51 protein-coding genes, 4 tRNA genes and 3 pseudogenes are annotated in these 55,313 nt (G+C 60.2%); 31 read left to right on the top strand and 27 right to left on the bottom strand.

The window, feature by feature from the left end; translation table 11 throughout:
* Window positions 1–205 precede the first annotated feature (205 nt).
* A complete protein-coding gene (locus ACF8EA_RS03760) occupies window positions 206–997 on the bottom strand; it encodes a dienelactone hydrolase family protein (protein ID WP_021783309.1) in 792 nt (263 codons plus the stop codon).
* A gap of 129 nt (window positions 998–1,126) precedes the next feature.
* Here ACF8EA_RS03760 and ACF8EA_RS03755 point away from each other — a divergent pair, with 129 nt between their 5' ends.
* The 4 genes from ACF8EA_RS03755 (at window position 1,127) to ACF8EA_RS03740 (ending at window position 5,620) form a co-directional block, all read left to right on the top strand.
* On the top strand, window positions 1,127–1,732 hold the full coding sequence (locus ACF8EA_RS03755; protein ID WP_010952338.1) for an outer membrane beta-barrel protein: 606 nt from the start codon (window positions 1,127–1,129) through the stop codon (window positions 1,730–1,732).
* Between the two features lie 195 nt (window positions 1,733–1,927).
* Window positions 1,928–2,605, top strand: a complete 678-nt coding sequence (locus ACF8EA_RS03750; RefSeq protein ID WP_021783310.1) for a response regulator — start codon at window positions 1,928–1,930, stop codon at window positions 2,603–2,605.
* Window positions 2,602–3,948 carry an ATP-binding protein gene (locus ACF8EA_RS03745; protein WP_021783311.1) on the top strand — a complete coding sequence of 449 codons (1,347 nt, stop codon included), beginning with the start codon at window positions 2,602–2,604 and terminating at the stop codon, window positions 3,946–3,948. The genes ACF8EA_RS03750 and ACF8EA_RS03745 overlap by 4 nt, the downstream gene beginning before the upstream one ends.
* Before the next feature lie 349 nt (window positions 3,949–4,297).
* Complete coding sequence (locus tag ACF8EA_RS03740; RefSeq protein WP_021783312.1) at window positions 4,298–5,620, top strand: dicarboxylate/amino acid:cation symporter; 1,323 nt, start codon at window positions 4,298–4,300, stop codon at window positions 5,618–5,620.
* Between the two features lie 105 nt (window positions 5,621–5,725).
* Here the strand turns inward: ACF8EA_RS03740 and tsaA are convergent, their stop codons facing one another.
* The 4 genes from tsaA to ACF8EA_RS03720 form a co-directional block, all read right to left on the bottom strand.
* Window positions 5,726–6,418, bottom strand: coding sequence for a tRNA (N6-threonylcarbamoyladenosine(37)-N6)-methyltransferase TrmO (tsaA, locus tag ACF8EA_RS03735; protein WP_392521134.1), 693 nt, complete (start codon window positions 6,416–6,418; stop codon window positions 5,726–5,728).
* Window positions 6,419–6,424: 6 nt separating this feature from the next.
* Entirely contained in the window at window positions 6,425–6,886 is a 462-nt protein-coding gene (locus tag ACF8EA_RS03730; RefSeq protein ID WP_003254807.1) for a DUF1456 family protein, read from the bottom strand.
* Between the two features lie 49 nt (window positions 6,887–6,935).
* A complete protein-coding gene (locus tag ACF8EA_RS03725; RefSeq protein WP_392521133.1) occupies window positions 6,936–7,646 on the bottom strand; it encodes an rRNA pseudouridine synthase in 711 nt (236 codons plus the stop codon).
* A gap of 119 nt (window positions 7,647–7,765) precedes the next feature.
* The gene (locus ACF8EA_RS03720; protein WP_392521132.1) at window positions 7,766–8,221 is read right to left on the bottom strand and encodes a GNAT family N-acetyltransferase; all 456 of its coding nucleotides are present in this window, start codon (window positions 8,219–8,221) and stop codon (window positions 7,766–7,768) included.
* Between the two features lie 294 nt (window positions 8,222–8,515).
* Here ACF8EA_RS03720 and ACF8EA_RS03715 point away from each other — a divergent pair, with 294 nt between their 5' ends.
* From ACF8EA_RS03715 to ACF8EA_RS03700, 4 genes are all read left to right on the top strand, one after another.
* On the top strand, window positions 8,516–9,001 hold the full coding sequence (locus ACF8EA_RS03715) for a hypothetical protein (protein WP_392521131.1): 486 nt from the start codon (window positions 8,516–8,518) through the stop codon (window positions 8,999–9,001).
* A gap of 190 nt (window positions 9,002–9,191) precedes the next feature.
* Window positions 9,192–10,037 (top strand): DUF6502 family protein, encoded by an 846-nt coding sequence (locus tag ACF8EA_RS03710; RefSeq protein ID WP_021783318.1) that lies wholly within the window; start codon window positions 9,192–9,194, stop codon window positions 10,035–10,037.
* Window positions 10,034–11,743, top strand: a complete 1,710-nt coding sequence (locus ACF8EA_RS03705; protein WP_392521130.1) for a DUF5666 domain-containing protein — start codon at window positions 10,034–10,036, stop codon at window positions 11,741–11,743. The genes ACF8EA_RS03710 and ACF8EA_RS03705 overlap by 4 nt, the downstream gene beginning before the upstream one ends.
* 54 nt (window positions 11,744–11,797) lie before the next feature.
* Window positions 11,798–12,547 carry a hypothetical protein gene (locus ACF8EA_RS03700; protein ID WP_319298769.1) on the top strand — a complete coding sequence of 250 codons (750 nt, stop codon included), beginning with the start codon at window positions 11,798–11,800 and terminating at the stop codon, window positions 12,545–12,547.
* 71 nt (window positions 12,548–12,618) lie between these two features.
* Here the strand turns inward: ACF8EA_RS03700 and rimO are convergent, their stop codons facing one another.
* The 3 genes from rimO to ACF8EA_RS03685 all read right to left on the bottom strand — a co-directional run bounded on the left by rimO (window position 12,619) and on the right by ACF8EA_RS03685 (window position 14,876).
* The gene (rimO, locus tag ACF8EA_RS03695; protein WP_021783321.1) at window positions 12,619–13,950 is read right to left on the bottom strand and encodes a 30S ribosomal protein S12 methylthiotransferase RimO; all 1,332 of its coding nucleotides are present in this window, start codon (window positions 13,948–13,950) and stop codon (window positions 12,619–12,621) included.
* Window positions 13,951–14,274: 324 nt separating this feature from the next.
* Window positions 14,275–14,562 carry a DNA-binding transcriptional regulator gene (locus ACF8EA_RS03690; protein WP_103462107.1) on the bottom strand — a complete coding sequence of 96 codons (288 nt, stop codon included), beginning with the start codon at window positions 14,560–14,562 and terminating at the stop codon, window positions 14,275–14,277.
* Window positions 14,562–14,876 carry a hypothetical protein gene (locus tag ACF8EA_RS03685; protein WP_049587984.1) on the bottom strand — a complete coding sequence of 105 codons (315 nt, stop codon included), beginning with the start codon at window positions 14,874–14,876 and terminating at the stop codon, window positions 14,562–14,564. The genes ACF8EA_RS03690 and ACF8EA_RS03685 overlap by 1 nt, the downstream gene beginning before the upstream one ends.
* A 449-nt stretch (window positions 14,877–15,325) precedes the next feature.
* Here ACF8EA_RS03685 and ACF8EA_RS03680 point away from each other — a divergent pair, with 449 nt between their 5' ends.
* A complete protein-coding gene (locus tag ACF8EA_RS03680) occupies window positions 15,326–17,236 on the top strand; it encodes a potassium transporter Kup (RefSeq protein ID WP_392521129.1) in 1,911 nt (636 codons plus the stop codon).
* 48 nt (window positions 17,237–17,284) lie between these two features.
* Here ACF8EA_RS03680 and ACF8EA_RS03675 read toward each other — a convergent pair whose 3' ends face one another.
* The 5 genes from ACF8EA_RS03675 to ACF8EA_RS03655 all read right to left on the bottom strand — a co-directional run bounded on the left by ACF8EA_RS03675 (window position 17,285) and on the right by ACF8EA_RS03655 (window position 21,977).
* Complete coding sequence (locus tag ACF8EA_RS03675; protein WP_392521128.1) at window positions 17,285–18,577, bottom strand: virulence factor family protein; 1,293 nt, start codon at window positions 18,575–18,577, stop codon at window positions 17,285–17,287.
* Complete coding sequence (gene mprF / locus ACF8EA_RS03670; RefSeq protein ID WP_028698162.1) at window positions 18,577–21,219, bottom strand: bifunctional lysylphosphatidylglycerol flippase/synthetase MprF; 2,643 nt, start codon at window positions 21,217–21,219, stop codon at window positions 18,577–18,579. Before mprF ends, ACF8EA_RS03675 begins: the two co-directional genes overlap by 1 nt.
* 260 nt (window positions 21,220–21,479) lie before the next feature.
* Window positions 21,480–21,556 (bottom strand) — tRNA-Met (locus ACF8EA_RS03665).
* Window positions 21,557–21,690: 134 nt separating this feature from the next.
* Window positions 21,691–21,767, bottom strand: a tRNA-Met gene (locus ACF8EA_RS03660).
* A 133-nt stretch (window positions 21,768–21,900) separates the two neighbouring features.
* Window positions 21,901–21,977: transfer RNA gene (locus ACF8EA_RS03655), tRNA-Met, on the bottom strand.
* 221 nt (window positions 21,978–22,198) lie between these two features.
* Here ACF8EA_RS03655 and dinB point away from each other — a divergent pair.
* Window positions 22,199–23,260, top strand: a complete 1,062-nt coding sequence (dinB, locus tag ACF8EA_RS03650) for a DNA polymerase IV (RefSeq protein ID WP_392521140.1) — start codon at window positions 22,199–22,201, stop codon at window positions 23,258–23,260.
* 26 nt (window positions 23,261–23,286) lie between these two features.
* On the opposite strand, the gene ACF8EA_RS03645 is transcribed toward dinB, so the two are convergent.
* The 3 genes from ACF8EA_RS03645 to ACF8EA_RS03635 all read right to left on the bottom strand — a co-directional run bounded on the left by ACF8EA_RS03645 (window position 23,287) and on the right by ACF8EA_RS03635 (window position 27,441).
* Complete coding sequence (locus ACF8EA_RS03645; RefSeq protein ID WP_021783326.1) at window positions 23,287–24,240, bottom strand: hypothetical protein; 954 nt, start codon at window positions 24,238–24,240, stop codon at window positions 23,287–23,289.
* Window positions 24,241–24,260: 20 nt separating this feature from the next.
* On the bottom strand, window positions 24,261–25,976 hold the full coding sequence (locus ACF8EA_RS03640; RefSeq protein WP_021783327.1) for a proline--tRNA ligase: 1,716 nt from the start codon (window positions 25,974–25,976) through the stop codon (window positions 24,261–24,263).
* 160 nt (window positions 25,977–26,136) lie between these two features.
* The gene (locus ACF8EA_RS03635; protein ID WP_392521127.1) at window positions 26,137–27,441 is read right to left on the bottom strand and encodes an OprD family porin; all 1,305 of its coding nucleotides are present in this window, start codon (window positions 27,439–27,441) and stop codon (window positions 26,137–26,139) included.
* Window positions 27,442–28,131: 690 nt separating this feature from the next.
* On the opposite strand from ACF8EA_RS03635, the gene ACF8EA_RS03630 reads away from it, so the two are divergent.
* Window positions 28,132–28,551 carry an HIT family protein gene (locus ACF8EA_RS03630; RefSeq protein WP_392521126.1) on the top strand — a complete coding sequence of 140 codons (420 nt, stop codon included), beginning with the start codon at window positions 28,132–28,134 and terminating at the stop codon, window positions 28,549–28,551.
* A gap of 1 nt (window position 28,552) precedes the next feature.
* Complete coding sequence (locus tag ACF8EA_RS03625; protein WP_012051473.1) at window positions 28,553–28,759, top strand: SlyX family protein; 207 nt, start codon at window positions 28,553–28,555, stop codon at window positions 28,757–28,759.
* Window positions 28,760–28,869: 110 nt separating this feature from the next.
* On the opposite strand, the gene ACF8EA_RS03620 is transcribed toward ACF8EA_RS03625, so the two are convergent.
* The gene (locus ACF8EA_RS03620) at window positions 28,870–29,463 is read right to left on the bottom strand and encodes a cold shock domain-containing protein (RefSeq protein ID WP_021783330.1); all 594 of its coding nucleotides are present in this window, start codon (window positions 29,461–29,463) and stop codon (window positions 28,870–28,872) included.
* A 280-nt stretch (window positions 29,464–29,743) separates the two neighbouring features.
* On the opposite strand from ACF8EA_RS03620, the gene ACF8EA_RS03615 reads away from it, so the two are divergent.
* The 18 genes from ACF8EA_RS03615 (at window position 29,744) to ACF8EA_RS03530 (ending at window position 43,441) form a co-directional block, all read left to right on the top strand.
* Window positions 29,744–30,217: a Dps family protein gene (locus ACF8EA_RS03615; protein WP_010952363.1), complete on the top strand. Its 474-nt coding sequence runs from the start codon at window positions 29,744–29,746 to the stop codon at window positions 30,215–30,217.
* Between the two features lie 211 nt (window positions 30,218–30,428).
* A complete protein-coding gene (locus tag ACF8EA_RS03610) occupies window positions 30,429–30,758 on the top strand; it encodes a ribbon-helix-helix domain-containing protein (protein ID WP_021783331.1) in 330 nt (109 codons plus the stop codon).
* 92 nt (window positions 30,759–30,850) lie between these two features.
* Complete coding sequence (locus ACF8EA_RS03605; RefSeq protein ID WP_003254776.1) at window positions 30,851–31,072, top strand: FmdB family zinc ribbon protein; 222 nt, start codon at window positions 30,851–30,853, stop codon at window positions 31,070–31,072.
* Window positions 31,073–31,165: 93 nt separating this feature from the next.
* Entirely contained in the window at window positions 31,166–32,941 is a 1,776-nt protein-coding gene (gene aspS, locus ACF8EA_RS03600) for an aspartate--tRNA ligase (RefSeq protein WP_028698159.1), read from the top strand.
* A gap of 114 nt (window positions 32,942–33,055) precedes the next feature.
* Window positions 33,056–33,802 carry a YebC/PmpR family DNA-binding transcriptional regulator gene (locus tag ACF8EA_RS03595; protein ID WP_003254770.1) on the top strand — a complete coding sequence of 249 codons (747 nt, stop codon included), beginning with the start codon at window positions 33,056–33,058 and terminating at the stop codon, window positions 33,800–33,802.
* 185 nt (window positions 33,803–33,987) lie between these two features.
* The gene (gene ruvC, locus ACF8EA_RS03590; protein WP_010952366.1) at window positions 33,988–34,512 is read left to right on the top strand and encodes a crossover junction endodeoxyribonuclease RuvC; all 525 of its coding nucleotides are present in this window, start codon (window positions 33,988–33,990) and stop codon (window positions 34,510–34,512) included.
* 109 nt (window positions 34,513–34,621) lie between these two features.
* Complete coding sequence (gene ruvA / locus ACF8EA_RS03585) at window positions 34,622–35,239, top strand: Holliday junction branch migration protein RuvA (RefSeq protein ID WP_392521125.1); 618 nt, start codon at window positions 34,622–34,624, stop codon at window positions 35,237–35,239.
* Window positions 35,236–36,282 (top strand): Holliday junction branch migration DNA helicase RuvB, encoded by a 1,047-nt coding sequence (gene ruvB, locus ACF8EA_RS03580; protein ID WP_003254766.1) that lies wholly within the window; start codon window positions 35,236–35,238, stop codon window positions 36,280–36,282. Before ruvA ends, ruvB begins: the two co-directional genes overlap by 4 nt.
* 125 nt (window positions 36,283–36,407) lie before the next feature.
* Window positions 36,408–36,860, top strand: coding sequence for a tol-pal system-associated acyl-CoA thioesterase (gene ybgC, locus ACF8EA_RS03575; protein WP_016711994.1), 453 nt, complete (start codon window positions 36,408–36,410; stop codon window positions 36,858–36,860).
* A 2-nt stretch (window positions 36,861–36,862) separates the two neighbouring features.
* Window positions 36,863–37,558 carry a protein TolQ gene (gene tolQ, locus ACF8EA_RS03570; protein WP_010952367.1) on the top strand — a complete coding sequence of 232 codons (696 nt, stop codon included), beginning with the start codon at window positions 36,863–36,865 and terminating at the stop codon, window positions 37,556–37,558.
* Between the two features lie 14 nt (window positions 37,559–37,572).
* On the top strand, window positions 37,573–38,025 hold the full coding sequence (gene tolR / locus ACF8EA_RS03565) for a protein TolR (RefSeq protein ID WP_003254760.1): 453 nt from the start codon (window positions 37,573–37,575) through the stop codon (window positions 38,023–38,025).
* A complete protein-coding gene (gene tolA / locus ACF8EA_RS03560) occupies window positions 38,025–39,131 on the top strand; it encodes a cell envelope integrity protein TolA (RefSeq protein WP_021783334.1) in 1,107 nt (368 codons plus the stop codon). The genes tolR and tolA overlap by 1 nt, the downstream gene beginning before the upstream one ends.
* Window positions 39,132–39,157: 26 nt before the next feature.
* On the top strand, window positions 39,158–40,429 hold the full coding sequence (tolB, locus tag ACF8EA_RS03555) for a Tol-Pal system beta propeller repeat protein TolB (protein ID WP_021783335.1): 1,272 nt from the start codon (window positions 39,158–39,160) through the stop codon (window positions 40,427–40,429).
* Between the two features lie 54 nt (window positions 40,430–40,483).
* Window positions 40,484–40,984 (top strand): peptidoglycan-associated lipoprotein Pal, encoded by a 501-nt coding sequence (gene pal, locus ACF8EA_RS03550; RefSeq protein WP_003254755.1) that lies wholly within the window; start codon window positions 40,484–40,486, stop codon window positions 40,982–40,984.
* A 6-nt stretch (window positions 40,985–40,990) separates the two neighbouring features.
* Window positions 40,991–41,797: a tol-pal system protein YbgF gene (gene ybgF / locus ACF8EA_RS03545; protein ID WP_028698156.1), complete on the top strand. Its 807-nt coding sequence runs from the start codon at window positions 40,991–40,993 to the stop codon at window positions 41,795–41,797.
* 168 nt (window positions 41,798–41,965) lie between these two features.
* Complete coding sequence (gene queE / locus ACF8EA_RS03540; protein WP_003254753.1) at window positions 41,966–42,613, top strand: 7-carboxy-7-deazaguanine synthase QueE; 648 nt, start codon at window positions 41,966–41,968, stop codon at window positions 42,611–42,613.
* A gap of 17 nt (window positions 42,614–42,630) precedes the next feature.
* Window positions 42,631–43,305, top strand: a complete 675-nt coding sequence (gene queC / locus ACF8EA_RS03535) for a 7-cyano-7-deazaguanine synthase QueC (protein ID WP_010952369.1) — start codon at window positions 42,631–42,633, stop codon at window positions 43,303–43,305.
* Between the two features lie 60 nt (window positions 43,306–43,365).
* Window positions 43,366–43,441, top strand: a tRNA-Lys gene (locus ACF8EA_RS03530).
* 778 nt (window positions 43,442–44,219) lie between these two features.
* On the opposite strand, the gene ACF8EA_RS03525 is transcribed toward ACF8EA_RS03530, so the two are convergent.
* From ACF8EA_RS03525 to ACF8EA_RS03480, 10 genes and pseudogenes are all read right to left on the bottom strand, one after another.
* Complete coding sequence (locus ACF8EA_RS03525) at window positions 44,220–44,585, bottom strand: hypothetical protein (protein WP_274102151.1); 366 nt, start codon at window positions 44,583–44,585, stop codon at window positions 44,220–44,222.
* Complete coding sequence (locus ACF8EA_RS03520; protein ID WP_392521124.1) at window positions 44,582–45,559, bottom strand: hypothetical protein; 978 nt, start codon at window positions 45,557–45,559, stop codon at window positions 44,582–44,584. Before ACF8EA_RS03520 ends, ACF8EA_RS03525 begins: the two co-directional genes overlap by 4 nt.
* A gap of 9 nt (window positions 45,560–45,568) precedes the next feature.
* Window positions 45,569–46,057, bottom strand: coding sequence for a type VI secretion system tube protein Hcp (locus ACF8EA_RS03515; RefSeq protein ID WP_054913897.1), 489 nt, complete (start codon window positions 46,055–46,057; stop codon window positions 45,569–45,571).
* A 255-nt stretch (window positions 46,058–46,312) separates the two neighbouring features.
* The gene (locus ACF8EA_RS03510) at window positions 46,313–46,777 is read right to left on the bottom strand and encodes a DUF3158 family protein (RefSeq protein WP_392521139.1); all 465 of its coding nucleotides are present in this window, start codon (window positions 46,775–46,777) and stop codon (window positions 46,313–46,315) included.
* 216 nt (window positions 46,778–46,993) lie between these two features.
* On the bottom strand, window positions 46,994–47,359 hold the full coding sequence (locus ACF8EA_RS03505; RefSeq protein ID WP_392521123.1) for a hypothetical protein: 366 nt from the start codon (window positions 47,357–47,359) through the stop codon (window positions 46,994–46,996).
* 707 nt (window positions 47,360–48,066) lie between these two features.
* Window positions 48,067–48,538: pseudogene (locus ACF8EA_RS03500) on the bottom strand (hypothetical protein); the annotation flags it as partial.
* A 173-nt stretch (window positions 48,539–48,711) separates the two neighbouring features.
* The gene (locus ACF8EA_RS03495; RefSeq protein WP_392521122.1) at window positions 48,712–49,671 is read right to left on the bottom strand and encodes a cation diffusion facilitator family transporter; all 960 of its coding nucleotides are present in this window, start codon (window positions 49,669–49,671) and stop codon (window positions 48,712–48,714) included.
* Window positions 49,672–49,816: 145 nt separating this feature from the next.
* Window positions 49,817–50,359, bottom strand: a pseudogene (gene mcpU / locus ACF8EA_RS03490) (methyl-accepting chemotaxis protein McpU); the annotation flags it as partial.
* Window positions 50,360–50,674: 315 nt separating this feature from the next.
* Window positions 50,675–51,664, bottom strand: a pseudogene (gene mcpU / locus ACF8EA_RS03485) (methyl-accepting chemotaxis protein McpU); the annotation flags it as partial.
* Between the two features lie 284 nt (window positions 51,665–51,948).
* A complete protein-coding gene (locus tag ACF8EA_RS03480; RefSeq protein WP_101196312.1) occupies window positions 51,949–53,301 on the bottom strand; it encodes an APC family permease in 1,353 nt (450 codons plus the stop codon).
* Between the two features lie 446 nt (window positions 53,302–53,747).
* On the opposite strand from ACF8EA_RS03480, the gene ACF8EA_RS03475 reads away from it, so the two are divergent.
* A complete protein-coding gene (locus tag ACF8EA_RS03475; protein WP_101196313.1) occupies window positions 53,748–55,256 on the top strand; it encodes a YdgA family protein in 1,509 nt (502 codons plus the stop codon).
* Window positions 55,257–55,313 lie beyond the last annotated feature (57 nt).

Raw genomic sequence — 55,313 nt, 5'->3', positions numbered from 1 at the left:
CGTGGCAGGATGACTTACCGCAGCCATGAAAACATGGCGCAGATCACAGCGTGATCCGTGTGGGAGCGGGTTTACCCGCGAAGAATCACCGCGGTGGATGGCACGGGCTTCGCCCGTGTTCGCGGGCAAGCCCGCTCCCACTCAGATCGCGCCAGCTTTTAGAAATTGAGCAAGACAGTTGCTGCCACAACGATTGCACAATCTTTTATTTGAACACCTTCTTGAAGAACGCCTGCATATCCGCCCAGGAACGCTCGTCCGCTGCCTTGTTATAGCCAATGTCCGGCCCCCCATGCTCACCATGGCTCAGCCGATCGGCATCGGGGTTGGTGAAGCCGTGCTTGGCCCCTTCAATGTTGACGAACTGGTAGTTGACCTTGGCCGCATCCATTTCCGCCTTGAACGCGTCCACCTGCTGTTGGGTGACCATGCTGTCCGCAGCGCCATGTTCAACCAGGATGTCCGCGCGCACTACGCCAGGCTTGGCCGGCGTTTTGGTGGACAACGCGCCATGGAAACTCACCACGCCGTCCAGTTTCTCTCCACGACGTGCGGCATCGAGCACCACCTTACCGCCAAAACAGTAGCCGACAGCGCCCAGTTGATGCTTGTTCACATTCGGCTGCTTTTTCAACAGGTCCAGGCCCGCGTCGAAGCGCGCTGCGGCTGCGGCCGGGTCCTTCATCGCTTCGGCCATGAATGCCTGGGCATCCTGCGGGTGCTCGGTGTGCTTGCCATCGCCATACATGTCGATGGCCAGCGCTTTGTAGCCCAGGGCGGCAAGATCTCTCGCGCGGCGCTTGGCATAGTCGTTCAGGCCCCACCATTCATGCACCACAACGATGCCTGGGCGTTTGCCGTCCAGCGCATCATCGTAGGCGTAGTAGCCGACGAGGCGGTTGCCATCGTCGTCCTGATAAGGAATTTCACGGGTCACTACCGCCGCTTGGGCGAGGGCGGCGCTGCACATCAGGGTCAGGGCCAGCAGGGCTCGCATGTTCACTACTCCTTGTTTTGCTGTCGGTTCGTTCAGCCGGGGTTCAGCCAGGGTTCAGTCGCGGTTCAGGGTGCCCTGATTACTCTAGCTTCCAGACCGAAACAGCGCACCCAACTGGAGTACCCAGCCATGAAAACCTTCAATACCCTGCTTGCCGCCATGGCCGTTTGTGCCGCTGGCATCACCACCGCCCAGGCCGCGGACGACAACTTCGCCAGCCTCACCTACGGCCAGACCAGCGACAAAGTCCGCAAGTCCGGCCTGCTGCAACGTAACACCGACCACCTCAATGCCGACGGTATTATCGGCAAGGACGATACCTGGGGTGTGCGTCTGGGCAAGATCAACGACCAGGGCCGCTACTACATGACTTATGACAACGTCTCGGGTGACCACAGTGGCCTGAAGTTGCGCCAGGAAAACCTGCTGGGCAGCTACGATTTGTTCCTGCCGGTGGGCGATACCACCAAGCTGTTCGGTGGGGGCAGCCTGGGTGTGACCAAGCTCACCCAGGACTCGCCCGGCGCCAGCCGGGATACTGACTACGGTTATGCCTACGGTCTGCAGGCCGGTGTGATCCAGGACATCACCGACAAGGCCTCGGTCGAACTGGGCTACCGTTACCTGCGCACCAATGCCGCGACCGAGGTGGGCGCACATGGCGGGCCGAAGGACGGCACCCTGCGTCTGACCAGCAGCGCCCAGACCTACCTGGCTGCTTCATACAAGTTCTGACGGACGAGCCGCGTTATCCTGTACTGGCCTCTTCGCGGGCACGCCCGCTCCCACAGGCGCTGCACAAACCTCAGAAACCGTGCAGTGCCTTTGGCTTCACAGGTGCTGCACAAGTTTCAGAAACGGTGCGATTGCTGTGGGAGCGGGCGTGCCCGCGAAAGGGCCGGTACAGGCAATACACATAAGGAGCTGCACATGAAACTGCTGGTGGTCGAGGACGAAGCCCTGCTTCGCCATCACCTCTACACCCGCCTGGGCGAAAGCGGCCATGTGGTCGAGGCGGTCGCTGACGCCGAAGAAGCGCTGTACCAGGCCGAGCAGTACCACTTCGACCTTGCCATTATCGACCTGGGCCTGCCCGGTATCAGCGGCCTGGAGCTGATCACGCGCCTGCGCAGCCAGGACAAGACCTTCCCCATTCTCATCCTCACGGCCCGTGGCAACTGGCAAGACAAGGTCGAGGGCCTGGCCGCCGGTGCCGACGACTACCTGGTCAAGCCGTTCCAGTTCGAGGAGCTTGAAGCAAGGCTCAATGCCCTGTTACGCCGCTCCAGTGGTTTCATCCAGTCGACCATCACCGCTGGCCCCTTGGTACTTGACCTCAACCGCAAGCAGGCCACCCTCGACGAACAAGCTTTGGCCCTGACTGCCTACGAATACCGCATCCTCGAATACCTCATGCGCCATCACCAGCAGGTGGTGGCCAAGGATCGCCTGATGGAACAGTTGTACCCAGGTGACGAAGAGCGCGACCCCAATGTCATCGAAGTGCTGGTTGGCCGCCTGCGCCGCAAGCTTGAAGGCGAGCACGGCTTCAAGCCCATCGACACGGTGCGCGGCCTGGGCTACCTGTTCACTGAGCGCTGCCGATGATCCGCTCGCTGCGGGTGCGCCTGATGCTGGCCGCCGCAGTGTTGGCGCTGCTGTTCATGCTGGCGCTGCTGCCGGCTTTGCAGAAGGCCTTCAGCCTGGCTTTGCAGGAATCGATCGAGCAGCGGCTGGCCTCTGATGTAACCACACTGATTTCCGCTGCGCGTATCGAGCATGGCCGGTTGCAGATGCCGACACTGCTGCCGGACGAGCGCTACAACCTGCCCTACACAGGCCTGCTCGGCTATATCTTTGACCGCGACGGCAAACTGGTCTGGCAGTCGCGTGCCACCGCCGACCGGCACATCAACTACCAGCCGCGCTATGACGGGCGCGGCAACGAGTTCGACCGCATTCACCAGTCCGATGGCGAAGAGTTCTTCGTGTACGACGTCGAGATAAAGCTGCTGGGCGGGCAGAGCGCCGCCTACAGCATTGTCGCGCTGCAGCCCGTGAGCGAGTACAAGGCCACCCTCAATGGCCTGCGCGAAAAGCTCTACCTGGGGTTCGGCGCTGCATTGCTGGCGCTTATGGTGTTGTTGTGGGCAGGCCTGACCTGGGGGCTGCGCTCGTTGCGACGCCTCAGCCACGAACTGGATGAAGTGGAATCCGGTGCACGTGACGGCCTGAGCGGCGAGCACCCACGCGAGTTGCTGCGCCTGACCCGCTCGCTCAACCGTCTGTTGCGCAGTGAGCGTGAGCAGCGCACGCGCTACCGTGATTCGCTGGACGACCTGGCGCACAGCCTGAAGACGCCGCTGGCGGTGCTACAGGGCGTGGGTGAAAGCTTGCAGCAGCGCAGCGGCGAGCGTGAGCAGGCGCGGGTGCTGCAAAGCCAGATCGAACGCATGAGCCAGCAGATCGACTATCAGCTGCAACGCGCCAGCCTGCGCAAGAGTGGCCTGGTACGCCACAGCGTATTGCTGCGGCCGTTGCTCGACAGCCTGTGCAGCACCTTGGCAAAGGTTTACCGGGAAAAACGTGTGGACGTGGTGCTAGAGTTGCCGGCCGCGGCGCAGGTACCGATGGAGCAGGGCGCGTTGCTGGAAATGCTCGGTAACCTGCTGGAGAACGCCTACCGGCTGAGCCTGGGGCAAGTGCGGGTGAGCCTGGTGAAGGCGCCGGGGCATCTGACCTTGTGCATCGAGGACGACGGGCCGGGCGTGCCCGCCGACCAGCGTGAACGCATTCTGGAGCGTGGGGAGCGGCTGGACAGCCAGCACCCGGGGCAGGGCATCGGCTTGGCAGTGGTCAAGGATATCGTCGACAGCTATGACGCCGAGCTGAGCCTTGGCGATTCTCCGCTGGGAGGCGCCGCGTTCAGGATCACCTTCAACCTGGATTGACTCGTAGCCAGTGCCGCCCATTCGCAGGTAAATCCGCGAATGGGCGGCACTGGCAATTCATAATGGGCGGATTTCCGCCATTCCTCCCTGTACAAATTCCGCCACCGGGCGGAAATCCGCCAATCCGCCCTGGGAATATCGCCCTGTCGTTGGGCATTTATCCCTAGTAAATACGGGCCTTGCACCCTTCATGGGCATTTTGGCACCACCCTTGCTATTGATCCTCGCAGAGGCCTGCCCAGGCAGCTCGAACACAACGACAAATCCCTCCAAGTGCAGGAGGGTTAGCGATTCAGGTGCCCCCATCACCCTGGGAAGGGTGAACCGGCACACTTGAGGAAAATTAGCCATGACGACACGTCAGCCGCTGTACAAATCCCTGTATGTTCAGGTGTTGGTCGCCATCACCATCGGCATCCTGCTCGGCCACTACTACCCGGAAACGGGCGTTGCCCTCAAACCCTTGGGTGACGGCTTCGTCAAACTGATCAAGATGGTCATCGCCCCGATCATCTTCTGTACCGTGGTCAGCGGCATTGCCGGCATGCAGAGCATGAAGTCGGTCGGCAAAACCGGCGGCTACGCGTTGCTGTACTTTGAAATCGTCTCCACCATCGCGCTGATCATTGGCCTCGTCGTCGTCAACGTGGTCAAGCCAGGCGCTGGCATGCACATCGACGTCAGCACCCTGAATGCCAGCAGCGTGGCTGCCTACGCCGCCGCCGGCTCGCAGCAGACCACCGTCGGCTTCCTGCTCAACGTCATCCCCAATACGGTCGTCGGCGCGTTCGCCAACGGCGACATCCTGCAAGTGCTGATGTTCTCGGTGCTGTTCGGTTTCGCCCTGCACCGCCTGGGCAGCTACGGCAAGCCGGTACTGGACCTGATCGACCGCTTCGCCCATGTCATGTTCAACATCATCAACATGATCATGAAGCTGGCCCCGGTCGGTGCGTTTGGCGCCATGGCCTTCACCATCGGCCAGTACGGTGTCGGCTCGCTGGTGCAGCTGGGCTACCTGATGGCCTGCTTCTACATCACCTGCCTGCTGTTCGTGCTGGTGGTACTGGGCGGTATCTGCCGTGCCCACGGCTTCAGCGTGCTCAAGCTGATCCGCTACATCCGTGAAGAACTGCTGATCGTGCTGGGTACTTCGTCCTCGGAGTCGGCCCTGCCGCGCATGCTGGCCAAGATGGAGCGCCTGGGCGCCAAGAAATCGGTAGTCGGCCTGGTTATCCCTACCGGCTACTCGTTCAACCTGGACGGTACCTCGATCTACCTGACCATGGCTGCGGTGTTCATCGCTCAGGCCACTGACACCACCATGGACATCACTCACCAGATCACCCTGCTGCTGGTACTGCTGGTGGCTTCCAAGGGTGCTGCCGGCGTTACCGGTTCGGGCTTCATCGTGCTGGCCGCGACCCTGTCGGCTGTTGGCCACCTGCCGGTTGCCGGCCTGGCGCTGATCCTCGGCATCGACCGCTTCATGTCCGAAGCCCGCGCCCTGACCAACCTGGTGGGCAACGCCGTTGCCACCGTGGTGGTGGCCAAGTGGGTCAAGGAAATGGACGACGACAAGCTGGCTTCGGAATTGGCCTCCGGTGGTGCGCCGTTGATCGATACCCGCCCGACCGACGACCTGGGCGTGGCTGAAGGCCCGGCTCGTTGATAGCTAGTTGAAATGAGAAAGGCGACCCAAGGTCGCCTTTTTCGTGTCTGCGCGGTCCCTTGTGGGAGCGGGCTTGCCCGCGAACACGGGCGAAGCCCGTGGCCCTCAGCCCAGTACCACTTCCAGCACCCGGATGACGTCCGGCTGCGGGTAATGCCACCTTACTTGCACATCCCAGAACTTCACCCCGTACACTCGCTCAGCCGGTGGTATCTGGTAGGCCGGCCGTGGGTCCTGCGCCAGGCATTGCTCGATCAGTTCCACCAGCGGCTCGCTCAGGCGCAGCGCATGCTCGCGGGCCTGGAGCAGGGCGTTGTCGGTCCAGTGCACGGCAATTGCCACCGGCGCAGCATTGGCCATCTGGTTGCTGGCGCCAGCGATGCTGTCGGCATAAGGCACATACGGCTTGATATCCAGCACCGGCGTGCCGTCGAGCAGGTCGATCCCGGACAGCAGCAGGCGCCCGGGCTCCACGCCTTCCAGGCGTACCACCGACTGGCCGATGCCGTTGGGCCGGTGGGTGGCGCGGGTGGCAAACACCCCCATGCTCTTGTTGCCGCCCAGACGCGGTGGCCGTACTTTCAGACGCGGCTTTTCTTCCAGGGCCTGGTGGAACAGAAACAGCAGCCAGACATGGCTGACCTGCTCCAGGCCTTCGACCGCGTCACCTTGATCGAACGGCGGCAACAGTTCGAGTACGCCACGGGCGGCAGGTGCCAGCTGTGGCTGGCGCGGAATGGCAAACTTTTCCTTGAAACAGGAATGGACAATGCCGACCGGGACAACCGTATGCTGCATGGCCACTCAGCCGCGCACGCGCAGGGTCAGGCCCTTGAGGAAGTTGCGCATCAACTGGTCGCCACACGGGCGGTAGTTGTCGTGGCCAGCCTTGCGGAACAGCGCGCTGAGCTCAGGTTTGCTGACCGGGAAGTTGACCGACTTGAGAATCGCGTGCAGGTCGTCTTCCTTGAGCTCAAAGGCCACACGCAGCTTCTTGAGGATCAGGTTGTTGGTTACCGGCAGCTCAATCGGCTGCTGCGGGCGGCTATCGTCCTTGCCTCGGCGGTAGATCACCAGGCCGTCAAGGAAGTGCGCCATTACCCGTTCCGGGCAGCGCACGAAGCCTTCCTCTTCTTCTTTTTTCAGGTAGGTGGCCAGCACCAGAGGATGCACTTCGAGGCCAGAGAGCCCAATGATCTCGGCCATCTTGGCGTCGTTCACCTTGAGCATGTAGCGCAGGCTGCGCAGGACGTCGTTGTGGTTCATTGCAGCAGAATCCTGTTCAGGTGCCGCGCGTTCCGGCGCGGCGTATTGCTTAAAAACGTTCGGAGGTAGCCAGGTAGCGCCATTGGCCCAAGGGCAACTTGCCCATCGACACACCACCCAGGCGAATGCGTCGCATGCCTAAAAGCTCCAGGCGCAGGTAGGCGCATAGCTCGGAAATCTGCCCTGGTTGTGGGTTTTTCAATACCATGCGCAGGTGTGTCTCGTTCTGCCAGCTGGCCTTGGCCTTAGGCAATTCGCGGTCATTGCGCATGGCCCCGCGCGCCAGGCGTTCCAGCGCCTGGGGGGTGGTTTCGCCGCGCACTTCAATGATGAACTCTTGCTCCAGGCGACGCAGGTCGGCCTCGATCTTGCGGGATACCCGCCAGTCCTGGGTAAACACCTGCAGGCCGCTGGCGCCACGCTCCAGCGGTGCCACACAGGCCTGCCGGGCAAAATGCCCGTGCAGGGCGCGCACGCCTTCGCGGTGGGCTTCGCTGAGGCTGTCCATGTTCATGCTGGCGCGGGCGTCTTCACTGTCCATGCCGGCTGGCTGGTTCAGCAGCAGGGTCACCGGCTCCAGGGTTTCGGCACGGGCGCCCGGCAGCAGCTCGACGCGCTGCTGCTCAACCTTGAACTGCGGCTGCTCGACCACCACGCCATCGACCGTTACCCAGCCTCCTTCAATGTACTGCTCGGCCTCGCGGCGGGAGCAGCCGAGCTGCTCGATGAGGCGTTTGGACAGGCGGACGGGTTCGGACATGGGGCAATTCGCAAGGCAGGGAAAGGCCTCCATTGTACCTGCCTGCAAGCGGTAAATGATGGGAATCTGTGTCAGATGCGCCATTTTGGACACATAGCGCGGCACATTCAGGCGCCGCCTCAAGGCACTGTGCGCATTAGCCTCATGTGCAGCAGAGGATAGGGCTGGCCCAGGCCGTCGGTTTCCGAACGGCCAATGACCTCGAAACCCTCATGCAGGTAGAAGCCCAGCGCTTTCGGGTTCTGTTCGTTGACGTCAAGGTACTCGGCATTCAGTTCGCTGATGGCATAGCGCAGCAGACGCTTGCCTACCCCTTGGCCACAGTAGCCAGGTGCGACGAACAACATATCCACCCGCCCGTTGGCGACACCGGCGAAACCACAGATGCGCTGGCGGTCCTTGCAGCAGATCAGCATCACTGCGTCGAGATACCTGCGCAGCACATGTTCGCGCAGTAGCAGGATATAGCCCTCTGGCAGAAAGTCGTGGGTGGCACGTACCGAATCCTCCCACACTTGTACCAGCTCGCTGTAGTCGCTCAAGCGCGGGGTTTGCAGCGTCAGTAGCGCAGGCATGCCGACGTTCCTCTGGGGCGATAGGGAAAACATAGCAGGCCAACCACCGGTCGGCTTGTTCGCTTGGCGCTTGAGACCTGGGGAGTGACGGTCTATTAATTAAGCGTGGGAAAAAATCCCACATAAATATAAGTTCAATCTGAAACTGGATTCCTGACTGATTTGGCGTTCTCGTGGCGAAGACCTGGAGACGGACTATGCAAATCCACCTGCTGTTCAAGAAGGCGTTACTCGCGGCTGCTGTAGCTGGCGTGTTATCGATGTCCATTGCCTTGATCCCTGACTCGATTTCTCATGGCACCAGTGCTTACGCTAAAGATGGCGGCGGCGGCGGCGGCGGCGGTGGCGGCGGTCATGGGGGAGGCGGTGGTGGCCATGGTGGCGGTGGAAGTGGCGGCGGCGGTGGTCACGGTGGCGGCGGAAGTGGTGGAGGCGGTGGTCACGGTGGTGGTGGAAGTGGTGGCGGCGGTGGTCACGGTGGCGGCGGAAGTGGAAGTGGTGGCCACGGCAGCGGCGGTGACGGTGGTGGCCATGCCGGCAACAGTGGCAGTGGCCACGACGGCAATTCAAACGCTGGGCGCAGCAGCAACCATGCTGAAGCAGGTGACGATCATGGTAATCATGTCGGCGGTGAGCCTGGGGATGATCACGGTAATCATGTTGGTGGTGAACCTGGTGATGATCACGGCAACCATGTGGGTGGCGAACCGGGTGATGACCACGGTGTTCATGCCGGTGGCGAGGCCGGGGATGACAACAGCAGAAGCTGATTGGTACTGATCCGAAGTGGTCCATACAAAACCCAGCGGACGGGTTTTGTATGAGCAGGTTCTGGCCTGCCTGCCTTTGTCACGTCATTTCCAATAAGCGCTGACAGCTTTTTCCTCGTCCATGCCGGGACATGATTGCGGTTTGCGTGGGATTTATTCCCTCGCTTTATACTGGGTGCCTCTGTCAAGGAATGCCCTCAATGCAATCGCCTGTTTTACCCCCGTCGATGCTGAGTGCGCTGCGGCGTGTCATGCGCCCGCTGGTGCGCCTGATGCTGCGCAAAGGGGTCACCTACACGATGTTCACCGACCTGCTCAAGGAGGTGTTCGTCGATGTAGCCCATCGCGAGTTTCGCCTGAACGACACTGCGCCAACCGACAGCCGTATCAGCCTGCTTACAGGCGTACATCGTAAAGATGTCCGGCGGCTGCGTAATGAGGGCGACACTGCACGTGCGACCCTGCCGGATAACATCACGCTAGGTGCACAGCTGGTCAATGTGTGGACCAACACCCCACCATTCTGCTCGGCGCCCGGCCAGGCGAGGGCACTTGCACGGCTAGCCAGTGTGGGTGGCGATTGCTCATTCGATGCCCTGGTCGCCAGGGTCAGCACCGATATCCGCGGTCGGGTGGTGCTGGACGAATGGCTGCGCCTGGGCGTCGTGCGGCTCGATGAGCAGGATTGCGTGCACCTGGAAGCCCATGCATTCGTGCCACAGAAGGGTTTTGATGAAAAGGCTGCGTACTTCGGCCACAACCTGCATGACCATGCCTGTGCTGCGGTGCATAACCTCAGCGGCGAAGGCCAGCCGTTTTTTGAGCGTAGCGTGCACTACGATGCCTTGAGCCCGGCCAGCGTCGAGCATCTGCGTGACGTGGTAGCCAAGGATGGCATGCAGACACTACTTGCCTTCAGCCGACTTGCAGCTGAGTTGGAGAGTGTTGATGAGCCCGGTATCGAACAACGTCAGCGCATCACTGTCGGGCTTTATTTCTACACTGAAGCTACCGATTCCGATCCGTCGAAGACACCCGGGCCATGACACTTTTTGTGCGCTACCTCAGTGCTTTCACGTTTGCCCTGGTTTTCGGGTGGAACCTGATGGTCCCGGGCGAGGTGGCTGCAGCGCCGGTATGTGTCAGCCGTGACGAAGTGGGTATGGCCGGTGCTGCGAGTCTGCAGTTTCCCGGCGGCATGGGCGGCACCGGTGTGCGCAATGAAAATGGCGGCGTCGGTGGCACCGGTGCCCCAGTCCAGCAACGCCCTGGGGGTACAGGCGGCACAGGTGCAGTGGCGGATGGTGTGGACGGTACCAGTACGCCGATCCTGCGCCCGGGTGGTACTGGGGGTACAGGCATCGTCGGTACCATCACCGGCTTCGCCTCGATCTGCGTCAATGGCATGGAAGTGCACTATGGCAAGGACGTACCGGTGAGTGAAAACGGCGCACCTGCCAGCAGTGGTCAGCTGGCGATCGGGCAGGTGGTGGCGGTGGAGGCATTCGCCACCCAGCGCGGCCTGCAAGCAGGGCGCATTTCGATCCTCAACGTCTTCGAAGGGCCATTGACGGCGCTGCCCAATGCCTCGGCCCCCCTGCGGGTCATGGGGCAACCTGTGCGGTTGGCCGCTGGCGCGCGGGTGGCTGAAGGGCTGCGCCCTGGTGAGCCCGTGAGGGTCAGCGGCCTGCGCGATGCCCGGGGAGAAGTAGTGGCCACCCGCATCGAACGGGCACCGGGGTTGAGGGAGGCCAGCGCCATCGGCGCGGTTGATCGCACTGGCAGCCTTCAGGGGCTGAAGTTGGGTACCCGTGTGGCGCCTGCTCGTGAATTGTTGGTGCGCGGCCAGTGGACCGGGCGCCAGCTTGAAGTGGCGCAAACCCGTCCCGACCCGAGCCTGCCTTTTGCTGGCCGTGTCCAGCAGGCGGTGGTTGAAGGGCTGGTGCAGCGCACACAAGCTCGGCAGTTGGTGGTCGCAGGTATCAATGTGACGTTGGGGCAGGGCACCGTAATTGTCGGCAGGCAGCCAACGGCGTTGGCGCTCGATCAACGTGTGCGGGTGAGCGGGATGCTCAATGGTACTCATGAGCTGCGGGCAACCCGCGTGGAATTCCAGGATGACCGTGTAGACAATCCCGGCAGAAGCCAGTCGGGGCACGGTAGTGAGCATGACAAAAGCAGCTCCGGCGGTTCCAGCAGCGGTCATGGCGCAAGCGATGCGACCAACGATCGCGATGAAAGCAGTGATGATCACAGTGGGCGCAGCGCCGTCGACGGCTCCGGTAGCCATGGCAGCGTTGACAAGTCGGGAGCGTCGGCACACCGCGACACCTTGGAGCAGTCGGCCCGCAGCAACAGCGGAAGCTCCGATCGGGTTGAAAAGGTTGAAGTCGAAAAAACCGGGAAGGTTGAAAAAGTAGAGAAGGTCGAAAAGCCCGACAAAGTCGAGAAAGTCGAGAAAGTCGAGAAGGTCGAGAAAGTCGAGAAGGTCGAGAAGGTCGAGAAGGTCGAGAAGGTCGAGAAGGTCGAAAAAGTCGAGAAAGTCGAAAAAGTCGAGAAAGTCGAGAAGGTCGAGAAGGTCGAGAAGGTCGAAAAAGTAGAGAAGGTCGAAAAAGTAGAGAAGGTCGAAAAAGTCGAAAAACCTGAACGGGTCGAAAAGGTCGAAAAGGTCGAAAAGGTCGAAAAGGTGGAGTTACCAGAGAGAGTTGAGAAGGTGGAAAAAGTCGAGCATCCAGAGCGATCCGGGCGTTAGCCAACTAGGCTGTGAAAATCCGACCATGCTTCCCGAAAGCGTACTGAGGTGCAAATGAGACCCTCGCTCGCTCTTTTCGCCTGTTTGCTCTCATGCACCTGTGTGTCGGTGCAGGCTGATACCTTCAGTGCCGCCATTGGCATGGACTATTCAAGTGGCGACTATGGCACCGGCACCACGTCGGAAATCTGGTATTTGCCAGTGGTCGGCAAGTATGAGAACGGCCCCATGACCTACAAGGTTACCGTGCCCTGGTTGCGTATCACCAACCCCGAAGTCGGCCCCAATGGTGACCCCTTGCCCGGTGGTTGCCGAGACGTGGAAAGCGGGTTGGGTGACACGGTTGCCAGCGTCGCCTATGCATTGCTAGATGGTAGTGACGGCGGCCTGATGCTGGACCTGATCGGCAAGGTCAAATTCCCCACCGCCGACGAAGACCAGTGCCTGGGCACCGGACAGTACGACTACACCACCCAGGTCGACATCACCAAGGGCTTTGGCCCGGTCACAGGCTTCGCGACACTGGGTTGGAAGAAATTCGGCGACCCGCCCGATAGCGATTTCGACGACCCGGTATTTGCCAGCCTCGGTTTTGCCCTGCCGGTGGCGGTCGGTACTTCGGCCGGCGCCTCCTACGATTGGCGGCAGAAAGTGGTCTCGACCGGGGCGCAGATCAAGGAACTTACCCTGTTCCTCACCCACAAGCTCAACCCGCAGTGGAAAGTCCAACTCTACGCAGTCAAAGGCTTCTCGGATGCCAGCCCGGATGCCGAGGGCGGCCTGATGCTGTTCCACACGTTCTGACAAAAAAGCCCCTGCACCGGTCATTCCCTAATGGAGAACGCCGGGCAGGGGCTTTGCTGGCTTCAGCCGTTTTAGATGGGTTCAGCCCACATGTCGTATTCGTCGGCATCCACCACACGGCAACGCACTTTGTCGCCGGGCTTGAAACCATGGTCGCCATCGATGAACACGCTGCCGTCGATTTCCGGTGCATCGAAGAAGCTGCGGCCAACCGAGCCTTGTTCTTCAACTTCGTCGATCAGCACGTCGATTTCCTTGCCGATGCGCAATTGCAGGCGGGCAGCACTGATGGCCTGCTGGTGGGCCATGAAACGGTCCCAGCGCGACTGCTTGACGTCGTCCGGTACTTCTTCCAGGCCCAGGTCGTTGGCCGGGGCGCCTTCTACCGGCGAGTACTGGAAGCAGCCCACGCGGTCGAGCTGGGCTTCGGTCAGCCAGTCCAGCAGGTACTGGAAGTCTTCCTCGGTCTCGCCCGGGAAGCCGACGATGAAGGTGGAGCGGATCACCAGCTCAGGGCATTGCTCGCGCCAGTTCTTGATGCGTGCCAGGGTGCGGTCTTCGAAGGCAGGGCGCTTCATCGACTTGAGCACTTTCGGGCTGGCGTGCTGGAACGGGATGTCCAGGTACGGCAGGATCTTGCCGGCAGCCATCAGCGGGATCACGTCGTCAACGTTCGGGTAAGGGTACACATAGTGCAGGCGTACCCAGGCGCCCAGGCTGCTCAGCGCTTCGCACAGCTCGAGCATGCGGGTCTTGACCGGGCGGCCGTTCCAGAAGTCGGTCTTGTACTTGACGTCGACGCCGTAGGCGCTGGTGTCCTGGGAAATCACCAGGATCTCCTTGACCCCGGCCTTGACCAGGCGCTCGGCCTCACTCAGCACTTCACCCACCGGGCGGCTGACCAGCTTGCCGCGCATCGACGGGATGATGCAGAAGCTGCAGCTGTGGTTGCAGCCTTCGGAGATCTTCAGGTAGGCATAGTGGCGCGGGGTCAGCTTGACGCCCTGTGGCGGCACCAGGTCGATCAGCGGGTTGTGGTCCTGACGCGGTGGCACCACTTCGTGAACGGCGTTGACCACCTGCTCGTACTGCTGTGGGCCGGTGACCGACAGCACGCTTGGGTGCACGTCACGGATGTTGCCTTCCTCGACGCCCATGCAGCCGGTGACGATGACCTTGCCGTTTTCCTTGATTGCTTCGCCGATCACTTCCAGCGATTCGGCCTTGGCGCTGTCGATGAAGCCGCAGGTGTTGACCACCACCACGTCGGCGTCCTCGTAGGTGGGCACGACTTCATAGCCTTCCATGCGCAGCTGGGTCAGGATGCGTTCAGAGTCGACCAAGGCTTTTGGGCAACCCAGGCTTACGAAACCTACCTTGGGGGTGGCGGGCGTGGTGGACATGACTAACCTCGGTATTGAATGCAGGTCGCCCAGCCGGAATCGGGGGCGAACTTGACGGGCGCTTTTGGCGCCTCTGATCAAAAAGTGCGCAATTCTAGCGAGCGCAAGGGCGCTTGACCAGCAGAAATACGACGAACGCTGCGCTATGCTTCGCGCCGTTGCGCCGGGGTGCCTTCAAGGGCCTGGCGGCAAAGTGATTACCAGGGGCCGTGAGGGCCGTTTGCGGGAGGGGGGCGATGGTTCAGGCAATTGGTCACGCTGAGGTAAGGTGAGTTTCCTGTCGAGCTGTGTGCTTAAAAAGCGCTACTGTGGGCTTTTGTATACTTAGCTCAATGCCGCAAGTACATGCTCAGGATCGTTATGAATCGCTCGAAGCAAGGCACGAGCTGGTCCTTCAGGCTCGCGACGGCCCTGTTCCCAATTCCGTAAAGTCCCTACTGCGACATCAATACGTTTGGCAAACGCAGCCTGTGAGAGGCCGGTGGCTTGACGAATCTTTTTGACTTGAACTGCGTCTACGTGGAATTCACGCGAGGGCTGACGCTCACCGCGATCGATCTCATCCATCTGAGTCATGCTTTCCACAAGACGATCGAAGAGATTCTTATCCATTATTTCCACCCTTTGTTTAGTGCGCGAAGCTGCGCTTTCTGACTGCTCGTCAAGGTATCCACGATTCCCTTGCGATAGATCAGAATCATACGGATCTGGTGGGCTGCAGTGACATGGTAGTAGATCACTCGTACACCCCCACTCTTGCCCTTGCCCTTGGCTGCCCAGCGGATTTTTCTGAGGCCGCCGGTTTCCTCTAGGAGAGAACCTGCTTCGGGATGCTCGGCCAGATAGGCCTGCAAAGCCCGGTATTCTTCATCATCCAGATGCTCCTTGAGATCGGAGGTGAATACTGGGGTCTCGATGAAGATCATGCAGTCCCTTGTGTGCGTCAATGGCGTAGCTGGATGATAGGGGGTTCGTCTACGTTGTACAAGGTGGCGCCTGTGTCAGCGTGTGATTTTCTTGATCAGGGGATGAGCGGTATAGGAGAGGTAGGATCAACGTTCAAGTATAGATTGAGAGTCATCAGGGCAACCCAAGCCTTCCAAACCGAAACCTGCCTTGGGTGGCGGGCGTGGTGGACATGACTAACCTCGGTATTGAATGCAGGTCGCCCAGCCGGAGTCGGGGGCGAACTTGACGGGCGCTTTTGGCGCCTCTGATCAAAAAGTGCGCAATTCTAGCGAGCGCAAGGGCGCTTGACCAGCAGAAATACGACGAACGCTGCGCTATGCTTCGCGCCGTTGCGCCGGGGTACCTTCAAGGGCCTGGCGGCAAAGTGATTACCAGGGGCCGTAAAGGCCGTTTGCGGGAGTGGTCGATGGTTCAGGCAAGCAGTCACGCTGAGGGCGGGCACGAGGGGAAGCAGGGGGCGTCGCGGTCGGTGGGCCTGCTCGTGGCGGCGGTCGGTGTGGTTTATGGCGATATCGGCACAAGTCCGTTGTACACCCTCAAGGAGGTCTTTACCGGCGGCTATGGGGTGTCGGTCAACCATGATGGCGTGCTGGGGATCCTGTCGCTGATCCTGTGGTCGCTGCTGTGGGTGGTGTCATTCAAGTACGTGATGTTCATCTTGCGTGCTGATAACCAGGGTGAGGGCGGCACCATGGCGCTGACTGCACTGGCGCGGCGGGCCACGGCGGCCTACCCGCGGCTGCGCACGCTGATGGTGATCTGTGGCTTGATCGGCGCTTCGCTGTTCTATGGTGACAGTATGATCACCCCGGCGGTGTCGGTGCTGTCGGCGGTGGAGGGCGTAGGCCTGGCCTTCGACGGTATCGACCACTGGGTAGTGCCAATTTCGCTGGTGGTGCTGGTGGCACTGTTCCTGGTGCAGCGGCACGGCACCGAGAAGATCGGCAAGCTGTTTGGTCCGATCATGGTGACTTGGTTCGTGGCGCTGGGCGCGCTGGGTGTGCATGGCATCTCGCAGAGCCCGGAAGTGCTCAAGGCGTTCAACCCGGGCTGGGCAGTCAACTTCTTCGTGGTGCACCCAGGCATCGGCGTGGCCATTCTCGGCGCGGTGGTGCTGGCGCTGACCGGTGCCGAGGCGCTCTACGCCGACATGGGGCACTTTGGCCGCAAGCCGATTGCCCGGGCCTGGTTCATCCTGGTGCTACCGGCGCTGCTGCTCAACTATTTTGGCCAGGGTGCACTGCTGCTGCAAAACCCGGAGGCCGCGCGCAACCCGTTCTACCTGCTGGCGCCGGACTGGGCGCTGCTGCCCTTGGTCGGGCTGGCCACCATGGCCACGGTTATCGCCTCGCAGGCGGTGATTTCCGGGGCCTTCTCCCTGACCCGTCAGGCCATCCAGCTGGGCTACATCCCACGTATGCACATTCAGCACACCTCAAGCGACGAGCAGGGGCAGATCTACATTGGTGCGGTGAACTGGACGCTGATGGCGGGCGTGGTGCTGTTGGTCATCGGCTTCGGGTCGTCGGGCGCTCTGGCGGCTGCCTATGGGGTTGCGGTCACCGGTACCATGCTGATGACCACCATTCTGGTATCAGCGGTAATGCTGCTGCTGTGGAAGTGGCCGCCGCTGCTCGCAGTACCGATTCTGGTCGGCTTCCTGTTAGTCGACGGGCTGTTCTTCGCCGCCAACATGCCGAAAATCGCCCAGGGCGGTGCCTTCCCGGTGTTGGCCGGCGGTGTGCTGTTCCTGCTGATGAGCACCTGGAAGCGCGGCAAGCAGATTCTGGTCGAGCGCATCGATGAAGGTGCGCTGCCGTTGCCATTGTTCATCAGCAGCATCCGCATTCAGCCACCGCACCGGGTCGAGGGTACGGCAGTGTTTCTGACTGCGCGCTCCGATGCCGTGCCGCATGCGCTGTTGCATAACATGCTGCACAACCAGGTGCTGCACAGCCAGGTGGTGCTGCTGACTGTGGTCAGCGAAGACCGGCCCCGGGTGCCGGAGCATGAGCGCTTCGAGGTGGAAGCCTATGGCGACGGGTTTTTCCGTGTGTTGCTGCACTTTGGGTTCATGGATGAGCCGGACGTGCCGGCCGCGTTGAAGCTGTGCCATCTGGATGGCCTGGACTTCACGCCGATGCGCACCACCTACTTCCTTAGCCGCGAGACGGTGATCGCGTCACGGCTGGAGGGGATGTCGCGCTGGCGGGGCAACCTGTTCGCGTTCTTGCTGAAGAATGCCAACGGCAACCTGCGCTTCTTCAACCTGCCGTTGAACCGGGTGATCGAGCTGGGGACGCAGGTCGAGATCTGAATTGGGTTATACGGTACTGTCAGGGCCGCAAAGCGGCCCTGATGCCTGTCAATTCTGCTCAGCTACGCGGGACTTGCCTTGGCGCGTCTCGATCTCGCCAATCAACCGCTTGGCGAGTGCCGGGTAGTTCTCGTCGAAGTGGTGCCCGCCAGGCAGTTTCAGGTGCTCACCTACTGCCGTGTTTTCCGTGCAACCGCTTTCGTCGGTTTCCTCTACGCCATACACGCAGACGACCTTGGATGCTGGCAGCTTGGCCATTTCCGGCCCGGTTGGCGCTTCCTGGCCTTCCTTGCCCAGCCAACCCTCGACCTCGATCTCGAAGCTGCCACTGCGCGCAAAGGCCAACAGCATCACCGCGTCGATACGCTGTTGGTCCTCGGCCGGCAGGCGGTTGTAGATCGCCGGCAGCACGTCGGCGCCAAACGAATAGCCGGTCAATACGAAGCGCTTGGTACCCCACTTCTGCCGGTAGTGATGCATCAGCTCGGAAAGGTCGGCGGCGCTTTGTTCCGGGGTCTTGTGCTGCCAGTAGTAGCGTAGCGTGTCGATGCCTACTACCGGGTAACCCAGCTTGGCCATTTCCCCGGCCACGTCGCGGTCCAGGTCGCGCCAGCCGCCATCACCAGAAAGGAACAAGGTGACCGTGTCTGTCGTTTGCCCGGCCGGCACCTCGACCACCGGCATGGCCAGTGCGTTACCGTCATGGCCGACCAGGGCTTGGGTGAGTTGCGCCTTGAGCACTTGTGGCAAGTGGATGTCGTAGTCGCTGATGCTGGTTTCGGCGTTGGCCTGGTCGCGCACGAACGCGGCGCTGGCGTCATCCGGGTTGTCGTTCCAGGCGACGTTCCAGTGGCCATGGGCAGCCGATTTGGGCAGCGGTGCCTGGCAGCCAGGCTGTTCGAGGGTGAAGCCCACGGAAATGGCCCGCGCCTTGTCATTGTCCTGGCTGGCCAGCCAACGCCAGGCCTGAGCGGCACCGGGGCCGATACCGGCGACCAGGGTTGGTTTTCCTGGCAGTTGGGCCAGCGCCTGGTCCATGGCCTGTTGCTGCTTGCTGCAGTCATTAGGCGGCAGAATCACCTGCACCAGTTGGGCTTCACCGGCCTGGCTCAGGTCGAGCAGTTGCTTGCCCGTCAGTGCCTGGTCCTGTGGCACACCGATAGCCACCCGCACCTTGGGGTGCACACCAGGGGTAACAAGGGTGATGCTGGTGTCATTGATGCTCATTTGTTCCAGGCGTGCCTCGGGGGCCGGGCGCGTCCACAGCCAGAAGGCCAGCGCGCCACCCAAGGCGGCCAGCAGCAGGGGAACCAGCAGGTACAGCCAAAAGCGTCGGGTCATCAGCGTTTCACCAATCCAGTCAGGCCGCCTGCAATCAGGGCGGCGGTGTCGGCCAGTGCCACCAGCGGGTCGAGCCCGGCTGGCACGGCCATGTAGCGGGGTTCCCAGTCCGGCTGGAACTTGTCCTTGAAGCGTCGAAGCCCCTGGAAGTTGTAAAGCTGTTCACCACGGCGGAACACCAGTGAACCCAAGCGCTGGGTCAAGGGGGCGCCACGCCTTGGCTGCAGGCCGGACAGCGGTACCATGCCCAGGCTGAAACGCCCGTAGTCATGGCTTTTGTAGTGCAGGATCAAGCCGATCATCATGAATTCCATGGTCAGCTTTGGCGCTTCGGGGTGCGCACGCATCAGGTCGAGGCTGGCCAGCTCGTTTCCATGGGTTTCCAGCAAGTTGGCGAAGGCTACCGGGCGGCCCTGGAAGCGAATCAGGGCTATGCGGAAGTGTTGCAGGTAGTCCGGGCTGAAGCGCCCCAGCGAAAAGCCTTTCTCGCGCACGCTCTTGCCGCCGAGCCAGGCATCGGAAATTTCCTTCAGCTCAGCCAGCGGAGCGTGGCCGGGCTCATGGATCTCAAGGCTCAGGCCATCGCGTCCGCCGCGGTTCCAGGTGTAGCGCAGGTCCTTCATCTCCTTGCCTTTGGCTTCAAGGTCGAAGCGGCGCAAGTCGACCCGGGCTTCTTCGCCCAGCTTCAATGCGGTCAGGCCGATGTCCATATAGAACGGCAGGTTCTCCGCACGCACCTGGTAGAACACTGGCCGTGCGTTATGCAGGTCGCACAGGTCGCGGAACTGCCAGATCATCTCGGCGCGTTCCTGGGCCGGGCCTATCGGGTCGTACAGCGCCACCAGGCTGCGGCCGCGCCGGGCGTACATGAGGAACGCATTATCACGCGGGTGGAACAGCAACGCCTTGTCGCCAGTCAGCGCCAAGCCACCGTCGGGCTGGTCGGAGGCCTGCAGGATACGGTTGGCGCGTTGCAGCTCTTCTTCATCGGGCAGGTGGATCACCGGCGGCGCCGTGCGCAGCAGCCACGTCAGTGCCACGGCAGCCAGTAGCAAGGCGCTGCCCATGGCGGCGCGCAGACCCCGTGGAGCGTCGGCATCCAGGGTGAACTGCCACCATAGCTGATGGCTGTAAGGCACATCCTGGTAGGCGAACAGCAGCAACCACACCGATGCGCCTACCGCACAGGCGCTGGCCACCAGGAACACCGGCGAGAAGGGTAGCTCCAGCAGGCGGCTGGGGCGATAGAACGAGCGGCGGAATAGAGCGAGCAGGGCAGCGGTGAAGGTCAGCAGGCAAGCCTCTTCCCAGTCAAAACCCTTCAACAGCGACAGCAGGGCGCCGACCAGCAACAGTACGGTGGTCAGTAGCCAGGCGGCGGACAGGCGCCGACGCAGGCCTTGGGCCAGTAGCAGGCATAGCACACCGATCAGGCTGGCGCCGAAATGAGAGGCATCGATCAGCCGGTGTGGCACCAGGAAGCCCATGTGCTCCAGACGCGTGTCTATCTCCGGCGTGGCGCCGGAAAACAGCAGCACCATGCCGGACAGGAACACCAGAATCGACAGGACCGGTGCGGCCAGACCCGAAGCGGCCTTGATGGCCTGTTGTGCAAACAGCAGGCGTCGGGCTTCATTGGCCAGCAGCAACACGCAGGCCAGCAGCAGTGGCAGTACCACATAGATCAGTCGGTACAGCAGCAAGGCAGCGGCCAGCGGTGCGGCACCGAGTTGGTCGGCAAAGGCCGCCAGCAGGATCGCTTCGAATACCCCGACGCCGCCCGGTACGTGGCTGAGCACGCCTGCAGCCAAGGCCAGCAGGTACACCAGCACAAAGGCGCCGAAAGGAGGGGCTTCTGGCAGCAACAGGTAGAGCACAGTGGCTGCCGCCGCCACATCCAGCGCGGTAATCAGCAGTTGCAGGGCCGCCAGGCGCGCATTGGGCAGGCGAAGTGTGCGCCGGCCCAGTTGAACGAGCAGGTTATCGGCCAGTGGTTGCTCGGCCAGGCGTCGGCGGTACAAGCCAATGACCAGCAAGGCAGACAGCACCAGCACGGCGCTGGCGACAGCGGCCAGCAGGCCGGGCGCCAACCCGAGTGCTGTCGAGGCCGCCGGCAGGTTGCTCAATGTTGCCAGGGCGGCCAGTGGCGGCAGCGCGCAGCCCAGTGACAGGCTGGCAAACACGGTCATGCGTGCGACCTCGCCAGCACCAAGGCCCAGGCGTGCGTACAGGCGATAGCGAACCGAGCCGCCAGAGAGCATCGACAGGCCGATGGCGTTGCCGATGGCAAAGGCGCTGAAACCGCCCAATATCAGGCTGCGTGCTGGCAGTTTCACGCCCGCATAGCGGCTGGCCGACCACTCGTAGCCCAGCAGGATCACAAAGCCGATCACCGTTGCCAGCAAGGCGCCCAGCAATGACTGGGTCGGCACGCTGAGCATCGCATCGTGCAAGGCATAGATGTCCAGCTCGTTCAGCAGGTGGCGGCAGGCAATCAAGGCCATCGTGAACAGTAGCAGGGTCACCATCAGGCCTATGGGCTGGCGGTAGCGACTTAGGCGTTCAAGCAAGGGCAGGCGCTGCACAGCACCGGGTAGCGCCGTAGCGAGTGGCACCGGAGGTTCGGGATTGTGCGAAGTCATGAGATGCCCCGGGCATGCTGCGCGAGGTGAAGGAGAGGTGCGGCCAAGTGAAAGTCCCTTAGGAAAACGTATCCAATGTTACTCCGGCCTCAGGCGTTTGCAGCTGCCTGGCACGGTTAAAGATAGTTCATCCTGGATACGGCATCTCAAGCCTGCGAGTTGGCATGAGGGTAGGGAAAATCGAGGCGACAAGAATCAGGAAGGTATAAAGCAACAAACCCCGCGCTGCTTTACACAGGCGGGGTTTGTTCTGACGAATATGGTTGCGGGAGCCGGATTTGAACCGACGACCTTCGGGTTATGAGCCCGACGAGCTACCAGGCTGCTCCATCCCGCGTCAGTGGGGCGGATTCTACAGTGTGCAGTTTGTATGTCAAGCGCTAGGCTTTGATTTATCGATGTTTTTTCGAAAACGCTTATCAGCAGGCAAAGAAAAAGGCCACTGTGTTAACAGTGGCCTTTTCTTGAATCTGGTTGCGGGAGCCGGATTTGAACCGACGACCTTCGGGTTATGAGCCCGACGAGCTACCAGGCTGCTCCATCCCGCGTCAGTGGGGCGGATTCTACAGCGTACAGTTTATATGTCAAGCGCTAGGCATTGATTTTTCGAGCTTTTTCGAAAAGGCTTTTTTGCGGGCAAAGAAAAAGGCCACTGCGTTAACAGTGGCCTTTTCTCGAATCTGGTTGCGGGAGCCGGATTTGAACCGACGACCTTCGGGTTATGAGCCCGACGAGCTACCAGGCTGCTCCATCCCGCGCCTGTGAGATCGAATTCTACGGATTTGCGCCCCGATGTCAAGCAATTGTTTTGGAAAAACCTTTTTTGTTCAAACCCTTAGCGCTTGATAACAGTATGCAGCTCAGGCACGGCGGGGCTTTCAGGCCGATTATCGTGTGGCCAGGCAGGTGAGCTGTTTCAGAGCAGGGCGCATGCGATACTATCTGTATGAATTTACAGTGCTGACGGTCGTCCATGTCCTTGCGCAAGATCATTCACGTCGACTGCGATTGTTTCTACGCTGCGATCGAGATGCGTGACGACCCGCGCCTGGCCGGTCGGCCCATGGCGGTGGGGGGCTCGCCCGACCATCGCGGGGTCATCGCCACCTGCAACTATGAAGCACGCGCCTATGGCGTGCGCTCGGCCATGTCGTCGCGACATGCGCTGAAGCTCTGCCCCGATCTGTTGATCGTCAAGCCGCGCTTCGAGGCCTACCGCGAGGCTTCGCGAGAAATCCACACGATCTTTCGCGACTACACGGAGCTTATCGAGCCTTTGTCGCTGGACGAAGCCTATCTGGATGTCAGCGACAGCCAGTGGTATTCGGGCAGCGCCACGCGCATCGCCGAGGATATTCGCCGGCGTGTTGCCCGCACCCTGCATATCACCGTGTCGGCTGGCGTGGCGCCAAACAAGTTTCTGGCCAAGATCGCCAGTGACTGGCGCAAACCCAATGGGCTGTTCGTGATTACCCCTAATGAAGTGGAAGCGTTCGTTGCCGCATTGCCAGTGGCCAGGTTGCATGGGGTGGGCAAGGTGACGGCCGACAAATTGACACGGCTGGGTATCGAAACCTGCCTGCATTTGCGTGAGTGGTCACGGCTGGCGTTGGTGCGCGAGTTCGGCAGTTTTGGCGAGCGACTGTGGGGGCTGGCGCGGGGGATCGATGAGCGTGCGGTGCACAACGACAGCCGACGCCAGTCGGTGAGTGTTGAAAACACCTACGACACCGACCTGCCAGACCTGGCCAGTTGCCTGGCGCGGCTGCCCGAATTGCTGGACAGCCTGAACGAACGCATCGCCCGTATGGACAGCAGTTACCGGCCAGACAAACCGTTCGTCAAGGTCAAGTTCCACGACTTCAGCCAGACCACCATGGAGCAGGCGGGCGCGGGCCGGGACCTGGAGAGTTATCGGCAATTGCTGGGGCAGGCGTTCGCCCGTGGTGGCAAGCCGGTACGCTTGCTAGGGGTAGGGGTGCGGTTGCGTGACTTGCGGGGGGCGCATGAACAGCTGGAGCTGTTCCCGCCTAATAAATGAAAGGGGCTGCAATGCAGCCCCTTCTGTTAATGCACGCCCGGATCGGCCACCAACCGGCCAGTGGCCTTGGTCAGCGACTGCAAGAACTCCTGCTGCAGCTCCGGATCGTTGCGGGTCAGCTCGATCAGGCTCTGTTCCATTTCACTGGCTTCCTCTTCAAGGCCCAGCTCGGACAAGCGCTTGACCCGGTGCACCCACTGGCCGACATCATCATCTTCGAGGTCATCGAAGATCAGCTCATGGGCTTCAAGCAGCTTATTGCGCAGGGTAGCGCTGACCAGCAGGCTAGCATCGCCTCTTACCGCATTGTCCTCATCATGTACCTGCAGGTGCAAGGTGCCGACGTGGTTGAGGTTCTGCTCGGAAAACGGGCTGTCGAGCAGGTTCAGACGCAGCACGCCGTTGCGGTCGGTGGTCAGCTCGTGGGTCATCTTGCCGGCCTTGACCTCGACCAGGCGCTCGCTCCAGGGCAGGCTGGTGGATTCCTCGCGCTTGCCTTTCTGCACTTCGCTGATCCCGGCCAGGTTTTGCTGGGCGCGGCCGTTGGAGGGCACGTTCATGAACGGGTTGAGCCCATCCACGCCATAACTGAGCCAGTCATGCGTGATGCTTTGCGGCAGGTTGCCCAGGGCGAAGACGTTGACCACATTGGCGCCGACACCCGCCACCACGGCCACTGCACCCAGCGGGATCTCGTAGATCTCACGCCAGGGTTGGTACGGCGTGTAGCGGTCATAGCGACGGGTCACTTCGAACTCGGTGACTTCGAAGCGCTTTTGCTCATGCACGCGCACACGTCGCTGCGGAAGCTCCATCACCTTCGGCTCACCGACATCGATCTGCAGGGTGTGCTCGAGCAGTTTGCGCTCGACGCGCTCCTCATGGTCGCTGCGCTGGGACATCTGGTTGGCGCAGCCGCTGAGGAGCAGGGTGCCGCATAGTGCGGCACCCCCCAGGGTAAAGGTACTTCGCTTGAACATGATCACTCGTGCATTGATTATCAGCGGCGAACGCGGGCCTGCAGGAAGGTCAGCACTTCATTGAGCGGCAACGTCTGGGCGTCTTGCTCGGTGCGGTGCTTGTACTCCAGGTTGCCTTCGGCCAGGCCGCGATCGCTGACGACGATGCGGTGTGGGATGCCGATCAGCTCCATGTCGGCAAACTTGATGCCTGGGCTGGTTTTCTTGTCGCGGTCGTCCAGCAGCACTTCATAGCCGGCGGCGGTCAGTTCTGCATACAGCTTGTCGGTTGCGTCGCGGACCACGTCGGTTTCGTAGCGCAGCGGTACGAGGGCAATCTGGAACGGAGCCAGGGCGTCATTCCAGATGATGCCTTTGTCGTCATAGCTCTGCTCGATGGCAGCAGCAACCACGCGGGATACGCCAATGCCGTAGCAACCCATCGACAGTACGACCGGCTTGCCGTTCTCGCCCAGCACCTGGCACTTCAGCGCCTCGCTGTACTTGGTGCCCAGCTGGAAGATGTGGCCCACTTCGATGCCGCGCTTGATAACCAGGGTGCCCTGGCCGTCAGGGCTTGGGTCGCCTTCGACCACGTTACGCAGGTCGGCGACTTGTGGAACCGGCAGATCGCGCTCCCAGTTGACGCCGAAGTAGTGCTTGTCGTCGATGTTGGCACCAATGCCGAAGTCGCTCATCAGGGCAACCGAGCGGTCGATGATGATTTCCAGTGGCAGGTTGAGCGGGCCGAGCGAGCCGGCACCGGCGCCAATGGCTTCGCGCAGTTCGGCTTCGGTGGCCATGACCAGCGGGTCGGCAACCTGTTCCAGCTTGGTGGCCTTGATTTCGTTCAGTTCGTGGTCGCCACGGACGATCAGGGCAATCAGCTTGCCCTCTTCGGCGCCACGCACGATCAGGGTCTTGACGGTCTTCTCGATCGGCAGGCCGTGGTTCTCCACCAACTGGGCGATGGTCTTGGCGTTCGGGGTGTCGACTAGGCGCAGCTCCTCGGTAGGCGCTGGACGCACGGTTTCACGCGGTATGGCTTCGGCTTTCTCGATGTTGGCGGCATAGTCGGAGCTGTCGCTGAAGATCACGTCATCTTCGCCGGACTCGGCCAGTACGTGGAACTCGTGCGAGTAGCTGCCACCGATCGAGCCGGTGTCGGCCTGCACAGGGCGGAAGTCCAGGCCCAGGCGGGTGAACACATTGGTGTACGCCTGGTGCATGCGATCGTAGGTTTCCTGCAGGGAAGCCTGGTCGGCATGGAACGAGTAGGCGTCCTTCATGATGAACTCGCGGCCACGCATCAGGCCGAAGCGCGGGCGGATCTCGTCACGGAACTTGGTCTGGATCTGGTACATGTTGAGCGGCAGCTGTTTATAGCTGGACAGCTCGTTACGGGCCAGGTCGGTGATCACTTCTTCGTGGGTAGGGCCGACGCAGAAGTCGCGCTGGTGGCGGTCTTTCACGCGCAGCAGTTCAGGGCCGTATTGCTCCCAGCGACCGGATTCCTGCCACAGTTCGGCGGGCTGGATGCTCGGCATCAGCACTTCCAGGGCGCCGGCGGCGTTCATTTCCTCACGCACCACGGCTTCGACCTTGCGCATTACCCGCAAGCCCATCGGCAGCCAGGTGTACAGGCCGGAGGCCAGTTTGCGGATCATGCCGGCACGCAGCATGAGCTGATGGCTGATGACCACTGCGTCGGCAGGGGTTTCTTTCTGGGTGGCGAGCAAATATTGACTGGTGCGCATGGTTAGCCGTGTCGATTGCCTAAGACGTTGAAATAGCCCCGCATTGTACGGGGGGGAAACGAAGGCGTACAGGATGCCCCAGGGCGTGACACTTGTCAGCCAAGAAAAAGCCCGGCGTGATTGCCGGGCTTTTTCAGGTGCGGGGCACTGCAAGCCAGGCTTACAGGATGCTCAGCGGGTACTCCACGATCAGACGCAGGTCGTTGTTGTCTGCGGCGTATTCGGCTTCGTACGCATCGTTGGCGCGGTAAACGGCATAGCGCACGCGGAACGACAGGTCTTTGGCGGGACCTTCCTGGATCACGTACTTGGACTCGATGTTCAGTTCGTGTTCCTTGCCTTCAGTGTTCGCTGCGGTCTCGATGTTGTCACCGTAGACATAACGAGTCATGAAGCTCAGGCCAGGGACGCCGTAGGAGGCCATGTTCAGGTCGTAGCGAGCCTGCCAGGATTTTTCCTCACGGCCTACGAAGTCGGAAATCTGGATGGAGTTGGACAGGAAGACTGTACCGTTACCATCGACGCCGTAGAGGTAGCCAGTGTCGCCGCTGGAGCGCTGGTAGGCCAAGGTGAATTTGTTGCCGCCCAGGCTATATGCAGCTGCCAGGCTCCAGATTTTGTTGTCCAGCTCCCCGTACAGAGCCTGGCCCTGGTCTTTGGTACGGTAACCATTGAAGTCGAAGTTCAGTGCTTGGCTGTCATCGATCGGCAGGTTGTAGTTGAGGTTGATGTACTGTTTCTTGAAGTAATCATCAACGTCAGAGGCCGCCAAGGTACCAATGAAGTTGTCGTTAAACGAGTAGGTCGCTCCGGCAATGTTCGCCGAGGTCAGGCCTGGCGTGTGCTTGCCATTGATGCTGTCCTTGCCCATGCCTGTCTGCGAGCTCAGCGCGGTGAAGCGACCTGCGGAAAGCTCCAGGCCCTTGATTTCCTTGCTGGTGATCAACGTACCTTCGGCCACTTCTGGCAGCAGGCGGCTGTCGTCAGTCGCGAACACTGGGCTGGCCACGAACTGGCGACCATACTTCAGAGTGGTGTCGGAGAGGCGGAACTTGACGGCTGCACCGCCTTTGCCCTGCGAATCTTCCGGGTGGCCGTCACTGTCGGTGCGGAACAGGCCGTTGCCTGCAGTGCCTTTGCCGCCGTCAAACTTGACGCTGCCCATGGCCAAGACGTCGAGGCCTACGCCGATGGTACCTTGGGTATAGCCGGACTCGAAGACGCCCAGCAGCGATGCGCCGCTATCTTCGCGGTGACCGCTCTTGAAACCGCTAGATTTGGTGGCGTCAGCGATGTTGCCCGCCCCGTGCTTGAAGTCGCGGTTCATGTACATGGCGCGGGTCTTCAGGTTCAGCGTGCTGTCTTCGATGAAACCTTTGGACTCGTCCTGTGCCGAGGCCATTGCCAACTGCGAGGTCCCTGCCGCAACGGCCAGGGCGATCATGCTCCACTTCATCACGCGCATCGTGATTTGCTCCTTTGGTTTTTAGGAAGAGTACCGCTGCGTCCAAGTCTTTTAGTTATATGGGGCAGCTCTTTCTTGTTATGTCGGCGAAAATGTATAGCACGCAGACTGTTGTTGGCGATATGGCTATAAGCACTCTTTGCGGAACTTTTTCACCGTGTCGCTTTTAAGTATTTCCATGTCGCAAATCACGCCCCTGTTCAGGGGCCGTATAACCTCAGCGCTGTTCCTGGCACCGTAACGAATCTGTAACTGCCGATTCCGGTTGAGGAAACTCCCTGGTAACCCATGTCGCTGTTGTTATTTGTCGCGGTCACCTGCCACTGCAGATGTCGTGCCGACTTGGCGGGAAGGGAATGCAACAAGCGTGCTCAAAATTCGCAACACTTCATGAAATTTTCACAAAGCCTGCTACCGAGGGTCGGAAAGTGCCGTAAATGCGGGACGAAGGCGGCTTGAGTGTTTTTTGGGATCGAGAATCATTAAAATTTAAAAACCTGCCATTAGAGTCAAGGTGTTACCGCAACTTGTTAATCCGGGGGTATTTGTGGGGTGGCAGGTGTGGGGAGGGTGGTCAGGCGGCCTCATTTTGGTGCGAAAAGTAGCGCTGTGTTACCGGGAATGTGCAAGGTATCCTTGCTGGCCTGTTTCCGCCTGACGCGGGATGGTATTGCCTGAAGGAGATATGCCGTGTTCGTCCTCGATTCGCGATTGCAGCAGGATTCGCTGGTGCTGGGGGAGTTTCCGCTGTGCCAGTTGCTGCTGAGCAAGGATGCCAATTACCCATGGTTCATCCTGGTGCCCAAGCGCGCGGGTATCAGTGAGCTGTTCGAGCTGGATGCGGCAGAGCAACAGCAGTTGTGGCAGGAAACCACCCTGTTGGCGGAAGCGCTGAAAGCCAGCTACGCAGCTGACAAGGTGAACGTGGCTACCTTGGGCAACGTGGTCAGCCAGTTGCACATGCATGTGATCGTGCGCCACCGCGACGACGCCGCGTGGCCGGCTCCGGTATGGGGCAAGTGTGCGCCTGTGGGTTACACCGATGATCAACTGCAGGCTGTTCGTCAGCGTCTGCGCGGGCTGCAGCTTGCTGGTTACCAAGAGGCCTGACATGACATTGGAAATGCGTATGGTCGAGCTGGAAACCCGTCAGGCGTTTCAGGATGACGCTATCCAGGCGCTGAATGACGTGGTGGTGGAGCAAGCGCGGGTGATCGAGCGGCTGCAATTGCAGATGGCCGAGCTGATCAAGCGTCATGAAGAGATGGTTGGCCAGTATGGCAGTGAAGGGGAAGAGGCGCCGCCTCCCCATTATTGATTTCTGCCAGGCTGCCATCGCCGGCAAACCAGCCCCCACAGGTATGATGCTGCTCTCAGGTGCAGCGCTGACCTTGCGGAGCCTGGCTTGCCGTTGATGGCGTCAGTCGGTCAGCGGCGGGTTACCGCAACTACGTCTTCGGCCTGCAGGCCCTTGTCGCGGTGCATCACCGAAAACTCCACGCGCTGGCCTTCGACCAGGATGCGGTGGCCCTCACCGCGGATGGCTCGAAAGTGCACGAAGATGTCATCACCCGAGTCGCGGGAGATGAAACCAAAGCCTTTCGATGTGTTGAACCATTTGACGGTGCCAGTATCACGGTTGCCGGCATCTTGTGCCGCGTGCTGGCTGCTGCGTGCCTTGCGTGGGCCGCGTGCAAAGCCCACGGCCAGATGCAGGGCCACGGCCAGTGCCGCGCAGACCAGGGCTGCCAGGTTGCCCATTTCCGGGCGGGCCAGTAGCGTCAGGGTCTGCAGCACGACGGCGACCACCAACAGGGCGCAGGCCAGATGCTGCAGTTGTTGTCGCGCGCCGCGATGATACAGTGGCACCACCGGCGCCAGCACCAGGTTGAGCAGGCCGAGCAGGGCCAGGTAGACCGCGTCAGGTTGTTGCAGGAAGGGTGTCGCATCGGTTTTCAGGCTGGGTATGAGCGATAGCAGCAAAGCTGCCACGCCCGTCACCAGATGGACGATCTTGAACATGGGGTTGGCTCACTGTTGATAAGGCCGATCACAGGAAGAGCTGGCAGCACGGTGCGCATGAGATATGGAGCGCGAACACGTGGCAGGCCAGCCTATGCACCCGGCAATGACAGTCCGCACGGGTGGCACAGTGCCTATTTAACAGTAAAGCCGCAGCCTACTCAAACTGCAGGCCGCCCAGTGGCGATGTGTTGCGCCATGTCACATGCGGCATGCGGCAAGTGTTGCTACAGTGGTCGGCACCCGCTTGAGTCTCAAGCCTTATGGAAAGGGGAGCTTCATGGCAATTGATATCGGTATCAGTGAAGAAGATCGCAAGTCCATCGTCGATGGGCTGTCCCGCCTGTTGTCGGATACCTACGTGCTGTATCTGAAAACCCATAACTTCCACTGGAACGTCACCGGTCCGTCGTTCCGCACCCTGCACCTGATGTTCGAAGAGCAGTACAACGAATTGGCGCTGGCAGTCGATTCGATCGCCGAGCGAATCCGTGCCCTGGGCTTCCCGGCACCGGGTTCGTATGCATTCTATGCACGGCACTCGTCGATCAAGGAGGAGGAAGGCGTCCCTCCGGCAGACGAGATGATCCGCCAGTTGGTCCAGGGGCAGGAGGCCGTGGTGCGCACTGCGCGCAGCATTTTCCCTGTGGTGGACAAGGTCAGTGACGAGCCGACCGCAGACCTGCTGACGCAGCGCATGCAGGTGCACGAGAAAACCGCCTGGATGCTGCGGGTGCTGCTCGACGACAAGTAACCGTTGCTCAAGGCGGAAAACTTGCGCAACCCCTGTGGGAGTGGGCGCGCCCGCGAACACCGGCGCAGCCGGTGCCATCCAGCGCATCGCCTGCTCCCACAGGGTCCGCCTGGCAACCTGGTATTTGCGAAGGAACATTTTGCCGCTGCTTTAAGCTCGCCCGTCAGCGCTTCATAGGCCACCTGGTACCTGTGACGAGGAAGTGTGGCGCATGATGCAAGCGAGCAAACGTATGGCTGGCCAAGGCAGCTGGCCAGGAAAACAGTGCATCGATCCGTTCAAGGCGGACTTTGACATGCTGCAGACGCAGCCGGTGTCACGTTCCGTGCGGCTCAACGGCTTTTCTACCTGTTTGCGCCTGGAGGCTGTCTACTGGGGTATCCTGGAACGCATTGCCGCCGCCAACCGTTGTTCGGTCAGTGCCGTGTTGTCCTATGTGGACCGTGAAGTGCACCTGCGCCAGGGTGGAGTGCGCAACTTCAGCGGGCTGATCCGGGTCATCTGCGTGGCGTGGCTGCAGGACCCGCCGAGTGCTCGCTGATCGCCTGGCGGGCTGCGCAGTGCTTGCTAACCATATATAATCCCGCTTTTTGCTGCCCCGGCAGCCAGCGTTATGGTTGACGAGAGACACCCATGCCCCTTTATGACTATCAATGTGCGTCCTGCGAGCACCGCATGGAAGTGCTGCAGAAGATCAGCGCCGCGCCGCTGACCGATTGTCCGGCCTGTCAGGCACCGGCACTGAAAAAGCTGCTGTCGGTGCCAGGCTTTCGCCTGAGCGGTAACGGTTGGTACGAAACCGACTTCAAGACCGGGGCGAAAAAGAATCTGGCAGGCGGCGACAAGGCCGACTGAGTTGAATGCTGTGACCGGGTCTTGCAGTATTAGCCCTCCGGGCGGCCAAGGCCTCCACCGAATACACGAATCACGAGAAGCGAAACCACCATCATGATGCGCAGCCATTATTGCGGCCAACTGAACGAGAGCCTGGACGGCCAGGAAGTCACCCTTTGCGGCTGGGTCCATCGTCGCCGCGACCACGGCGGGGTGATCTTCCTCGACATCCGTGACCGCGAAGGCATGGCCCAGGTCGTGTTCGATCCGGATCGCGCCGAAACCTTCGCCGCCGCAGACCGTGTGCGCAGCGAATACGTCGTACAGATCACCGGCAAGGTCCGCAAGCGCCCTGAAGGTGCAGTGAATGCCAACATGGCCTCCGGTGCCATCGAGATCCTCGGCTACCAGCTGACTGTGCTCAACGAGGCGGAAACCCCGCCGTTCCCGCTGAACGAGTACTCTGACGTCGGCGAGGAAACCCGCCTGCGCTACCGCTTCATCGACCTGCGTCGCCCGGAAATGGCTGAAAAGCTGCGCCTGCGTTCGCGCATCACCAGCAGCATCCGTCGCTTCATGGACGACAACGGCTTCCTCGATGTCGAAACACCGATCCTCACCCGTGCCACTCCGGAAGGCGCGCGCGACTACCTGGTGCCAAGCCGTACCCATGCCGGTAGCTTCTTCGCCCTGCCGCAGTCGCCCCAGCTGTTCAAGCAGCTGCTGATGGTCGCTGGCTTCGACCGCTACTACCAGATCGCCAAGTGCTTCCGTGACGAAGACCTGCGTGCCGATCGCCAGCCGGAATTCACCCAGATCGACATCGAGACCAGTTTCCTCGATGAAAGCGAGATCATGGGCCTGACCGAAAGCATGATCCGCAAGCTGTTCAAAGAAGTGCTCGACCTGGAATTCGGCGAATTCCCGCACATGACCTTCGAAGAGGCCATGCGCCGCTACGGCTCCGACAAGCCAGACCTGCGTATTCCGCTGGAACTGGTCGACGTTGCCGACCAATTGAAGGATGTCGACTTCAAAGTGTTCGCCGGCCCGGCCAACGATCCGAAATGCCGCGTTACCGCCCTGCGTCTGCCAGGCGGCGCCAGCATGCCGCGCAGCAAAATCGACGAGTACACCAAGTTCGTCGGTATCTACGGTGCCAAGGGGCTGGCCTACATCAAGGTCAACGAGCGCGCCAAGGGTGTCGAAGGCCTGCAGTCGCCGATCGTCAAGAACATCCCTGAGGCCAACCTCAACAACATCCTCGATCGCGTTGGCGCCGTAGACGGCGACATCGTGTTCTTCGGTGCCGACAAGTTCAAGGTGGTCAGCGAAGCCCTGGGCGCGCTGCGTATTCGCCTGGGTCACGACTTCGAGCTGCTGACCTGCGAGTGGGCGCCGATGTGGGTTGTCGACTTCCCGATGTTCGAAGAGAACGAAGACGGCAGCTTCACTGCATTGCACCACCCGTTCACCGCGCCGAAGTGCACCCCGGAAGAGCTCGAAGCCAACCCGGCCAGCGCCCTGTCCCGTGCCTACGACATGGTCCTGAACGGTACCGAGCTGGGTGGCGGTTCGATCCGTATCCACCGTAAAGAGATGCAGCAGGCAGTATTCCGCCTGCTGGGTATCGAAGCAGAAGAACAGGAAGAGAAGTTTGGCTTCCTGCTCGACGCTCTGAAGTTCGGGGCACCGCCTCACGGCGGCCTGGCGTTCGGTCTGGACCGTCTGGTCATGCTGATGACTGGCGCCCAGTCGATCCGTGAAGTGATCGCGTTCCCGAAAACCCAGAGCGCCGCGTGCGTCATGACCCAGGCCCCAGGCATGGTCGACGCCAAGGCCCTGCGCGAGCTGCACATCCGACTGCGCGAACAGACCAAGGTCGAGTAAGCAGTCCCCGGGCGCATCCATATGGATGCGCCTTTGCGTTTCGACGCAGGTATTTTCCCGTCCCGCCCCGTCATGGGGCGGGGCTGTTTGTGATTCAAAGGATTCGGAGTCGTTATGGCTGGTCATTCGAAGTGGGCGAACATCAAGCACCGCAAAGAGCGCCAGGATGCCAAGAGAGGCAAGGTCTTCACCAAGTGGATCCGTGAACTGACGGTCGCTGCCAAGCAGGGTGGCCCTGACCCGGCATCCAACCCGCGCCTGCGCCTGGCGTTGGACAAGGCCCTGGGCGCCAACATGAGCCGCGACATCATCGATCGCGCTGTAGCCCGTGGTGCTGGCACCAACGAAAGCGACAACGTCGAAGAGCTCAGCTACGAGGGTTACGGCCCGGGTGGCGTGGCGATCATGGTCGAAGCCATGACCGACAACCGCAACCGTACCGCTGCCGCCGTGCGTCATGCCTTCACCAAGTGTGGCGGCAACCTGGGTACTGACGGCTCGGTGGCCTACCTGTTCGAGCGCAAAGGCCAGATCAGCTTTGCCCCCGGCGTGGAAGAGGACGCGTTGATGGAGGCGGCGATGGAGGCCGATGCCGACGACGTGGTGGCCAATGATGACGGTTCGTTCGACGTATTCACTTCGTTCAACAGCTTCTATGCCGTGCGTAATGCCCTGGAAGAGGCTGGCTTCAAGGCCGCTGATGCAGAAATCGTCATGCAACCGACCACCAGTGCCGAGCTCGACCAGGACGGTGCCGAAAAGGTGCTCAAGTTGATCGACATGCTCGAAGACCTGGACGACGTGCAGAACGTCTATTCCAATGCTCAGATTTCCGACGAGATCATGGAAAACCTAGGCTAAGGTGATTTGGCATTTTGTGCCAACGCTGAGCGTTTGATAGCGCCTGTGCCGGCCCTTTCGCGGGTAAACCCGCTCCTACAGGTATTACGCCCATTTCAAATGTGGTGCAGTACCTGTAGGAGCGGGTTTACCCGCGAAAGGGCCGGCGCAGTTTGTAGAGATGCATCATTTTTTCGACGGGCTTTATGACTCTGATTCTAGGTATCGACCCTGGCTCGCGCATCACCGGCTATGGCGTGGTACGCCAGACCGCCCGTGGTTGCGAGTACGTGGCGTCGGGCTGCATCCGCACCGGCAGCGGTGAGCTGCACGAGCGGCTGCAGATTGTTTTTCGTGGTGTCAGTGAAATCATTGCCCAGCACGGCCCGGTGACCATGGGCATCGAACGGGTGTTCATGGCCCGCAACGCCGATTCGGCACTCAAGCTTGGCCAGGCACGTGGCGCGGCTATCGTCGCCGCCGCCGAGGCTGGCCTGGAGATCGCCGAGTACAGCGCCACCCAGGTCAAGCAGGCCGTGGCCGGCACGGGTGGTGCCAACAAGGAGCAGGTGATGATGATGGTCATGCATCTGCTGAAATTGACGCAAAAACCGCAGATTGACGCTTCCGATGCCCTGGCCATCGCGCTGTGCCACGCCCACACCCGCTCCAGCCTGGTGCCGCATGGCTTGACTACCGCGCGGCGACGCGGCGGGCGCTTGCGTCTGTAAGCGCTTCATGCGCTGATACACATTTTGTTCGGGTGATACGTTCACCTGCTGCATTTGCTGATAGGGTTGAGCGGTCTTTGACCGGCTCCCCGAGAGGAAGGATCGGAACGTGATTGGACGTTTGCGCGGCACCCTGGCGGAAAAACAACCGCCTCACCTGATTATCGACGTCAACGGCGTGGGTTACGAACTGGAAGTTCCCATGACCACGCTGTACCGTCTGCCCAAAGTGGGGGAAGTCGTCACGGTGCATACCCATCTGGTCGTGCGCGAAGATGCCCACTTGCTCTACGGCTTTGCCGAAAAACGCGAGCGCGAGCTGTTTCGCGAGCTGATCCGCCTGAACGGTGTAGGGCCAAAGCTGGCCCTGGCGCTGATGTCCGGGCTGGAAGTGGATGAACTGGTGCGCTGCGTGCAGGCCCAGGACACCTCAGCCCTGGTGCGCGTGCCAGGCGTCGGCAAGAAAACCGCCGAGCGCTTGCTGGTCGAGCTCAAGGACCGATTCAAGGCCTGGGAAACCTCGCCGGCCATGTTCACCCTGGTCTCCGATGGGCCTTTACCGGTCGCCAGCGAGTCCAGTGCCGAGGCCGATGCAGTCAGTGCCCTGGTCTCGCTGGGCTACAAGCCACAGGAAGCCAGCAAGGCAATCGCCGCGATCAAGGACAAGGCCGGCCTGAGCAGTGAAGAGCTGATTCGCCGCAGCCTGAAAGGGATGATTACCAAGTGATCGAAGCCGACCGCCTGATTGCCGCCAGTGGCCGCGACCGCGAAGAAGTCCAGGACCGTGCGATTCGCCCCCTGAGCCTGGACGAGTACATCGGCCAGCCAGTGGTGCGAGAGCAGATGGCGCTGTTCATCCAGGCGGCCCGAGGCCGCGGCGAGTCGCTTGACCACACGCTGATCTTCGGCCCGCCCGGCCTGGGCAAGACCACCCTGGCCAACATCATCGCCCATGAAATGGGGGTGTCGGTGAAGAGCACTTCGGGGCCGATTCTCGAGCGCCCCGGGGACCTGGCAGCCATGCTGACCAACCTCGAGCCGCACGACGTGCTGTTCATCGATGAAATCCACCGGCTGTCACCTGTTGTCGAAGAGGTGCTGTACCCGGCCATGGAGGACTTCCAGCTCGACATCATGATCGGCGAAGGCCCGGCAGCCCGCTCCATCAAGCTTGATCTGCCACCCTTCACCCTGGTGGGGGCTACTACCCGTGCCGGCATGCTGACCAACCCGCTGCGTGACCGCTTCGGTATCGTCCAGCGCCTGGAGTTCTACAACGACAAGGATCTGAGCACCATCGTCAGCCGCTCGGCCAACATCCTTGGCCTGGCCATCGAAGACCAGGGCGCCTACGAGATTGCCCGCCGTGCCCGTGGCACGCCGCGCATCGCCAACCGCCTGCTGCGCCGCGTGCGTGACTACGCCGAGGTGCGCGGCAAGGGCCAGATCACCAAGGCCGTGGCGGACATGGCGCTGAACCTGCTGGACGTCGACGAGCGTGGTTTCGACCACTCGGACCGTCGCCTGCTGCTGACCATGATCGAGAAGTTCGATGGTGGCCCGGTGGGCGTGGACAACCTGGCAGCAGCCATCAGCGAAGAGCGTCATACCATCGAAGATGTGCTTGAACCGTACCTCATCCAGCAGGGCTACATCATGCGCACGCCGCGCGGCCGCGTGGTTACCCGGCATGCCTACCTGCACTTTGGGCTGAATATCCCCGGGCGCTTGGGGGAGGGGGGCGATTTTTCCGAGCCAGGCGATGAATGACAGATCAAAAGCGACTTTTTGTGGTCCTATCGCTGGCATGCCCTTGGCGCGCTGGCAATAAGACATTAATGAAGAAAAAACAGTTGCCACAGCGGATTGGCAAGCTGAGGAGTAAGCACTAGAGTATGCGCGCGCAAAATCAGCTCGAACCGTTCGCACATCGGTGTCGCGTCTATTACGAAGATACCGATGCGGGCGGCGTGGTGTATTACGTCAACTACCTGAAATTCATGGAGCGCGCGCGCACCGAACGCCTGCGGCACCTGGGCTTTTCCCAGTCGCAGCTGGCTGAAGACAACCTGCTGTTCGTGGTCCATTCCAGCGAAGCGCGCTATCACGCGCCGGCGCGGCTTGATGACGAATTGCGGGTGACCGCGCAAGTACTTGAACTCAATCGCGCCAGCCTGCGTTTCGTACAGCAGGTGTGGCGGGAAAAGGATGAAACGCTGCTTTGCGAAGGGCAGTTCCTGGTGGCCGCCGTGCGCGCCGACACTTTCAAACCCCGAGCCATACCGCCCCAGCTGCGCGACGCCTTTGCGGCGGACGGCTCGGGTAATCAATCGAATGCAGGAGAATAAGCGTGGAAGCTAACGTCGTCGACCATACCTCCATGTGGAGTCTGGTCAGCAATGCCAGCGTGGTGGTACAGCTGGTAATGCTGACCCTGGTGGCCGCCTCGGTCACCTCATGGATCATGATCTTCCAGCGCAGCACCATGCTGCGCGCCGGTCGTCGTGCGCTGGATGCCTTCGAAGAGCGCTTCTGGTCGGGCATCGACCTGTCCAAGCTGTACCGCCAGGCAGGCAGCAACCCAGATCCGGACTCCGGTGTGGAGCAGGTGTTCCGTGCCGGTTTCAAGGAGTTCTCGCGTCTGCGTCAACAGCCGGGCGTTGATCCTGACGCGGTCATGGAAGGCGTTGGCCGTGCCATGCGCGTTGCCATTTCGCGCGAGGAAGAAAAACTCGAGCAGAGCCTGCCGTTCCTGGCCACCGTCGGTTCGACCAGCCCGTATATCGGCCTGTTCGGCACTGTATGGGGCATCATGAACTCCTTCCGCGGCCTGGCCAGCGCCCAGCAGGCCACCCTGGCCACCGTTGCTCCGGGCATCGCCGAAGCACTGATCGCAACCGCCATCGGCCTGTTCGCGGCAATCCCGGCTGTTATTGCCTACAACCGTTTCGCCGCACGCAGTGAAGTGCTGATCGGCCGTTACTACACCTTCGCCGACGAGTTCCAGGCGATCCTGCACCGCAAAGTGCACACCAGCGAAGAGTAATCAGGTAGAAGCCCATGGCCCGAGTTCGCCACAAACGCAAGCCCGTCGCCGAGATGAACGTGGTGCCCTACATCGACGTGATGCTGGTGCTGCTGGTCATCTTCATGGTGACGGCGCCCATGCTCAACCAGGGCGTGAAGGTCGACCTGCCCAAGGTTTCCAGCGAAGCCTTGCCGCAGGACAACAACGTCCAGATCCTCACCATCTCCATCAAGGCCGATAAAACCTACTACTGGAACCTCGGCAGCGAAGTCGATACCGACAAGCAGATGGACAAAGCCATGACCTTGCCGGCCATGACCGACGCCGTCACCAAGATCATTGCTGCCGGCCGTGACCAGGGCAAGCAGACCCAGGTGTTCATTCGTGGCGATAAAGCTGTCGACTATGGCGCGGTCATGGGTGCCATGGGCGGGTTGCAGAAGGCCGGTGTCGGTAACGTTGGCCTGATTACCGAGGCGCCCTGATGCAACAGCGAGAGCCATCCGCCTCGGAAAGCTACTTCTGGCCCAGTGTCTGGGCCATCGGCCTGCATGTGCTGGTGTTCGCCCTGCTGTTCGTCAGTTTTGCCATGACGCCTGAGCTGCCGCCATCCAAGCCGATTGTTCAGGCTACCTTGTATCAGCTCAAGTCCAAGAGCCAGGCGACCACCCAGACCAATCAGAAGATTGCCGGGGAGGCGAAGAAAACTGCTTCGCGCCAGACCGAAGTTGAGCAATTGGAACAGAAGAAGGTCGAGCAAGAGGCCGTGAAGGCCGCGGAACAAAAGAAGGCCGACGCTGCTCAAAAGGCCGAAGAGGCTCGCGAGGCTGCTGAAGCGAAAAAAGCCGAGGCCGCTGAAGCCGCCAAGGCTGCCGAGGCAAAGAAAGCTGCCGAAGCCAAGAAAGCCGAAGAGGCGAAGAAAGCCGCCGAGAAGCAGCAGGCCGACATCGCCAAGAAGAAGGCCGAGGACGAAGCGAAGAAAAAAGCCGAAGAAGAGGCCAAGAAAGCGGCCGCTGAAGAGGCGAAGAAACAAGCCGCCGAGGACGCCAGGAAGAAGGCCGCCGAAGAGGCCAAGAAGAAAGCAGCCGAGGACGCCAAGAAGAAAGCGGCGGCCGAGGACGCGAAGAAGAAGGCAGCTGAAGAGGCCAAGAAAAAGGCCGCTGCAGACGCCCAGAAGAAAAAGGCACAGGAAGCGGCCCGCAAGGCGGCAGAAGACAAGAAAGCCCAGGCCTTGGCCGAGCTGTTGTCTGACACCACCGAGCGGCAGCAGGCGCTGGCTGACGAGCAGGGCGATCAGGTAGCTGGCGACTTCGACGACCTGATCCGTATGCGCGCGGCCGAGGGCTGGGCGCGTCCGCCTTCCGCGCGCAAGGGCATGACGGTGACCCTGCAGGTCAGCATGTTGCCGGACGGTACCATTACCAGTGTCAGCGTGGCCCGTTCCAGTGGTGACGGCCCGTACGACAGTTCGGCAGTGGCTGCGGTCAAGAACATTGGTCGTCTGACCGAGATGCAGGGTATGAAGCCGAGCGATTTCAACCGTTATCGTTCGTTCAAGATGACATTTACACCTGAGGATCTAGCGTTGTGATTAAACGTCTGAGAGGACTGCTGGTCATGCTGTGCTGCGTGGCAGGCATGGCCGTTGCAGAGGAAAAGAACATCCTGGTCACCAGCGGCAGCGATCGGGCTACCCCCATCGCGGTAGTGCCGTTCGGTCTGCAGGGCGGCAGCGTGCTGCCAGAGGACATTGCTGACATCATCGGCAACGACCTGCGCAACTCTGGCTACTACTCGCCAATCCCGCGGCAGAACATGATCAGCCAGCCGTCGCAGGCCAGCGAAGTGATCTTCCGTGACTGGAAAGCGCTGGGAGCCCAGTACGTGATGGTCGGTAGCATTGTGCCGTCGGGCGGTCGTCTGCAGGTGCAGTACGCGCTGTTCAACGTCGCCACCGAGCAGCAAGTGCTGACCGGCAGCGTAGCGGGCAGCACCGACCAGCTGCGCGACATGGCGCACTACATCGCCGACCAGTCGTTCGAGAAGCTCACCGGCATCAAAGGCGCGTTCTCGACGCGCATGTTGTACGTGACGGCCGAGCGTTTCTCCACCAACAACACCCGCTACACCCTCCAGCGTTCGGACTACGACGGTGCACGTGCGGTGACTCTGCTGCAATCGCGTGAGCCGATCCTGTCGCCGCGCTTTGCGCCGGATGGCAAACGTATCGCCTACGTTTCATTCGAGCAGAAGCGCCCACGTATCTTCGTGCAGAACATCGATACTGGCCGCCGCGAGCAGGTCACCAACTTCGAAGGCCTGAACGGTGCGCCAGCCTGGTCGCCGGACGGTTCGCGCCTGGCGTTCGTGCTGTCCAAGGACGGCAACCCGGACATCTACGTGATGAATATGGCTTCGCGCCAGATCAGCCGTGTTACTGCAGGCCCGGGTATCAATACCGAGCCGTTCTGGGGCAAAGATGGCAATACCCTTTACTTCACTTCCGACCGTGGCGGCAAACCGCAAATCTATAAACAGTCGGTCAGTGGCGGTGGTGCCGAGCGCGTGACGTTCGTGGGTAACTACAATGCCAACCCGAAACTTTCGGCGGACGAAAAGACCTTGGTAATGATTCATCGCCAACAGGGCTTTACCAACTTCAAAGTGGCGGCCCAGGACTTGCAGCGCGGAAGTGTAAAGATTCTGTCTGAAACAAGTCTTGATGAGTCTCCCACTGTTGCGCCAAACGGCACCATGCTAATCTACGCCACCCGCCAGCAGGGCCGGGGAGTCTTGATGCTCGTGTCGCTTAATGGCCGCGTGAGGCTCCCACTTCCTACCGCTCAAGGCGAAGTCAGAGAACCGTCCTGGTCCCCTTACCTGAACTGATTGCGGCGTAATACATTTTGCTTAACACACTGGGGTTTCATTAGGAGTTTCACGATGGAAATGCTGAAGTTTGGTAAATTTGCTGCGCTGGCCCTGGCCATGGCCGTAGCTGTAGGTTGCTCCTCTAAGGGCGGTGACAACGCAGGCGAAGGCGCTGCTGTAGACCCTAACGCTGGCTACGGTGCCAACACTGGCGCTGTTGACGGCTCCCTGAGCGAAGAAGCCGCTCTGCGCGCAATCACCACCTTCTACTTCGAATACGACAGCTCGGACCTGAAGCCAGAAGCCATGCGCGCTCTGGACGTTCACGCCAAGGACCTGAAAGCCAACGGCAACCGTGTTGTTCTGGAAGGTAACACCGACGAGCGCGGCACCCGCGAGTACAACATGGCTCTGGGTGAGCGTCGTGCCAAGGCCGTTCAGCGCTACCTGGTTCTGCAGGGCGTTTCCCCTGCTCAGCTGGAACTGGTTTCCTACGGCGAAGAGCGTCCAGTTGCTACCGGCAACGACGAGCAGTCCTGGGCTCAGAACCGTCGCGTAGAACTGCGTAAGTAAGTTCTTATGCGTATGTGCCGCCGTGTAGTAACCGTCCTCGCACTCAGCCTGCCGCTTGCGGCCTGGGCTGAGGTCCCTGTAGTAGATGACAACGCAGGCAGCTATCCGCCTGTGGGTTATGGCACGAGCGGCGCCTATGCCGGGTCAGGGGCTTCGGCCCCTGCCTCTGCACAGGGCCAGCTGTTCATGCAGCTGCAACAGATGCAGGATCAGCTTTCCCGCCAGCAAGGCATCATCGAAGAGCTGCAAAACGATGTGTCGCGCATGAAGCAGGAAAACCTGGAGCGTTACCAGGACCTGGACCGTCGCATCAACAGTGGCGCTGCGCCTGCCGCAACCCCTGACAATTCCTCCGGTGGTGGTGCGTCCAATGCCGCCCCCGATGCCGCAGCAGGTGCTGCTGCGCAACAACCGGCCGGCAGTAGCCAGCCCGGTGATCCGGCGAAAGAGAAGCTCTACTACGACGCTGCTTTCGACCTGATCAAACAGAAAGACTTCGACAAGGCCAGCCAGGCGTTCAACGCCTTCCTGCGCAAGTACCCCAACAGCCAGTACGCCGGTAATGCCCAATACTGGTTGGGTGAAGTGAACCTGGCCAAGGGCGACCTGCAAGGCGCCAGCCAGGCCTTTGCCCAGGTCAGCCAGAAGTACCCGAAGCACAGCAAGGTGCCTGATTCGCTGTACAAACTGGCTGATGTCGAGCGCCGTATGGGTCATACCGACAAGGTGAAGGGCATCCTGCAGCAGGTCATCACCCAGTACCCGGGCACCTCTGCTGCTCAACTGGCCCAGCGTGACCTGCAGAAGCTCTAGGCGTCCCCGCTGTACCGCTCGAAAGAAACCCGCGCCAGTCGCGGGTTTTTTCGTTAGAATCACTGCCCTTTTTTCTTAAACACGCTGCTGCGGATAACGCTATGTCGAGTCCGCAACAGTGCCTGACGGAGGCGGACAGCCTGTTTAGCTGTCACGCCCGTGGCGAGCATGCAAGACACATTACGCATCACCGAAGTCTTTTACTCTTTGCAGGGTGAGACGCGAACGGCCGGGCTGCCCACGGTTTTTGTGCGCCTCACCGGTTGCCCCCTGCGTTGCCAGTACTGCGACAGTGCCTATGCCTTTAGTGGCGGTACCGTGCGCACCCTTGATTCGATCCTTGAGCAGGTGGCCGGCTTCAAGCCGCGCTACGTCTGTGTCACCGGTGGCGAACCACTGGCGCAGCCCAACGCCTTGCCGTTGCTGCAGCGGCTGTGTGACGCCGGTTACGAGGTGTCGCTGGAGACCAGCGGTGCGCTGGATATTGCCGGCACCGACACCCGCGTCAGCCGTGTGGTCGACCTGAAAACCCCAGGTTCCGAAGAGTCGCACCGTAATCGCTACGAGAACATCGAGCAGCTGACGCGTAACGACCAGGTAAAGTTCGTCATCTGTTCCCGCGAGGACTATGACTGGGCGGTATCCAAGCTGATTCAGTACAACCTGGCTGAGCGTGCCGGTGAGGTGTTGTTCTCTCCCAGCCATCATCAGGTGAACGCCAGTGACCTGGCTGACTGGATCGTTGCCGACAACTTGCCCGTACGCTTCCAGCTGCAGTTGCACAAGCTGCTGTGGAACGACGAGCCCGGACGTTGATTGAGGAGCACGTATACATGACCGAAAAACGCGCAGTAATCCTGTTGTCCGGTGGCCTGGACTCAGCCACCGTGGTTGCCATGGCCAAAGCCGAAGGCTACAGCTGCTACACCATGAGCTTCGACTACGGGCAGCGTCATCGTGCCGAGCTGAACGCCGCTGCCCGCGTGGCCCGCGACCTGGGTGTGGTCGAGCACAAGGTCATTGGGCTGAACCTCGACGGTATCGGCGGTTCGGCATTGACCGACAGCAGCATCGACGTGCCGGAAGCCCCGGGTGAAGGCATTCCGGTCACTTACGTGCCGGCGCGCAATACTGTGTTCCTTTCGCTGGCCTTGGGTTGGGCAGAAGTACTGGAAGCGCGCGACATCTTCATTGGCGTCAATGCCGTGGATTACTCTGGCTACCCGGATTGCCGACCCGAGTTCGTCGAGGCCTTCGAGCGTATGGCCAACCTGGCGACCAAGGCTGGCGTAGAAGGGCAGGGCTTCCGCATCCAGGCGCCGCTGCAGAACATGAGCAAGGCTCAGATCGTGCAAGCTGGTATGGCTCGTGGTGTGGACTACAGCTTGACCGTTTCCTGCTACCAGGCCGACGATGACGGCCGTGCCTGTGGCAAATGCGACAGCTGCCGCCTGCGCGCCGATGGCTTCAAGGCAGCCGGTATCGAAGACCCGACGCGGTATTTTTGAACAAAGTTTGATGGGGTATTGATTTCTCGTTAGAAATCAGTATTATACGCGCCATCCAACGGGTCGTTAGCTCAGTTGGTAGAGCAGTTGGCTTTTAACCAATTGGTCGTAGGTTCGAATCCTACACGACCCACCATATGCAAAGCGGTTCGTGAGTACTAGGGAGGGAGGCTTGCCTCAGCCAGTTTCTAGTCTTGCAGCCGTCTGAGGCGAACCTTAGGCTCGCTTCGTCGTGATGTAAATATGGAATAGCCCGCCAGTCATGGTGGGCTTTTTCGTGTCTGCCCTAGAAAAGTCAATGAGTTAGCGGGTTTGCGGGCTATCACGGCTATAGGTAACCGCGCGTCCGCATGGTCATAAATCGCACGCAGCCGAAACCATGGCGCCAGTTTCCTAGCACGATGACTTGGGATAGCTCTGCCTTGTTCGTCGAACTACGGGCGGATGGCTCGGCGCTCGCAGTGCTGGTTCAAGGGGAGGTGCGAGCGCTGTTGGGCGTGACTGTTTGACTTGCAGACGTTCGGGGTGCCGGCGTCGTCTTTACGCCTGATGTCATCGATCTGAATAGCAGGGTGGGTGTGAAAAGCTCCTCTGGGGCAACAGGTCGCTGGAACAGCTTGCAGCGCCCCTTACTGCTCGACGCAGCGTTCTTGAGCAAGGAGCTCCACGAAGCGCGCGGCAATTTTTGCCGGTTGTTTGTGTGGACATTAGACAGATGGGAGGGGGCAGGGGAGATGGGGGCGAAGATCAGTCCTTACCACCAGAGGTATCACGAGTGACGCCTTAAAAGTGTAGACAGCTCATCTAAAAGGAATTTTTTACGCTTCTAACCAGGACTGAAAATGATTGGAGTTGGCCAGCTGGGACGAGGCCATCTATCTGGCCATCGTCCCGATAATGCCAGTCAATTATTTTCAGCGATCTGCATAATGGGAAATGGTAAGCGCGGTGGCCAACACGATGTGGATGACTAACAGACTCACCAGCAATCGTCTCATCCTCGGCGGAAAGCGTTTGACTTCATTGAAGTCGATTAAGCCTCTGCGCAAAAAGATTGTCGGTATGGCAAGTACCATAGAGATCAACCCCGTACGCATGACTTTACCAAGCAAGCCTGCATGTTGGAATGTTTTTTTATTGCCAGTCACGAACGTACAATTCGTAAGAAACGACTCAAAGTGTTCAGTGTATCTATGCGCAATATAGCACTGCACGATCATCGCCAGAATCATGGGCGCAAGGATAAATAACGCAATTAATCCAGGGTCAACTTGATTCACTCCGATACCTCACGATATAAAAGATCACCCATCCTCTCGCCTCTCTCGCTCCCGAAGTCACCAAGGATCTTACCGCCTACTGCACCGCCTACCACAGCACAAGCCAGCGCTCCTGGGCCACCAGTACTAATCCCCAGAACGACTGCGCAAATACCAGTTCCTGCCATACCCCCTAGGAACCCCCCTACGCTGCCGCCCCCCAGGCTACCCATCAAAGCTGTGCCTTCAACATATTTGGCGCGGCGGCACTGGTCCTCTCGGCCCATTGTGCAGGCTTTATGAATCGACAAGCCTGTGGCGGCCACATCCAGCGCAGTGCCGATGTACGTGCCTTTCTTAACCAGGTTGGAGGCTCTGGCAACGCCAGACACCTTATCGGCATAGCCGGCGATCTCACCTGTGTGGAGATAGCTGCGGGTCGAGATATTCAATGCTTGTTTGATCTTTCCCTGATTACGTAACCCTGAACCGTACGCGGTCAGGCTCCCCAACTGCTTTTCGAGCTTCATGAACAAAGCGGTGCGCTTGGCATAAAACGCGTCGCGGGCACTCAAGGTGCCAGAGCCGAGGTAATCGCGATGTAATTTCTCGATCTCCTCAAGTGTGTACTTGATATTTTGCAGATGCCTGCTCCAGCCGTCACCGACTGCACCAACTCCCATTGAAGCGTTGGCAAGAACGCTTTGCAGCAAGTCGAAGTGCTCCAGGAAAAAATCATCCGCGTCCACCCCACTAGTAAGCAAGCCAGCGTGCACCTGAGCAGCCTTGGCCATAAGAAAAGCTTCGTGGCTGGTGCAAGAGGGTGTATCGGGGTCGCCGACGATCACCAGCTCACCGCCCAGGACAACGCTGTTGACAATATGCGCATTCAGGATATCGAATTTGCCTCGGGCGTGCCCAGATAGCGGAGTGCTGGCTTTCAAAGACTGGTAGGACTGGGTTCTGGGATTAACGAAGCTTCGTGCCTCACTCATCGGCTTACCTCACGCATACTTCTTATTGTTGATCCGGTCCCAACCTCCCGTCACATTTCCTCCAGCGCTACCGTCAGTTCGTTTCTGTCGTGTATAGGTAGTCTTGATGCGTCCGTAGTTCAACTGAACGACCTCGATAGGAACGCCTGAACTGGCATTCTGCGAGTAGTCGGCAATGATCACTTCTTCCAGGACAATTTCGTAGTACTTGAGCTTGTCTGTGCCTGCCCGGCAAAGCGCGAGCTTCACTTCTTTGAGATGTTCACCCGCACAGCTTGCCTCCAATAGCTTGCAGCTGGCGGAGTCAAGAAACTTGGTGAAGGTGAAATTAGACAGGGTCGTACGCCCTGAAGTCGCACCACCAGCTGAGCTAGCGGTGGCAGATGTGCTTTGGTTGACAGCGAAGTTGTAGCTGTTGATCTCGATCCAGTTGGTGTACTGCTCATCCAGCGCTTCGCCGGCAATGCCCTCGATTTGAATGTAGGCGTCGAAAGCCATGCTTACCTCTCCTTGGTAATGGTTGGGTGAATCCTGATGGGAGAGTATGACACCTGCAGCAACGAAATGTTCCCAGGCACGTATAAACGAAGCCACACCAGTAGCTTCGAGCATGTCGTCCTGATGGATATCCCAGGTAGGCGTTGCTCATGGGGCGTTTAGACGAAGCGGAATGAGGTGGCGAAGATCAGTTCTTGCAACCAAAAACTTCACGAGCGGCGCCTGCAAAATTGCCCGCCATGCTGCGGCCTAAATTTAGTGGAGAGGCTTCATCGGGGGGAGGGGAAGCTCGAGGCTGATCTGCATGTTCAGAGTGATTCGGTGTTGCTCCAGGGCAAACAGGTCCTGCAGCAAGTGGATTGGTGTTTTGGGGGCGTGGACCATCTGAGCCCATACGCCGAGACCCATGCGCCGCTCTTGCACGCTTTGCCAGCGAAGAAAGGTTGTGCCAGCTGCTGTGTTTTGTTCGATGAGCCTGACGGCCAGCAGAGCGAATGGATGTTGGCGAACCTGGGCCAGCACTTCCTGGGTAAGGGTGCGCAGCCCCGCCTCCAGCGATGCGCAATGCTCCGCCAACTGGACCAGCTCCCCCTCACCTTTAAAGGGCTTTAAAAGGCCTTTTAGTGAGGCACTCTGTTGCAGCCCCTGATAGGCACCCTGTTGCAGCGGTTTGAAGGCACCCTGTTGCAGTGCATCCGTTGGTCGGGCGTCCGATCGCATGGGTGTGAAAAGCTCCTCTGGGGCAACAGGTCGCTGGAACAGCTTGCAGCGCCCCTTACTGCTCGACGCAGCGTTCTTGAGCAAGGAGCTCCACGACGCGCGCGGCAATAAGGAATTTTGTACCTTTCTAACCAGGACTGAAGATGATTGGAGTTGGCCAGCTGGGACGAGGCCATCTATCTGGCCATCGTCCCGATAATGCCAGTCAATTATTTTTCAACGATCTGCATAATGGGAAATGGTAAGCGCAATGAGCAGCACGATTTGGATGGCTAACATGCTCACCAATAATCGTTTCATGTTGGGCGGGAAACGTTTAACTTCATTTAAGTCAATTAAGCCTCTGCGCAAAAAGATTGTCGGTATGGCAAGTACCATAGAGATCAATCCCGTACGCATGACTTTACCAAGCAAGCCTGCATGTTGGAATGTTTTTTTATTGCCAGTCACGAACTTACAATTTGTGAGAAACGACTCAAAGTCTTCAGTGTATCTATGCGCAATATAGCACTGCACGATCATCGCCAGATTCATGGGCACAAGGATAAACAACGCAATTAATCCAGGGTCAACTTGATTCACTCCGATACCTCACGATATAAAAAATCACCCACCTTCTCGCCTCTCTCGCTCCCGAAGTCACCGGCGATTTTTCCGCCTACTGTACCGCCTACCACAGCACAAATCAGCGCTCCTGGGCCGGCTGTACTAAACCCCAGAACGACTACACAAGCACCGCCCCCCTACCATACCCCCGAAGCTGCCGCCTCCCAGGGCACCTATCATAAAAACTCAGTCAGTGCAGTATATCTACAAGGGGCTTTGCCTACTTATAACTGGGACTGAAGGTGATTGGAGTTGGCCAGCTGGGACTGGGCTATCTATCTGGCCATCGTAACGATTAAGCTAATGTCACTCAGCTAAGCTTCAACTATATACATAATGGAAAATGGTTAGTGCGATTAGCAGCATGATTTGGATTGTTAGCAGGCTCACCAATAACCGCTTCATGTTGGGCGGGAAACGTTTAACTTCATTTAAGTCAATTAAGTTTCTACGCAAAAAAATTGTCGGCATCGCCAGCACCAGAGAGATCGATCCCGTGCGCATGACTTTGCCCAGTAAGCCTGCATGCTGGAATATTTTCTTATTTCCGGTCACGTACGTACAATTCGGAAGAAACGATTCAAAGTGCTCAGTATATTTGTGTGCGATGTAACAAAGCCCGATCATAGACAGAGTTATGGGGGCAAGTATCAATAGCGCAATCCATCCAGGGTCAACTGCATTCACTCTGAAACCTCACTATATAATAAATCACCCCATCATCTCGCCTCCCCAGCTTCCGATGTCTCCGAATATTTTACCGCCTACTGCACCGCCTACCACAGCACAAACCAGCGCTCCAGGGCCGCCTGTACTAAATCCCAGAACGACTACACAAGCACCACCCCCTGCCATACCTCCCGCATACCCTCCGAGGCTGCCGCCTCCCAGGCCACCTATCAACGCCGAGCTTTCAACATATTTGGCGCGGCGGCACTGCTCTTCCCGGCCCATTGTGCAGGCTTTATGAATCGACAAGCCTGTGGCGGCCACATCCAGCGCAGTACCGATATACGTGCCTTTCTTGACCAGATTCGACGCTTTGGCAACACCAGATACCTTGTCGGCATAGCCGGCGATCTCGCCTGTATGGAGGTAGCTGCGGGTCGAGATGCCCAATGCCTGCTTGACCTTCCCTTGGTTACGTGCCTCGCTCATCGTCTTAGCTCACGCGCAAGTCATCGGGGCTCGGCTGAGAAACGTTTTGAGCCTGGGGTTGATTGGTCGGACGCTGACCGCCGCCGCCAGACAGAGATACTTGCTCGATGCGATGTGGAAGTTTCGTTTGAGCTACGGGTTTCGGAAAAAGGGCGCAGAGCGCCCACACATCACTCGGCCCATTCCGGGTCGCCAGTGAACACCACCGTCAGCCAACGGTCCGGCCCTTCACCGCCCACCGCGTCACCAATTTCGTTACGCCACGCATCCCATTCATCAATGGTCTTGGCCGCCATGGCCTTGGGCACGATGAAATACAGCTCAATTTCCCTCGAGCGCCCGACCTTGGCGACATAGGCGCGGTAAGACTGCAGGCCGTGGCGGGCGACGAAGGCCTTGGCCACTTCATCCACGTGCAGTTTGAGGTCGCCGGGGGTGACCAGGAAGATTTCAGACAGCGCCTGACGCACCACCGACATCGGCAACGGCACGATCACCAGGCACACCAGCGCCAGCACCGCCGGGTCGATGTACGGTGATACCCATTCCAGCGAAGTGCCCTGTACTGCATAGCCAAAGCAGAAGGCGATCAGCAGCGCGGCAGTGATGCTGGCTGACATCACCCAGCCCTTGACGTCCATGCGCACGAAGTCTGACTTCAGTTTGCGGTTGGCGCGTGCCTCGACGACGGCGATGCTCACGCAGGTGATCACCGTCAGCATTGCGTAGACCATGGCAATGCCGAACTCCAGGTGGCGCCCGCCTTGCAGCAGGCTGCTGACGGCGTTGATCAGCGCGTAGATGGCCACGCCGCTGAGCAGGACGCCGTTGAGTGCCAGTACCATGGGCTCCAGGTGCCAGAAACCCATGGTGAAGCGTTCGCGCAGCTTGCGCGACATCTGCACGCTGGTGGTGTGCGAAGTGATCAGCTTGACCACCACAAGCGACAGCCCGCTCATGCTGGCATCCACCAGCGAGTAGACGCCGTCGAAGATGATGGAGAACGAGCCGGAGGCCAGGCCGAAGGCGATGCCGATGGTGGCAATGAACAGGGTGGCGGCGATCGAGGTGCGTAAAAGCCCTTGTTCGCTGGTGATGTCGAAGAAGGTGGATCGGGTTGCGGTTTGCATGAGTAGTGCTCAGTAAAAACGACGATGCTGTTGTGTCTGCAAGGGCCTCTTCGCGGGTAAGCCCGCTCCCACAGGGTCTGCACCAGCCTCGAAAGCCACTACGCCCCTGTGGGAGCGGGCTTGCCCGCGAAGAGGCCCTTGCAGGTCAGACGCGAAACTGCTCCATCAGCGCCTGCTGCTGGTTGGCCAGCCGGTTCAATGCCTGGCTGATACGTGCTGATTCGTCGGCCTGGCCAGCCAGTGACTCTGTTACATCGCGGATGCCGGCCACGTTGCGGTTCACTTCCTCAGCCACCGCGCTCTGCTCTTCCGCTGCCGAGGCAATTTGCAGGTTCATGTCACTGATGACCGCCACCGCCTCGCCAATGCGCTGCAGTGCTGGCAATGCCTGTTCCATGCGTGCGGCGCTGTCCTGGGCCTGGCGTTGGCCTGCATGCATGGCTCCGACCACGTCTTGGGTGCCTTGCTGAAGGCCTTCGATGACCTGGCGAATTTCCTCCACCGAAACCTGCGTGCGCTGGGCCAGGCCGCGCACCTCATCGGCAACCACGGCGAAGCCACGCCCGGCTTCGCCTGCGCGGGCCGCTTCGATGGCGGCATTCAGTGCCAGCAGGTTGGTTTGCTCGGCAATGGTGCGGATCACTTCAAGCACCGAGCCGATTTGTCCGCTGCGGTCTTCCAGTGCGCGCGCCTCGTCCATGGCAGTGTTCATGCCTGCGGCCAGGCGGTCGATGCCCTGGCGCGTGCTGTCGACCAATTGCAAGCCTTCCTGGCTGGCTTGATCCGCAGCACGTGCGGCCTGGGCCGCCTGCGAGGCGTTGTGGGCGACATCCAGGGCCGTGGCGCTCATTTCGTTGGCCGCTGTGGCCACCTGTTCGATTTCGCGATGCTGTTGCTGCATACCGTTGCTGGTCTGGCTGGCGATGGCCGCCGATTGGTCGGCGGTGTCGCGTGCCTCCTGCAGCGACCCTTTGACCTGGGCGATAATCGGTTGCAACTTGTCGAGGAAGCGGTTGAACCAGTTGGTGAGCTGGCCCAATTCATCCTGGCGGGCGTAGTCCAGGCGGCGAGTAAGGTCGCCTTCGCCACTGGCAATGTCTTCCAGGCGCGCAGCCACGGCCAGGATTGGCCGGCTAACGCCGCGAGCGGTCAGCCACACCAGCAGCAAACCCGCGATTGCCGTGCCAATGCCTATCAGCAGGCTGGTGAGGTTGGCGTTCTGGTTATGGGCATCAAGGCGCTGGTTGAGGGCGACGGCAGGGGCCTGCAGCACGCTTTCCGGCAGCTCCAGCAGAACCTGCCACGGGGCTGTGTCAGGGATTGGCGTGAAGGGGTGGGCCACCCGCAGCAGGCCGTCGGGTACTGCCTTGTCCATGGGCTTGCCGAGCGCGCTGTCGTCGCGACTGTTGCCCGCCAGCAGACCGGCGGCGGTAGCGATGCTCACCTGGCCCTGGCCGTCGAACAGATCGCGGCGGCCGTCCACGCTCAGTTGCTGCAGATTGGCCAGGCCGATGTCCAGGCCGACCACGCCGACTACCTTGCCGTGTTCCAGCAATGGCAGGGCGATGCTGGTCATCAGCACCTGACGGCCGTTGACCTCGTCGAGGTACGGTTCGAGCATGCAGGTTCTGGCGGTGTCCTGCGGACAGGTCAGCCAGCGGTTTTTTGCCGCGCCGTTGCTGCCAATGCTGTTGTCACCGAGCATCGTTTCCGGCATGGCTTCAAGTTCCAGGGTGCCGGGACTGGGTTGTGACCAGTACAGCGAGAAACGCCCGCTCTCATTGCTGCCCATGGCGTCCTGGCCGAGGTACTGGCTGTCCTGTTGGTCCAGGGCATTGGGCTGGAACACCAGGTACAGGCCGATCACGTCCGGGTTGCCGGCCAGGCTGGCACGCGCCTGGCGGGTCAGTTCGGCGCGCAGGTCGCTACCACCCCGGGCCTTCAGCACTTGCACCAGGCGGGCAAAGCCATTGCCGTACTGGTAGGCATCCATGAAGTAGCGCTGGATACGCAAGGCCTGGGTTTCGGCTTGGGCCTGCAGGCGCTGGCGGGCGCTGTTTTCAAGCATGGCGGTGTTGGCCTGGTTGACCAGGGCAGCGCTGCGGTGCGCCTGGGTCAGCGAGGTGGCTACCAGCAAGGCGACAATGGCCAGCAGGCACAGCCCGGCGAGCAGGGTGATCTTCCATTGGATGGATAGGCGACGCAGCGGCATGAGGCTTTCCTTATCGATCAAGTGCAACGCCCGCGGTCAGGCGCGGGCGTTGTGGTCAGCAGGGGTCATTCGGCGACATAGTTGGGCGGTGCCGAGCGGAAGGCTTTGGTCAGCCAGCCCAGGTAGATCAGCCCGAGCGCAGCCCAGATGCCGCCGAACATCAGCGAATGTGCGTTCAGGTCCAGCCATAGCGAGACGATGATGCAGAAGCCGATGGTAGGCAGTACCAGGTACTTCAACTGGTTGCTCAGGCCTTTGCGATTGCCTTCACGCAGGTAGCAGTGGTTGATCACCGACAGGTTGACGAAGCTGAACGCAACCAGGGCGCCGAAGTTGATGATCGAGGTGGCAGTCACCAGGTCGAAGAAGATCGCCGACAGCGAAATGACGCCGACCACGGCAATGTTCAGCACGGGTGTCTTGTAACGCGAATGCAGGCGGGCGAAGACGCTGGCCGGGATCACGTTGTCGCGGCCCATTACATACAGCAGGCGCGACACGCTGGTTTGCGAGGCCAGGCCCGAGGCGATGGTGTTGATCACGGTGCAGGCGATGAAGATCGACTGGAATAGCTTGCCGCCAACGTACAGGGCGATTTCCGGCAGGGCCGCTTCCTGGTCGTGGAAACGGGCCATGGTCGGGAAGTAGGCCTGGATGAAATACGACACAGTGATGAACACCACGCCACCGATCAATGCGGTGAGGAAGATCGCCCGGGGGATGGTCTTGGCCGGATCGCGAGTTTCCTCGGACAGGCAGGTGACCGCGTCAAAGCCCAGGAACGAGAAGCACAGGATGGTCGCACCGGCGGCCAGGGCGCTGAACTGGGTCTGGCTGTCGGCGAACGGTATCAGGCTCCAGGTGGTACCCAGCCCTTCACCATGGTCCAGGCCGCGCACGCACAGGTAAATGAATACGGCGATGATCGCCACCTGCACACCCACGAACAGCAGGTTGAAGTGCGCCACCAGGTTCACGCTGCGCATGTTGATCAGGCTGATCAGGGTGACGAAGCCGGCCACCCACATCCACTCCGGCACTTCCGGGAACATGGCTGAGAGGTAAAGCTTGGCCAGCAGTGCGTTGACCATTGGCAGCAGCAGGTAGTCCAGTAGTGAAGACCAGCCCACCAGGAAGCCCACGTGCGGGTTGATTGCGCGTTGGGTGTAGGTGTAGGCCGAGCCCGACTGCGGAAAGCGCTTTACCAGGGTGCCGTAGCTCACGGCGGTGAACAGGATGCCGGCCAGCGCCAGAATATAGGCGCTGGGTACGTGGCCGGCGGTAATCCCGCTGACGATGCCGAAGGTGTCGAACACGGTCATCGGGGTCAGGTAGGCCAGGCCGATGATGATCACGTGCCAGAGGCGCAGGGTTTTGCGGAGTTGGCCGTGGCCGGAAGCGCTCTGGTCAGGCTGCATGCTGGCATGGCTCCTGCTGCTGGGCGTAAACGACGGGCACGGTGTATTGCGCATGCGGCAAGGGCGAGCGGGTGGGCTCCATGTTGTTCACCTTTTATGTTGGAGCGGCGGGAGGCGCGGGGGAGCGCGCAAAGTGGTGAAAATAAAAAACGATGGATAGGTGAGTGTCAAGTTAAACATGACAAGATGTTGCTGAATTGAAATATTTATCGATTAAATCCGGGTTTTGTTCGGTTTTTGCGCGTTTATTTGCGATTGTGATCAATTGGCGTGTTCGTAAAAATTAACGAATCCTGTGCTTGCCTTGTCTCGGTGTCAGACGTGTCCGAAAAATGGCATTTCTCGACCTGAGCCAGCACTCGGCCCAATCGGGGGTGGTACTCTTCGTTTTCTGCGTGGCCACTGGCCGCCTTCGAAGCCCTTACGGACAGCAATCGGTTCTATTCATGAAGAAAACAGTTGGCATCCTTTCCGGCCTGGCTATCGCCATTGCCGTCGCAACTACCGCAGGCGCCTGGTACACCGGCAAGCAGCTGCCGGCAGAGCTGGACAACGCGCTTGCCCGCAGTAACGCCGAACTCAGAAAGGCCCTGGTCAGCACCGGCGGTAGCATGAGCATCGAGCGCGTGTCGCTGGAGCAGCACCTCTTCAGCAGTACTGCCCAGTACCGGCTCAAGGCTCGCGACATCAACGTGGGTGAGGGTGAAGTGATCAATTTTGACGTGGGCGTGACCGACCAGATCGAGCACGGCCCGTTTCCCTGGTCCAGGGTCAGGGCGCTGAAGCTGATGCCGGTAATGGCGGTCAGCAACAGCACGCTGCAGAAGGATGAGGCCGTCGCGCCATGGTTCGCTGCTGCGGGTGGCAAGGCCCCGATCAGTGCGCAGACCAGCCTGGGTTACAGCGGCAGTGTGGTCAGCCAGGTTCAGCTGGCGCCGCTCAGGCTTGATGAAGCGGACGGCAACAGCCTGGATTTCTCGGGCATGCAGTTCGAAGCCAGCGGGGACAAGGAAGGCAAGGCCTCGACGTTCCACGGCCAGGCCGACAGTCTCGTGATTAAACGGGTGCAAGACGACCAGCCGCCGGCCACGTTCGAGCTCAAAGGGCTGAAGTTTGGCGGTAACCTTGCAGCCACCGCGCACGATGCCATCTATGTGGGTAACGTCGATCTGGCGTTGGCCGAAACCAAGGTCACACTTGGGCCGAAACAGCAGGTGCTGCTGATCAAGGGGTTGGAGCAGAAGGCCTTGCAAACCCTCGAGGGCACGGACACCGTGGGTGGCCGCGCGGAGTACAAGGTCGGCGACATCAGCTGGGATGGCCGCGCGGTAGGCAAGGCACAGATGGCGGTGAGCGTGACCTCGGTCAACGCCCCGGCGCTGCAGGCCTTGTCGAAGTGGTACCAGTCGCACTTGCCTGAGTTCGAGGCCGCCAGTGCTGCGGGTCAGCCGGTGCCGCAGATCCAGATGGACGATGCCGAGAAAGCCAAATTCCAGGGTGACCTGCACAAGCTGCTGGCTGCCAAGCCCAGGGTGGCGCTGGAAAATCTCTCGTTCAAGACTGCCAATGGCGAGAGTCGCTTCAACCTGTCCATGGACTTTGCGGCACCCGCCAGCTTCGACCTGCCGCCGGATCAGCTGGGCAAGCAGCTGGTTACCGAGGTGAAGAGCCAGCTGTCGCTGTCCAAGCCGATGATCGGTGACCTGGCGACCTTGCAGGCCTTGCTGGATGGCCAGACCGATGCCCAAGCCATTGCCATGCAGTCGAGCCAGGCGGGGGAGATGGTCGGCATGATGGCGCTGCAGAGCGGCATGGCCACCGTGCAGGGCGATGATGTGGTCAGCAGCCTGCACTATGCCGAGGGCATGGTCGATTTCAATGGCCGAAAAATGACCGTGGAAGAATTCGCCATGTTCATGGCGGCGCATCTGGCAGCCCTGTCGCCGCAGGGGTGATGGTTTCTCCTGTTGCGGCCTCTTCGCGGGTAAACCCGCTCCTACAAGGATTTCACT

Origin of the sequence: Pseudomonas sp. YQ_5 (assembly GCF_043103305.1) — a bacterium.
In the GTDB taxonomy this organism is placed as follows: Bacteria; Pseudomonadota; Gammaproteobacteria; order Pseudomonadales; family Pseudomonadaceae; genus Aquipseudomonas; species Aquipseudomonas putida_Y.
This window is presented reverse-complemented; position numbering and strand designations above follow the sequence as displayed.

What these genes read in the sequence shown, in the direction of transcription:
- ACF8EA_RS03760 (WP_021783309.1), bottom strand. Translation starts at nt 997, where the DNA reads ATGCGAGCCCTGCTGGCCCTGACCCTGATGTGCAGCGCCGCCCTCGCC.
- ACF8EA_RS03755 (WP_010952338.1), top strand. Translation starts at nt 1,127, where the DNA reads ATGAAAACCTTCAATACCCTGCTTGCCGCCATGGCCGTTTGTGCCGCT.
- ACF8EA_RS03750 (WP_021783310.1), top strand. Translation starts at nt 1,928, where the DNA reads ATGAAACTGCTGGTGGTCGAGGACGAAGCCCTGCTTCGCCATCACCTC.
- ACF8EA_RS03745 (WP_021783311.1), top strand. Translation starts at nt 2,602, where the DNA reads ATGATCCGCTCGCTGCGGGTGCGCCTGATGCTGGCCGCCGCAGTGTTG.
- ACF8EA_RS03740 (WP_021783312.1), top strand. Translation starts at nt 4,298, where the DNA reads ATGACGACACGTCAGCCGCTGTACAAATCCCTGTATGTTCAGGTGTTG.
- tsaA (WP_392521134.1), bottom strand. Translation starts at nt 6,418, where the DNA reads ATGCAGCATACGGTTGTCCCGGTCGGCATTGTCCATTCCTGTTTCAAG.
- ACF8EA_RS03730 (WP_003254807.1), bottom strand. Translation starts at nt 6,886, where the DNA reads ATGAACCACAACGACGTCCTGCGCAGCCTGCGCTACATGCTCAAGGTG.
- ACF8EA_RS03725 (WP_392521133.1), bottom strand. Translation starts at nt 7,646, where the DNA reads ATGTCCGAACCCGTCCGCCTGTCCAAACGCCTCATCGAGCAGCTCGGC.
- ACF8EA_RS03720 (WP_392521132.1), bottom strand. Translation starts at nt 8,221, where the DNA reads ATGCCTGCGCTACTGACGCTGCAAACCCCGCGCTTGAGCGACTACAGC.
- ACF8EA_RS03715 (WP_392521131.1), top strand. Translation starts at nt 8,516, where the DNA reads ATGGCACCAGTGCTTACGCTAAAGATGGCGGCGGCGGCGGCGGCGGCG.
- ACF8EA_RS03710 (WP_021783318.1), top strand. Translation starts at nt 9,192, where the DNA reads ATGCAATCGCCTGTTTTACCCCCGTCGATGCTGAGTGCGCTGCGGCGT.
- ACF8EA_RS03705 (WP_392521130.1), top strand. Translation starts at nt 10,034, where the DNA reads ATGACACTTTTTGTGCGCTACCTCAGTGCTTTCACGTTTGCCCTGGTT.
- ACF8EA_RS03700 (WP_319298769.1), top strand. Translation starts at nt 11,798, where the DNA reads ATGAGACCCTCGCTCGCTCTTTTCGCCTGTTTGCTCTCATGCACCTGT.
- rimO (WP_021783321.1), bottom strand. Translation starts at nt 13,950, where the DNA reads ATGTCCACCACGCCCGCCACCCCCAAGGTAGGTTTCGTAAGCCTGGGT.
- ACF8EA_RS03690 (WP_103462107.1), bottom strand. Translation starts at nt 14,562, where the DNA reads ATGGATAAGAATCTCTTCGATCGTCTTGTGGAAAGCATGACTCAGATG.
- ACF8EA_RS03685 (WP_049587984.1), bottom strand. Translation starts at nt 14,876, where the DNA reads ATGATCTTCATCGAGACCCCAGTATTCACCTCCGATCTCAAGGAGCAT.
- ACF8EA_RS03680 (WP_392521129.1), top strand. Translation starts at nt 15,326, where the DNA reads ATGGTTCAGGCAAGCAGTCACGCTGAGGGCGGGCACGAGGGGAAGCAG.
- ACF8EA_RS03675 (WP_392521128.1), bottom strand. Translation starts at nt 18,577, where the DNA reads ATGACCCGACGCTTTTGGCTGTACCTGCTGGTTCCCCTGCTGCTGGCC.
- mprF (WP_028698162.1), bottom strand. Translation starts at nt 21,219, where the DNA reads ATGACTTCGCACAATCCCGAACCTCCGGTGCCACTCGCTACGGCGCTA.
- ACF8EA_RS03645 (WP_021783326.1), bottom strand. Translation starts at nt 24,240, where the DNA reads ATGTTCAAGCGAAGTACCTTTACCCTGGGGGGTGCCGCACTATGCGGC.
- ACF8EA_RS03640 (WP_021783327.1), bottom strand. Translation starts at nt 25,976, where the DNA reads ATGCGCACCAGTCAATATTTGCTCGCCACCCAGAAAGAAACCCCTGCC.
- ACF8EA_RS03635 (WP_392521127.1), bottom strand. Translation starts at nt 27,441, where the DNA reads ATGCGCGTGATGAAGTGGAGCATGATCGCCCTGGCCGTTGCGGCAGGG.
- ACF8EA_RS03625 (WP_012051473.1), top strand. Translation starts at nt 28,553, where the DNA reads ATGACATTGGAAATGCGTATGGTCGAGCTGGAAACCCGTCAGGCGTTT.
- ACF8EA_RS03620 (WP_021783330.1), bottom strand. Translation starts at nt 29,463, where the DNA reads ATGTTCAAGATCGTCCATCTGGTGACGGGCGTGGCAGCTTTGCTGCTA.
- ACF8EA_RS03615 (WP_010952363.1), top strand. Translation starts at nt 29,744, where the DNA reads ATGGCAATTGATATCGGTATCAGTGAAGAAGATCGCAAGTCCATCGTC.
- ACF8EA_RS03610 (WP_021783331.1), top strand. Translation starts at nt 30,429, where the DNA reads ATGATGCAAGCGAGCAAACGTATGGCTGGCCAAGGCAGCTGGCCAGGA.
- ACF8EA_RS03605 (WP_003254776.1), top strand. Translation starts at nt 30,851, where the DNA reads ATGCCCCTTTATGACTATCAATGTGCGTCCTGCGAGCACCGCATGGAA.
- aspS (WP_028698159.1), top strand. Translation starts at nt 31,166, where the DNA reads ATGATGCGCAGCCATTATTGCGGCCAACTGAACGAGAGCCTGGACGGC.
- ACF8EA_RS03595 (WP_003254770.1), top strand. Translation starts at nt 33,056, where the DNA reads ATGGCTGGTCATTCGAAGTGGGCGAACATCAAGCACCGCAAAGAGCGC.
- ruvC (WP_010952366.1), top strand. Translation starts at nt 33,988, where the DNA reads ATGACTCTGATTCTAGGTATCGACCCTGGCTCGCGCATCACCGGCTAT.
- ybgC (WP_016711994.1), top strand. Translation starts at nt 36,408, where the DNA reads ATGCGCGCGCAAAATCAGCTCGAACCGTTCGCACATCGGTGTCGCGTC.
- tolR (WP_003254760.1), top strand. Translation starts at nt 37,573, where the DNA reads ATGGCCCGAGTTCGCCACAAACGCAAGCCCGTCGCCGAGATGAACGTG.
- tolA (WP_021783334.1), top strand. Translation starts at nt 38,025, where the DNA reads ATGCAACAGCGAGAGCCATCCGCCTCGGAAAGCTACTTCTGGCCCAGT.
- tolB (WP_021783335.1), top strand. Translation starts at nt 39,158, where the DNA reads ATGCTGTGCTGCGTGGCAGGCATGGCCGTTGCAGAGGAAAAGAACATC.
- pal (WP_003254755.1), top strand. Translation starts at nt 40,484, where the DNA reads ATGGAAATGCTGAAGTTTGGTAAATTTGCTGCGCTGGCCCTGGCCATG.
- ybgF (WP_028698156.1), top strand. Translation starts at nt 40,991, where the DNA reads ATGCGTATGTGCCGCCGTGTAGTAACCGTCCTCGCACTCAGCCTGCCG.
- queE (WP_003254753.1), top strand. Translation starts at nt 41,966, where the DNA reads ATGCAAGACACATTACGCATCACCGAAGTCTTTTACTCTTTGCAGGGT.
- queC (WP_010952369.1), top strand. Translation starts at nt 42,631, where the DNA reads ATGACCGAAAAACGCGCAGTAATCCTGTTGTCCGGTGGCCTGGACTCA.
- ACF8EA_RS03520 (WP_392521124.1), bottom strand. Translation starts at nt 45,559, where the DNA reads ATGAGTGAGGCACGAAGCTTCGTTAATCCCAGAACCCAGTCCTACCAG.
- ACF8EA_RS03515 (WP_054913897.1), bottom strand. Translation starts at nt 46,057, where the DNA reads ATGGCTTTCGACGCCTACATTCAAATCGAGGGCATTGCCGGCGAAGCG.
- ACF8EA_RS03510 (WP_392521139.1), bottom strand. Translation starts at nt 46,777, where the DNA reads ATGCGATCGGACGCCCGACCAACGGATGCACTGCAACAGGGTGCCTTC.
- ACF8EA_RS03495 (WP_392521122.1), bottom strand. Translation starts at nt 49,671, where the DNA reads ATGCAAACCGCAACCCGATCCACCTTCTTCGACATCACCAGCGAACAA.
- ACF8EA_RS03480 (WP_101196312.1), bottom strand. Translation starts at nt 53,301, where the DNA reads ATGCAGCCTGACCAGAGCGCTTCCGGCCACGGCCAACTCCGCAAAACC.
- ACF8EA_RS03475 (WP_101196313.1), top strand. Translation starts at nt 53,748, where the DNA reads ATGAAGAAAACAGTTGGCATCCTTTCCGGCCTGGCTATCGCCATTGCC.